47 protein-coding genes and 1 tRNA gene (1 of these 48 running past the window's edge) are annotated in these 57,671 nt (G+C 71.2%); 29 read left to right on the forward strand and 19 right to left on the reverse strand.

Going from position 1 to position 57,671, the window contains the following annotated elements; all coding sequences use genetic code 11:
• Nucleotides 1-160: 160 nt before the first annotated feature.
• The gene (locus tag V5O40_RS01105; RefSeq protein WP_332903824.1) at nt 161-1,756 is read right to left on the reverse strand and encodes a hypothetical protein; all 1,596 of its coding nucleotides are present in this window, start codon (nt 1,754-1,756) and stop codon (nt 161-163) included.
• On the opposite strand from V5O40_RS01105, the gene V5O40_RS01110 reads away from it, so the two are divergent.
• Nucleotides 1,661-2,575, forward strand: a complete 915-nt coding sequence (locus V5O40_RS01110) for a Replicase polyprotein 1ab (protein ID WP_408631817.1) — start codon at nt 1,661-1,663, stop codon at nt 2,573-2,575. The genes V5O40_RS01105 and V5O40_RS01110 overlap by 96 nt on opposite strands.
• The gene (locus V5O40_RS01115; RefSeq protein WP_332903664.1) at nt 2,572-3,585 is read left to right on the forward strand and encodes an HAD-IIA family hydrolase; all 1,014 of its coding nucleotides are present in this window, start codon (nt 2,572-2,574) and stop codon (nt 3,583-3,585) included. The genes V5O40_RS01110 and V5O40_RS01115 overlap by 4 nt, the downstream gene beginning before the upstream one ends.
• A 5-nt stretch (nt 3,586-3,590) precedes the next feature.
• Here V5O40_RS01115 and V5O40_RS01120 read toward each other — a convergent pair whose 3' ends face one another.
• Nucleotides 3,591-3,929, reverse strand: coding sequence for an SCP2 sterol-binding domain-containing protein (locus V5O40_RS01120; protein WP_164450069.1), 339 nt, complete (start codon nt 3,927-3,929; stop codon nt 3,591-3,593).
• Between the two features lie 111 nt (nt 3,930-4,040).
• On the opposite strand from V5O40_RS01120, the gene V5O40_RS01125 reads away from it, so the two are divergent.
• The 13 genes from V5O40_RS01125 (at nt 4,041) to V5O40_RS01185 (ending at nt 19,719) form a co-directional block, all read left to right on the forward strand.
• Nucleotides 4,041-4,637, forward strand: coding sequence for a phasin family protein (locus V5O40_RS01125; protein ID WP_332903665.1), 597 nt, complete (start codon nt 4,041-4,043; stop codon nt 4,635-4,637).
• 67 nt (nt 4,638-4,704) lie between these two features.
• Nucleotides 4,705-4,923 (forward strand): hypothetical protein, encoded by a 219-nt coding sequence (locus V5O40_RS01130; RefSeq protein WP_332903666.1) that lies wholly within the window; start codon nt 4,705-4,707, stop codon nt 4,921-4,923.
• A gap of 16 nt (nt 4,924-4,939) precedes the next feature.
• On the forward strand, nt 4,940-5,800 hold the full coding sequence (locus V5O40_RS01135) for a TlyA family RNA methyltransferase (RefSeq protein ID WP_332903667.1): 861 nt from the start codon (nt 4,940-4,942) through the stop codon (nt 5,798-5,800).
• Nucleotides 5,801-6,012: 212 nt separating this feature from the next.
• Entirely contained in the window at nt 6,013-6,897 is an 885-nt protein-coding gene (locus V5O40_RS01140; protein WP_164450072.1) for an NAD kinase, read from the forward strand.
• A 57-nt stretch (nt 6,898-6,954) separates the two neighbouring features.
• Nucleotides 6,955-8,712 (forward strand): DNA repair protein RecN, encoded by a 1,758-nt coding sequence (gene recN, locus V5O40_RS01145; RefSeq protein ID WP_332903668.1) that lies wholly within the window; start codon nt 6,955-6,957, stop codon nt 8,710-8,712.
• A gap of 118 nt (nt 8,713-8,830) precedes the next feature.
• A complete protein-coding gene (gene steA, locus V5O40_RS01150; protein WP_269737399.1) occupies nt 8,831-10,009 on the forward strand; it encodes a putative cytokinetic ring protein SteA in 1,179 nt (392 codons plus the stop codon).
• Between the two features lie 27 nt (nt 10,010-10,036).
• Nucleotides 10,037-10,978 (forward strand): copper transporter, encoded by a 942-nt coding sequence (locus tag V5O40_RS01155; RefSeq protein WP_269737400.1) that lies wholly within the window; start codon nt 10,037-10,039, stop codon nt 10,976-10,978.
• A gap of 173 nt (nt 10,979-11,151) precedes the next feature.
• A complete protein-coding gene (locus V5O40_RS01160) occupies nt 11,152-12,018 on the forward strand; it encodes a hypothetical protein (RefSeq protein ID WP_332903811.1) in 867 nt (288 codons plus the stop codon).
• Nucleotide 12,019: 1 nt separating this feature from the next.
• Nucleotides 12,020-13,654: a murein biosynthesis integral membrane protein MurJ gene (murJ, locus tag V5O40_RS01165; RefSeq protein ID WP_332903669.1), complete on the forward strand. Its 1,635-nt coding sequence runs from the start codon at nt 12,020-12,022 to the stop codon at nt 13,652-13,654.
• Nucleotides 13,655-13,706: 52 nt separating this feature from the next.
• Entirely contained in the window at nt 13,707-14,882 is a 1,176-nt protein-coding gene (locus tag V5O40_RS01170; protein WP_332903670.1) for a glycosyltransferase family 4 protein, read from the forward strand.
• Nucleotides 14,882-17,167 carry a hypothetical protein gene (locus tag V5O40_RS01175; protein WP_332903671.1) on the forward strand — a complete coding sequence of 762 codons (2,286 nt, stop codon included), beginning with the start codon at nt 14,882-14,884 and terminating at the stop codon, nt 17,165-17,167. Before V5O40_RS01170 ends, V5O40_RS01175 begins: the two co-directional genes overlap by 1 nt.
• A 136-nt stretch (nt 17,168-17,303) precedes the next feature.
• Nucleotides 17,304-19,043: a CTP synthase gene (locus tag V5O40_RS01180; protein WP_332903672.1), complete on the forward strand. Its 1,740-nt coding sequence runs from the start codon at nt 17,304-17,306 to the stop codon at nt 19,041-19,043.
• A 70-nt stretch (nt 19,044-19,113) separates the two neighbouring features.
• On the forward strand, nt 19,114-19,719 hold the full coding sequence (locus tag V5O40_RS01185; protein WP_332903673.1) for an NUDIX hydrolase: 606 nt from the start codon (nt 19,114-19,116) through the stop codon (nt 19,717-19,719).
• A 100-nt stretch (nt 19,720-19,819) separates the two neighbouring features.
• Here the strand turns inward: V5O40_RS01185 and V5O40_RS01190 are convergent, their stop codons facing one another.
• A complete protein-coding gene (locus V5O40_RS01190) occupies nt 19,820-20,152 on the reverse strand; it encodes a TM2 domain-containing protein (protein ID WP_332903674.1) in 333 nt (110 codons plus the stop codon).
• Nucleotides 20,153-20,369: 217 nt separating this feature from the next.
• Here V5O40_RS01190 and ald point away from each other — a divergent pair, with 217 nt between their 5' ends.
• The 13 genes from ald to V5O40_RS01255 all read left to right on the forward strand — a co-directional run bounded on the left by ald (nt 20,370) and on the right by V5O40_RS01255 (nt 41,883).
• Nucleotides 20,370-21,485 (forward strand): alanine dehydrogenase, encoded by a 1,116-nt coding sequence (gene ald / locus V5O40_RS01195; protein ID WP_332903675.1) that lies wholly within the window; start codon nt 20,370-20,372, stop codon nt 21,483-21,485.
• The gene (locus V5O40_RS01200; RefSeq protein ID WP_332903812.1) at nt 21,482-22,501 is read left to right on the forward strand and encodes a site-specific tyrosine recombinase XerD; all 1,020 of its coding nucleotides are present in this window, start codon (nt 21,482-21,484) and stop codon (nt 22,499-22,501) included. Before ald ends, V5O40_RS01200 begins: the two co-directional genes overlap by 4 nt.
• Before the next feature lie 240 nt (nt 22,502-22,741).
• Nucleotides 22,742-23,665 carry a ParA family protein gene (locus tag V5O40_RS01205; protein ID WP_164450082.1) on the forward strand — a complete coding sequence of 308 codons (924 nt, stop codon included), beginning with the start codon at nt 22,742-22,744 and terminating at the stop codon, nt 23,663-23,665.
• A gap of 46 nt (nt 23,666-23,711) precedes the next feature.
• Complete coding sequence (locus tag V5O40_RS01210; protein WP_408631813.1) at nt 23,712-24,752, forward strand: segregation and condensation protein A; 1,041 nt, start codon at nt 23,712-23,714, stop codon at nt 24,750-24,752.
• Nucleotides 24,749-25,732, forward strand: coding sequence for an SMC-Scp complex subunit ScpB (gene scpB / locus V5O40_RS01215; RefSeq protein WP_332903676.1), 984 nt, complete (start codon nt 24,749-24,751; stop codon nt 25,730-25,732). Before V5O40_RS01210 ends, scpB begins: the two co-directional genes overlap by 4 nt.
• Nucleotides 25,719-26,489 (forward strand): pseudouridine synthase, encoded by a 771-nt coding sequence (locus V5O40_RS01220; protein ID WP_332903677.1) that lies wholly within the window; start codon nt 25,719-25,721, stop codon nt 26,487-26,489. The genes scpB and V5O40_RS01220 overlap by 14 nt, the downstream gene beginning before the upstream one ends.
• A 147-nt stretch (nt 26,490-26,636) precedes the next feature.
• Complete coding sequence (gene cmk, locus V5O40_RS01225) at nt 26,637-27,317, forward strand: (d)CMP kinase (RefSeq protein ID WP_332903678.1); 681 nt, start codon at nt 26,637-26,639, stop codon at nt 27,315-27,317.
• Nucleotides 27,314-28,714, forward strand: a complete 1,401-nt coding sequence (gene der, locus V5O40_RS01230; protein ID WP_332903679.1) for a ribosome biogenesis GTPase Der — start codon at nt 27,314-27,316, stop codon at nt 28,712-28,714. Before cmk ends, der begins: the two co-directional genes overlap by 4 nt.
• A 149-nt stretch (nt 28,715-28,863) precedes the next feature.
• Nucleotides 28,864-28,937, forward strand: a tRNA-Pro gene (locus tag V5O40_RS01235).
• Between the two features lie 794 nt (nt 28,938-29,731).
• Complete coding sequence (locus V5O40_RS01240) at nt 29,732-33,286, forward strand: LamG domain-containing protein (protein ID WP_408631814.1); 3,555 nt, start codon at nt 29,732-29,734, stop codon at nt 33,284-33,286.
• A gap of 231 nt (nt 33,287-33,517) precedes the next feature.
• The gene (locus V5O40_RS01245) at nt 33,518-40,525 is read left to right on the forward strand and encodes a polymorphic toxin-type HINT domain-containing protein (RefSeq protein ID WP_332903815.1); all 7,008 of its coding nucleotides are present in this window, start codon (nt 33,518-33,520) and stop codon (nt 40,523-40,525) included.
• Nucleotides 40,525-41,067 (forward strand): hypothetical protein, encoded by a 543-nt coding sequence (locus V5O40_RS01250; RefSeq protein ID WP_332903680.1) that lies wholly within the window; start codon nt 40,525-40,527, stop codon nt 41,065-41,067. Before V5O40_RS01245 ends, V5O40_RS01250 begins: the two co-directional genes overlap by 1 nt.
• A gap of 318 nt (nt 41,068-41,385) precedes the next feature.
• Complete coding sequence (locus tag V5O40_RS01255) at nt 41,386-41,883, forward strand: hypothetical protein (protein WP_332903681.1); 498 nt, start codon at nt 41,386-41,388, stop codon at nt 41,881-41,883.
• A gap of 1,054 nt (nt 41,884-42,937) precedes the next feature.
• Here V5O40_RS01255 and V5O40_RS01260 read toward each other — a convergent pair.
• The 7 genes from V5O40_RS01260 to V5O40_RS01290 are packed head-to-tail and all read right to left on the reverse strand — an operon-like array spanning nt 42,938 to nt 47,945.
• Nucleotides 42,938-43,540 carry a TetR/AcrR family transcriptional regulator gene (locus tag V5O40_RS01260; protein ID WP_332903682.1) on the reverse strand — a complete coding sequence of 201 codons (603 nt, stop codon included), beginning with the start codon at nt 43,538-43,540 and terminating at the stop codon, nt 42,938-42,940.
• 12 nt (nt 43,541-43,552) lie between these two features.
• Complete coding sequence (locus V5O40_RS01265) at nt 43,553-43,690, reverse strand: hypothetical protein (RefSeq protein WP_332903683.1); 138 nt, start codon at nt 43,688-43,690, stop codon at nt 43,553-43,555.
• A 32-nt stretch (nt 43,691-43,722) separates the two neighbouring features.
• Nucleotides 43,723-45,225, reverse strand: coding sequence for a bifunctional 3-(3-hydroxy-phenyl)propionate/3-hydroxycinnamic acid hydroxylase MhpA (gene mhpA, locus V5O40_RS01270; RefSeq protein ID WP_332903684.1), 1,503 nt, complete (start codon nt 45,223-45,225; stop codon nt 43,723-43,725).
• Nucleotides 45,222-45,575 (reverse strand): DoxX family protein, encoded by a 354-nt coding sequence (locus V5O40_RS01275; RefSeq protein WP_332903685.1) that lies wholly within the window; start codon nt 45,573-45,575, stop codon nt 45,222-45,224. The genes mhpA (V5O40_RS01270) and V5O40_RS01275 overlap by 4 nt, the downstream gene beginning before the upstream one ends.
• Nucleotides 45,575-45,883 (reverse strand): hypothetical protein, encoded by a 309-nt coding sequence (locus V5O40_RS01280; RefSeq protein WP_332903686.1) that lies wholly within the window; start codon nt 45,881-45,883, stop codon nt 45,575-45,577. Before V5O40_RS01280 ends, V5O40_RS01275 begins: the two co-directional genes overlap by 1 nt.
• Nucleotides 45,880-46,815: a fumarylacetoacetate hydrolase family protein gene (locus tag V5O40_RS01285; protein WP_332903687.1), complete on the reverse strand. Its 936-nt coding sequence runs from the start codon at nt 46,813-46,815 to the stop codon at nt 45,880-45,882. Before V5O40_RS01285 ends, V5O40_RS01280 begins: the two co-directional genes overlap by 4 nt.
• Nucleotides 46,812-47,945, reverse strand: coding sequence for a VOC family protein (locus V5O40_RS01290; protein WP_332903688.1), 1,134 nt, complete (start codon nt 47,943-47,945; stop codon nt 46,812-46,814). Before V5O40_RS01290 ends, V5O40_RS01285 begins: the two co-directional genes overlap by 4 nt.
• Before the next feature lie 138 nt (nt 47,946-48,083).
• Between V5O40_RS01290 and V5O40_RS01295 the strand changes: the two genes are divergently transcribed.
• Nucleotides 48,084-48,758: a TetR/AcrR family transcriptional regulator gene (locus V5O40_RS01295; protein WP_332903689.1), complete on the forward strand. Its 675-nt coding sequence runs from the start codon at nt 48,084-48,086 to the stop codon at nt 48,756-48,758.
• Nucleotide 48,759: 1 nt separating this feature from the next.
• Here V5O40_RS01295 and V5O40_RS01300 read toward each other — a convergent pair whose 3' ends face one another.
• The 9 genes from V5O40_RS01300 to V5O40_RS01340 all read right to left on the reverse strand — a co-directional run.
• Nucleotides 48,760-49,908: an FUSC family protein gene (locus tag V5O40_RS01300; RefSeq protein ID WP_332903690.1), complete on the reverse strand. Its 1,149-nt coding sequence runs from the start codon at nt 49,906-49,908 to the stop codon at nt 48,760-48,762.
• Between the two features lie 111 nt (nt 49,909-50,019).
• Nucleotides 50,020-51,204, reverse strand: a complete 1,185-nt coding sequence (locus V5O40_RS01305) for a low temperature requirement protein A (protein WP_332903691.1) — start codon at nt 51,202-51,204, stop codon at nt 50,020-50,022.
• Nucleotides 51,201-51,422, reverse strand: coding sequence for a hypothetical protein (locus V5O40_RS01310; protein ID WP_332903692.1), 222 nt, complete (start codon nt 51,420-51,422; stop codon nt 51,201-51,203). Before V5O40_RS01310 ends, V5O40_RS01305 begins: the two co-directional genes overlap by 4 nt.
• Before the next feature lie 41 nt (nt 51,423-51,463).
• Complete coding sequence (locus tag V5O40_RS01315) at nt 51,464-52,411, reverse strand: patatin-like phospholipase family protein (protein WP_332903693.1); 948 nt, start codon at nt 52,409-52,411, stop codon at nt 51,464-51,466.
• Nucleotides 52,412-52,529: 118 nt separating this feature from the next.
• Nucleotides 52,530-52,754, reverse strand: a complete 225-nt coding sequence (locus tag V5O40_RS01320; protein ID WP_332903694.1) for a hypothetical protein — start codon at nt 52,752-52,754, stop codon at nt 52,530-52,532.
• A 38-nt stretch (nt 52,755-52,792) separates the two neighbouring features.
• Nucleotides 52,793-54,343 (reverse strand): long-chain-fatty-acid--CoA ligase, encoded by a 1,551-nt coding sequence (locus V5O40_RS01325; protein ID WP_332903695.1) that lies wholly within the window; start codon nt 54,341-54,343, stop codon nt 52,793-52,795.
• Between the two features lie 27 nt (nt 54,344-54,370).
• A complete protein-coding gene (gene mhpA / locus V5O40_RS01330) occupies nt 54,371-55,969 on the reverse strand; it encodes a bifunctional 3-(3-hydroxy-phenyl)propionate/3-hydroxycinnamic acid hydroxylase MhpA (RefSeq protein ID WP_332903696.1) in 1,599 nt (532 codons plus the stop codon).
• On the reverse strand, nt 55,966-56,952 hold the full coding sequence (locus V5O40_RS01335; RefSeq protein WP_332903697.1) for a VOC family protein: 987 nt from the start codon (nt 56,950-56,952) through the stop codon (nt 55,966-55,968). Before V5O40_RS01335 ends, mhpA (V5O40_RS01330) begins: the two co-directional genes overlap by 4 nt.
• Nucleotides 56,949-57,671, reverse strand: the 3' portion of a protein-coding gene (locus tag V5O40_RS01340; RefSeq protein ID WP_332903698.1) for an alpha/beta fold hydrolase. It continues 138 nt past the right edge of the window; 723 of the gene's 861 nt are visible here — the last part of the coding sequence; its start codon lies off the right edge, out of view — the gene reads right to left on this strand; its stop codon occupies nt 56,949-56,951. Before V5O40_RS01340 ends, V5O40_RS01335 begins: the two co-directional genes overlap by 4 nt.

The following is a 57,671-nucleotide window of genomic DNA, read 5'->3' on the forward strand; positions in this document are numbered from 1 at the left end:
CAAACCCCCCCACGCGCCGTGGGCCCGCCCCCGGGGGGGGGGTGGGTAGGTCCGACCCCCCGGCACACACGACACCGAGGGGGGCCCCCGGCAAGCGGGGCGCCCCTCGACTGCGTTGCGTCGTTGATACGGCGTACTCAGGAAGGATGTACCTGTGAGTTCAGCACCTCAGGGCGGGGACCGCCCCCGGGGTTACCAGGGTCGACCGGCGGATCGGGACGGCGGACCTCGCCGCGACGACCGCCCGTCGCGCCAGGACCGGGGAGAGGAACGAGGTTCTCGCGACGACCGCGGGTACGGCAGCGACCGATCCCGGTCCGGCGGCTTCCGCCGAGACGGTGACCGCCGTGAGGGCGGCTTCCGGGACAGTGGCCGCTCGGGCGGTGGGTACCGGGGCGAGCGCAGCGACCGTAGCTTCGGTGGGCGCGACGGCTCCGGCGACCGGGACCGTGGAACTGGCGGCTTCCGCGGCGGCGAACGCCGCGACTCCGACCGCCGTGAGGGTGGGTTCCGCCGCGACGATGGCGAGCGCTCCGGCGGCTTCCGTGGCGGCGACCGGGACCGTGGAACTGGCGGCTTCCGCGGCGGCGAACGCCGCGACTCCGACCGCCGTGAGGCTGGGTTCCGCCGCGACGATGGCGAGCGCTCCGGCGGCTTCCGTGGCGGCGACCGGGCAACCGGCGGATTCCGTAGCGAGCGCCGTGACGGCGGCGGCTTCCGTGGCGGTGACCGTCGTGAGGGTGGCTTCCGGGGCAACGACCGCGGTGCGGGCAGCGAGCGCCGCGAAGGTGGCTTCCGTGGCGGTGATCGCCGTGAGGGTGGTTTCCGGGACGGTGAGCGTCGTGAGGGCGGCTTCCGTGGGGGTGACCGTCGTGAGGGTGGTTTCCGGGACGGTGACCGTCGTGAGGGCGGCTTCCGTGGGGGCGACCGTCGTGAGGGTGGTTTCCGCGACGGCGAGCGCCGTGAGGGCGGGTTCCGTGGCGGTGACCGTCGTGAGGGTGGCTTCCGGGGCAACGACCGCGGTGCGGGCAGCGAGCGCCGCGAAGGTGGCTTCCGTGGCGGTGACCGTCGTGAGGGTGGTTTCCGCGACGGTGAGCGTCGTGAGGGCGGCTTCCGTGGGGGTGACCGTCGTGAGGGTGGTTTCCGCGACGGTGACCGTCGTGAGGGCGGCTTCCGTGGGGGCGAGCGTCGTGAGGGCGGGTTCCGTGGCGGTGATCGCCGTGAGGGCGGCTTCCGTGGGGGCGACCGTCGTGAGGGCGGCTTCCGTGGCGGTGACCGTCGTGAGGGCGGCTTCCGTGGCGGTGATCGCCGTGAGGGCGGCTTCCGTGGGGGCGACCGTCGTGAGGGCGGTTTCCGGGACGGTGAGCGTCGGGACGGCGGGTTCCGGGGTGACCGCCGCGAGGGTGGCTTCCGGGACCGGGACGGCGCTCGCGGAGCGGGCGGCTTCGCCGATCGCCGCGACGGTGGTTTCCGTCGTGGCGCGGATGAGCGTGGCGGCGACCGCCGTGGCGGCGGATTCCGGGACGACCGGGATGGTGAGCGTCGCTTTGGACGGCGTGCGGACGGACCCGGCTCGGCCGAGGACGGCCGAACGGAGGCGCCGGCGCTGCCTGACGAGATCGTCGCGACCGACCTGGACAAGGACGTCCGCGCCGAGCTGCTGTCGCTGGCGAAGCCGGTCGCGGAGACCGTTGCCCGGCACCTCGTGGCAACTGGGCAGCTGATCGACGAGGATCCGGCTGAGGCGCTCGCCCACGCACTTGCCGCTCGACGGCTGGCGTCACGGATCGCCGCGGTACGGGAAGCTGTCGGCTTGGCCGCCTACCACGCGGGGGAGTGGCAGTCGGCAATCGCCGAGCTGCGGACGTACCACCGGATGAGCGGTGCGCAGAGCCACCTTGCGGTGATCGCGGACAGCGAGCGGGCACTGGGCCGGCCCGAGCGTGCCATCGACCTGTTCCGTGGCGCCGACCAGGAGAAGCTCGATCCTGCCGTGGCCATCGAACTGCTGATCGTCGCTGCCGGCGCTCGCGGCGATCTCGGTCAGCGGGACGCCGCCGTGGCGATGCTCCAGGTTCCCGAGCTGACCACCGATGCCGTGCAGCCGTGGACGGCACGACTGCGGTACGCGTACGCCGACGCTCTGCTGGCCGTGGGACGGCGGACCGAGGCGCGGGAGTGGTTCTCCCGCGCGGCGGAGGTGGACGCCGAGGCGGAGACCGACGCCGCCGAGCGGCTGCTCGAACTCGACGGTGTGGTCATCGAGGGCGACGACGAGGACGAGGTGGCCGAGGAACTGGCTGCTGGTCCGGGTGCCCCTGGTGCGGTGCCGGCCCGTCCCGACGCCGGTTCGTCGAGCGAGACCGGGGACAGCGACCAGGATGACCCGACCGGGGACGACCTCGGGTCCGGCGAGCCGACGGCCGAGGCGACGGTCGACGCGGACCCCACGGCCCAGGGCTTGGCGGTTGGTCCGCCGGACACTGACGATGAGCGGAACGCGGACGCGGAGCCGGCCAGCGGGACCACCCGCGAGGCGGAGGGGACCGAGGAACCGGAGGCACGGCAGCGATGAGCGGGGGCCGGCTGGTCGACGGTTACGCCCTGGTCGTCTTCGACCTGGACGGGGTGATCTACCTGATCGACCAGCCGATTCCCGGCGCGGTCGAGACGGTCGGGCGGCTGCACGGTGAGGGCCGCGCGGTCGCGTACGCGACGAACAACGCCTCGCGTCGCGCCGCCGACGTGGCCGACCTGCTCACCGGGATGGGTGTGCCGGCCCGACCGGAGGAGGTCCTCACCAGCGCCGCCGCGGCCGCCCAGCTGCTGGGTGAGCGCCTACCGGCCGGTGCGCCGGTGCTGGTGGTGGGAGCCGAGGCGCTCCGAGCGGAAATCAGCGAGGCCGGCCTCAAGCCGGTCGCCACCGCCGACGAGGGCCCGGTCGCGGTCATCCAGGGGTACGGCCCACAGGTGGGCTGGGCCGACCTGGCCGAGGCGGCGGTGGCGGTACGGGCCGGCGCGACCTGGGTGGCCACGAACACCGACCGCACCCTGCCCAGCGGCCGTGGCCCGTTGCCGGGCAACGGCGCTCTGGTGGCCGCGCTGGCCACCGCGCTCGGCCGGGATCCGGACGAGATCGTCGGCAAGCCCGCACCGGAGCTGTTCGCCACCGCCGCCCGACGGGCGGACGGCGGTGCGGCGGTGGTCGTGGGCGACCGGCTGGACACCGACATCGAGGGTGCGAACCGGGCCGGCCTGGACAGCCTGCTGGTTCTGACCGGGGTCAGCGACGCCGCCGAGCTGCTCGCCGCGCCCGCCGAGCGACGGCCGACGTACGTCTCGTGGGACCTGACCGGGCTCTTCGACGTCGGTGGTGTAGTGCGGGTGCCGGCACCGGACGCCGACCACGGCGGCTGGCAGGTCAGCACCGGAACCGACGAGTGGCGGCTGTCCGGGGCGGGACGTGAGCTGGACGCGCTCGCCGCGCTCTGTGCGGCTGCCTGGCGCGGCCACCGGGCCGGCCCGGTCCGGCCGGCGTCGCCGGCCGCGGGCCAGGCGTTGGCGCGGCTCGGCCTGGTCTCCTGACCGGCTCAGAGCAGCTTGCGCAGCTTCATCAGGTCGAACGGGTTGGCCTTGATCGACACGCGGCGGTTGGCGACCGCGCGGGTGACGTCGAGGTCACCGCGCACCAGGGCCACCAGATCGTCACTGGTGGTGCTCATGGCGATCTTCGCCTTCGGATCGTCGCCGTCGGCGAGCTCCACCAGCCGACCGCCGGTGATCCGACCGTGGAAGGCGGTCTCCAGGTCGGTGATCCGGCAGGCCAGGGTGCGATCCAGGTCCACGCGATCACGGACGGTCTCCGCGTTGCGTTCGAGCCGGGCGGCCAGATCCTGCAACGCCTGCCGACACTCGTCCACCGTGGCCACCGATCGCCTCCTCGCCACACCACGTCGTCTCCCGGCACCGTACCGCACGGGACGGTTCCGACGGCCCGGTAGCGTGACACCTGCACAGCCGCCGGGCGAAAGGACTCAGGCATGCAGGACGCGTGGCGCGCCTACCTCGAACTGGCCATGGGCCTGACGGAGGCGCCCCGGAAGAAGGCACAGGACGCGGTACGCCGAGCGATGGGGTCAACCGGCGCCACGGCCGCTCAGCTGCAGACCCTGGCCGAGGAGTTACGGTCGACCGGCGCGGCCAACCGCGAGGCCCTGACCAAGCTGGTGCGGTTCGAGGTCGAGCGGGCGCTCGGTGTGGTGGGCCTGGCCACCGCTGAGGAGGTCGCCGAACTGGACCGCCGGGTGCGCGAGTTGGAACGCCAACTCCGGGCTACCGGCGGGGCACCCACCGGCGGCACCGCGCCCGGCCCCGCGACAACCGCCGGCCCCGCCGACAGCATCTCCGTGGGCACCCCGCCGACCGCGGCCGCAGCCCCACCGGCGAAGACGGTCGCCAAGAAGGCGGTGGCCAAGAAGGCGGTCGCGAAGAAGGCGGTGGCCAAGAAAGCGGTGGCCAAGAAGACCGTGGGCACGAAGGGAGGCGGCACGGTCGTGCGTACCGCTGACGGCGAGCCGGCGCCGCGACCGGCCAAGGCCGCACCGCCGCGCCCGCAGCGCCCGGACGGTGGCGCGTGACCGGGCGTCCCGTCGGCGACACGGCGCCCGGCCACCGTGCCGGGCCGGCCCCGCGCGAGGTGGCGGCATGACCGCGCCGCGGCCCGGTCCGACCGGTCCGCGTCCCGGCCCACCGCCGCAACGCTGGACCGGCGAGAACGGGCAGGATGACGCTCATCCGGCGGTCGACGCCGCCGTGCAGGCGATCGCCAACGCCGCGACGCTTGGACCCGCCGACCAGATCGCCCAGTACGAGGCCGCGTACCAGACGCTGCGGGAGACGCTGGCCACCATCGACCAGGCCTGAGGAGGCGCGTCCGTCCATGGCACGGCGTAACCGGTTGGACGCCGAACTCGTCCGTCGCGGTCTGGCCCGCTCCCGCGAGCAGGCGGTCGCGCTGGTGGAGGCCGGCCGCGTGCAGTTGCGTGGGGTGCCGGCCCGCAAGGCCGCCGCCATGGTCGATCCCGCCGACCCGCTGTTGGTCAGCGGCGCGGACCCGACCTCGGAGTACGTCTCCCGGGGCGGGCACAAGCTGGCCGGCGCGCTCGCCGCCTTCGCCCCCGCCGGGCTGGTGGTGGCCGGTCGACGCTGCCTCGACGCCGGCGCGTCCACCGGCGGTTTCACCGACGTGCTGCTGCGCGCCGACGCCGCCGAGGTGGTCGCGGTGGATGTCGGTTACGGCCAACTGGCCTGGTCGCTGCGGAACGACTCCCGGGTGCGGGTGCACGAACGCACGAACGTGCGGACGCTGACTCCCGAGTCGATCGGTGGCCCGGTCGACCTGACCGTCGCCGACCTGTCGTTCATCTCGTTGCGGCTGGTGCTGCCGGCCCTGGCGGCGTGCACCCGGGCCGACGGTGACCTGGCCCTGATGGTCAAACCGCAGTTCGAGGTGGGTCGCGAGCGGGTCGGTGCCGGTGGGGTGGTGCGCGATCCGGAGCTTCGGGCGCAGGCGGTGCTGGACGTCGCCGCGGCGGCCGCGACGCTGCGGTTGGGGCTGGCGGACCTGGCGGCCAGCCCGCTGCCCGGGCCGAGCGGCAACGTCGAGTTCTTCGTATGGTTACGCCGGGATGCGCCACCGGCCGACCCGGACCGGGTACGGACCGTGGTGACGGCCGGGCCACGCGGCCCGGTGCCGTCCGGCGGCGGGCCGGACGAGGCGACGGAGGAGGTGGCCACGTGAGCGAGCGAAGCAAGCGGACCATTTGGCGCGGCAGCGTGGCGGCTCGCGTCGTCGGCGCGCGGAGCGGGGCGGCGGCGTGAGCGAGCGAAGCGGGCGAACCGTTTGGCGCGGCAGCGTGGCGGCTCGCGTCGCCGGTGAGCGGAGCGGGGCGGCCGCGTGAGCCGGTCCGGGCGAGTTGAGCATCGGCGCGGGGTTCCCGGGCAGGAGCCACGGTGACCCGCACCGCCCTGTTGGTGACGCACACCGGTCGACGGCGCAGCACCGAGCATGCCCGTACGGTCGCCGCGGACCTGATCGCCGCCGGATTCGAGGTGCGGGTGGTGGCCGAGGAGGCCGAGGACCTCGACCTGCCGGGCACGGTACCGGTGACCGGGCCGGAGGCGGCCGAGGGAGCCGAGATCGTCTTCGCGCTCGGCGGGGACGGCACGTTCCTGCGCGCCGCGGAGCTGGCCCGGCCGGCGAAGGTGCCGCTGCTCGGCATCAACCTCGGCAAGGTCGGGTTTCTCGCCGAGGCGGAGATCGACGATCTCGACGTGGCGGTCCGGGACGTGGTCAGCCGCAACTACAGCGTCGACGAACGACTCACCCTCGACGTGACGGCCGAATTCGACGGCGGGCCGACCATCGAGTCGTGGGCCCTCAACGAGATAAGCGTCGAGAAGGGCGAGCGGGCCCAGATGCTGGAACTGCTGGTGGACGTCGACGGGCGGCCGCTGTCCCGGTACGGCTGCGACGGCGTGGTCTGCGCCACGCCCACCGGCTCCACCGCGTACGCGTTCTCGGGCGGGGGGCCGGTGGTCTGGCCCGAGGTGGAGGCGTTGCTGCTGGTGCCGATCAGCGCGCACGCGTTGTTCAGCCGGCCGCTGGTGACGGCCCCCACCTCCACCATGACGATAACCGTCGACCCGTTCACCACGCTGGCTGTGCTCTGCTGCGACGGGCGGCGGGTGTACGACCTGCCGCCCGGCGCCCGGGTCACGGTGCGGCGGGGCGCCCTGCCGGTACGCGTCGTCCGGCTGCGGGACCGGTCGTTCACCGCGCGTCTGGTGGCCAAGTTCGATCTTCCGGTGCACGGCTGGCGGGGCAACCGTCGCTGACGTCGGCGGCCGCGCCGGCTGGTCAAGTGTCGGGCCACGCGTCTACTGTCGGTTGCTGTGCTGGAGGAGCTACGCATCACCGGACTGGGTGTCATCGAGGACACGACGTTGCCGCTGACCGGCGGCATGAACGTCATCACCGGCGAGACCGGTGCCGGCAAGACGATGGTGGTGACCGGGCTCGGCCTGCTCTTCGGTGGTCGGGCCGACGCCGGCCGGGTGCGTGCCGAACCCGGCCGCGCCGTCGTCGAGGGCCGGCTGCGTCTGGGTGGCCGGGTGGCCGAGACGGTGCACGCCCGGATCACCGACGCCGGAGGTGAACCCGACGAGGACGGCTGCCTGCTGCTGAGCCGGACGGTCACGGTGGAGGGTCGGTCCCGGGCCCACCTGGGTGGTCGCGGGATGCCGGTGTCGATGCTCGGCGAGGTCGGTGAGCAGGCCGTCGCGGTCCACGGCCAGTCCGACCAGCTGCGGTTGCTGCGCCCGGCGGAGCAGCGGGCCGCGTTGGACCGGTTCGCCGGACCTGAGCACGAGAAGCTGCTCGACGCGACGCGGGACGCGTTCACCCGGTGGCGTCGGGTGGTCGACGACCTGGCCGACCGGCGACGCAACGCGCGGGAGCGCCACCAGGAGACCGACCTGCTGCGGCTGGGCCTCGACGAGATCACCCGGGTCGATCCGCAGCCGGGTGAGGACGACGAGCTGAAGGCGGAGGCGCAACGACTGGAGCACGCCGAAGGTCTGCGTACCGCGGCTCAGCTGGCCCACCAGTGCGTGGCCGGCGGGTTGGAGGCCACCGACGACACGCCCGACGCCTCGACGCTGCTCGGCACCGCCCGGCGCACGCTCGAGGCGCAGGCCGGCACCGATCCGGCGCTCGGCGAACTGGCCGTGCGCCTGGAGGAGGCGGCCACGCTTGTCGCCGACGTGTCGGTGGAGCTGTCCACGTACCTCGCCGGCCTGGACGCCGATCCGGCCCGGCTGCAGGCCCTCTACGAGCGACGGGCCGCGTTGCGCGCGTTGACCCGCAAGTACGCCGACGACGTCGACGGTGTGATCGCCTGGGCGGAGCGGGCCCGGACCCGACTGTCCGAGCTGGACAACTCCGACGAGCTGCTCGATGAGCTGGATCGGGAGGCGTCCCGGTTGGCCGGTGAGGTGGCCGAGCTGGCCGGCCGGCTGTCGGTGTCCCGGCAGGAGGCGGCGGCGCGGTTCGCCGAGCAGGTCACCGTCGAGCTGGCCGGGTTGGCGATGCCGCACGCCCGGATCGAGGTGGCGGTGCTGCCCCGACCCGCCGGTCGGGCCGAACCGACGTTGCCGGTCAACGGGGTCGACGTCGGCGTCGGACCCGACGGCGGCGACGAGGTCGAGCTGCGGCTGCTGGCCCACCCCGGCGCGCCGTCCCTGCCCCTGCAACGGGGTGCCTCCGGCGGCGAGCTGTCCCGGGTGATGCTCGCCATCGAGGTGGTCTTCGCCGGTTCCGGCGGCCCACCGACGCTGGTCTTCGACGAGGTCGACGCGGGCGTGGGTGGCCAGGCGGCGGTGGAGATCGGCCGCCGGCTCGCCCGGCTGGCCCGCAGCCACCAGGTCCTGGTGGTGACCCACCTGCCGCAGGTCGCCGCCTTCGCCGACCGGCACTTGGTGGTGGCCAAGGACACCGGCGGCGCGGTCACCACCAGCGGGGTCCGGGTGGTGGAGGACACCGAGCGGGCCCGGGAACTCGCCCGGATGCTCGCGGGTTTGCCGGACTCGGATCTGGGTATCGCCCACGCCGAGGAACTCCTGGCCGTGGCGGCCAGGGAACGGCGGTCCTGAGACCGCGATTGTGAGCGGAGGCACACCGGCCTTCGCCCATGTGTGCTTCCCTGGGTAGGCGGCCCTGCTCAGGCATGTCGCGACAGATTCCCCTGCCTCACATGCCAGGATGGTCACGATGCGTCTACCCACGTTGCGCCGGGCCCGGAACGCGGAACCGGGACAGATCCTCGGCACCGCGCGCCTGGACCGCCGTACGAAACGGCTGGTCGGCCGGCTCCGCCCCGGCGACATCGCGGTCATCGACCACGTCGACCTGGACCGGGTCGCCGCCGACTCGCTCGTCGCGGTCGGTGTCGGTGCGGTGCTCAACGCCAAGCCGTCGGTCTCCGGCCGTTACCCCAACCTCGGGCCGGAGGTGCTGATCTCGGCGGGCATCCCGCTGCTCGACGACCTCGGCGAGGGCGTCTTCGAGCGGATCCGTGAGGGCGACACGGTGCGCATCGAGGGCAACACCGTCTACCTGGACGACGATCCGGTGGCACACGGCAGCCTCCAGGACGCCGAGAGCGTGGCCAAGGCGATGACCGACGCCCGGGAGGGCCTGTCGGTGCAGTTGGAGGCGTTCGCCGCCAACACGATGGACTACCTCAAGCAGGAGCGCGACCTGCTGCTCGACGGTGTCGGAGTGCCCGAGATCGCCACCGAGGTGCAGGGCCGGCACTGTCTGATCGTGGTCCGGGGCTACGACTACAAGGCCGACCTGGACGTGCTGCGCCCGTACATCCGGGAGTTCAAGCCGGTGCTGATCGGCGTCGACGGGGGCGCCGACGCCCTGGTCGAGGCGGGCTACACCCCCGATATGATCATCGGCGACATGGATTCGGTCACCGATGACGTGCTGCGCTGCGGCGCCGAGGTCATCGTGCACGCGTACCCGGACGGGCGGGCGCCGGGACTGCCCCGCGTCAACGGCCTCGGCGTGCCGGCGGTGACCTTCCCCGCCGCCGCCACCAGCGAGGATCTCGCCATGCTGCTGGCCGACGAGAAGGGCGCCTCGCTGATCGTCGCGGTGGGTACCCACGCCACGCTCGTCGAGTTCCTCGACAAGGGGCGCGGCGGCATGGCGTCGACGTTCCTCACCCGCCTCAAGGTCGGTGGCAAGCTGGTCGACGCCAAGGGCGTCAGCCGGCTGTACCGGCAGAGCATCTCGGGGTCGTCCCTGCTGCTGCTGGTCCTGTCGGCGCTGGCCGCCATGGCGTCGGCGGTGGCCGTCTCCACCGTCGGCAAGGCGTACCTGGGCGTGGTCTCCGAGTGGTGGGACAATTTCGTGTTCCAGCTCGGCCAGCTCTTCTAGCTCCCGACCGATCAAGAGGCTTCAAGCGTGATCAACTTCCGGTACCACGTGGTGTCCCTGACCGCGGTCTTCCTCGCCCTGGCGATCGGCCTGGTGGTGGGTACCGCCGCGCTCAACGGTCCGGTCGCGGACTCGCTCCGGGAGACCGTCAACGAACTGCGCAAGGACAACCAGCAGATGCGCCAGGCGGTCCAGAACATGCAACGGGAACTCGAGCTGGAGGAGGAGTTCGCCGCCGAAATGGCCCAGGTGATGCTGCCGGGCACGCTCAGCGGCAAGCGGGTGCTGGTGCTCAGCCTGCCCACCGGTCGCGAGCACACCGACGGGGTGCTCAACATGCTCCAGCTGGCCGGTGCCGACGTCACCGGGCGGGTCGACCTGCAGGACAAGTTCATCAACCCGGAGAACAACAACGACCTGCTCGAACTGGCGGTCACCGCGGCCCGGCCGACCGACGCGCCGACCGCGGGACTACCCGGCAACGGCCACGGCGTCGAGACGTCCAGCGCCCTGCTGGCCACCGTGCTGCTGGACCAGCCCGCCGGCGCCGAGCCGGTCACCGAGGCCGACCGGCGGGCGGTGCTGGCCGCGTACGGCAACGCCAACTACCTGACCACCGGCGACCGGATCACCGCACCGGCGGAGGCCGTCGTGGTGGTCAGCGGGCAGCCGTACGTGGACAAGGACTCCGCCAAGAAGGACGAGTCCGTGGTCAAGATCGCCGAGCAGTTCGACCGGACCGGGGCGATCGTGGTGGCCGGCAACGGCTCGGCCGGCGGGAACCTGGTGGCCTTCGTCCGGGGTGACGCGGTGCTCGCCCAGACCATCTCGACGATCGACAACGCCAACACCGTCCAGGGGCAGCTGGTCACCACCCTGGCGCTGGTGCAGCAGCTCGCCGACCGTAAGGCCGGTCACTTCGGCGTCGGTGACAGCGCTGCCTCGCTGGTGCCTAGACTGCCCCAGTGAACCCTTCTCGCCCTCCGCACGGCCCGACCTGTCGGCGGGTCGCCGGAGGTGCGCCCGCGCCCAGCGGGGCGGGTTGACGAGGGGTCCAGTGGCGTGACGGGGCACCAGGTGCCCGATCCGACGATCTCCGCCGGCCGGCGGGAGGGGATGGCGTGAGTGAGCGGGACGGTGACGTGACGGTCTTCGGTCGACTCCTGGTGGCCGGGGCCGGGGCGGTCGCCGCCCGGTACGCGCTCCGCGTGATCCGCACCGCACCGCCCGCGCCGGCCCTGGAACGGACCAACTTCCGGGGACGCACCGTGACCCTGGCCGGCGGACCGGCCCTCGCGTTGGGGGCCTCGGGCGCCGCGGCCTGCGGGGCGGCGAGTGTGCCGGCTGGGGCGGCCACCCTGGTCGCCGGGCTCGGCGCCGGCGCCGTGGGCCTCTACGACGACATCGTCGGTGCCCGCCCGGAGCAGAAGGCGGCCAAGGGGTTCGCCGGGCACCTGGCCGCGTTGCGGCAGGGCCGGGTCACCGCCGGCCTCGTCAAGATCGTCGGAGTGGGTGCGGCCGGTCTGGGGGCGGCGGTCCTGCTCGCCGCCGATCGCGACGTGGCGGGGCATCCCCGTCGGCGCCGACCGGGCGCGGTGGGGCGGGGCGTCGACGTGCTGCTCGGTGCCGGGGTGGTGGCCGGCACGGCGAACCTGGTCAACCTGCTCGACCTGCGCCCGGGACGGGCGCTGAAGTCGGGTCTGCTGCTCGGTGCCCCGCTGAGCGGCGGACGGCACGGCGGGATCGCCTCGGGCGCGGCCGGTGCCGCCGCCGGGCTGCTCCCCGCCGACCTCGCCGAGGACGTGATGCTCGGCGACAGCGGCGCGAACGCCCTCGGCGCGGTGCTCGGGGTGGCGCTGGCCGCCCGTACCGGCCCGGCCGGCCGGGCCGGGCTGCTGGCCGTCCTCGCCGGGCTCACCGCCGCCAGCGAGAAGGTGAGCTTCACGAGGGTCATCGCGAGCACGCCGGGGCTGCGTGAACTCGACGCGCTGGGCCGACGCGCCGACTGACGTGACCAGACCGGCCCCCCTCGTCGGCGCCGGCCGGGTGGCCGGAGCGGCCGCCCTCATCGCCGCACTCACCGTGCTCAGCAGGCTGGCCGGGTTCGGGCGTACCGCCGTGTTCACCTGGGTGTTGCAGGACAGCGACCTGGGCGCGATGTACCTGCTCGCGAACACCATTCCGAACATCATCTTCGAGATCGTCGCGGGTGGGGCGCTGGCCAGCCTGGTCGTACCGCTGCTCGCCGGAGCGGTCGCGGCGGGGGACCGGCGGACGGTCGCCGCCACCACCGGCGCGCTGCTCACCTGGACGGTGACGCTGCTCGTGCCGCTCGCGGCGCTGGTGGCGCTGGGCGCCGGGCCGATCATCGACGCGCTCGGCGACGGCCGGTCACCGCAGGAGTTGGCGGCCGCCGCCCGGATGCTGCGGGTGTTCGCGCCGCAACTGCCGCTGTACGGCGTCGGCATCGTGCTCACCGGGGTGCTCCAGGCGCACCGCCGGTTCGCCTGGCCGGTGATCGCCCCGCTGCTGTCCAGCCTCACGGTGGTCGTGGTCTACCTGGTCTTCGCCGGGGTCGCCGGTACCGGAGCCAGCGTGGCGCAGGCGGGCCGTGGCGGTGAGCTGGTCCTGTCGGTGGGCACCACCCTCGGCGTGGTGGTGCTGTCGCTGTCGCTGCTGATCCCGCTGCGTCGGCTGCGGCTGCCGCTGCGCCCCGGGTACGCGTTGCCGGCCGACGCCCGGGTCCGGGTACGCGGGCTGGCGGTGGCCGGCGTGGTGACGGTCACCGCCCAGCAGGTCGCGCTGGCGGTGATCCTCTATCGGCTCTCCAGCGGTCGGACCGAGGCGTTCCAGGTGTTCAACCTGGCGCAGACGTTCTACCTGCTGCCCTGGGCGGTGCTGGCGGTGCCGCTGGCCACCGCCGCGTACCCGACCCTGGCCACGGCGGCGGGCGCCGACGAGCCGACCTACCGGAAGGTGCTGTCGGCGACGCTGCGCGGGGTGCTGCTGTGCAGCTTCCTCGGTGCTGCGGCGCTGGTCGGTGCGGCCGGTCCGATCGGCCGGTTCTTCCCGCTCGACAGCGACGCGACCGCCGCCGCGATCGCCGGCTATGCGCCGGGGTTGCTCGGGTACGGGCTGTTCGCGGTGTTGTCACGCGCGTTGTACGCCCGAGGTGCGACGCGGGCGGCGACCGTCACCATCACCGCCGGCTGGCTGGCGGTCCCGCTGGTGTTGCTTCCCCTGTCGGCGCTGCTCCCGGTGGCCGATCGGGTGTTGGCGGTGGCGTTGGCCAACTCGGCGGGAATGCTGCTGCTCGGCGCGCTGCTGCTGGTCGCGGTCGCCCGGTCGGCCGGACGGGAGGCGCTCGCCGGTGCCGGACGGGCCGCCGGTGCCGGTCTGCTGGCCGGCGGTACGGCCGCCGTCGTGGCGGTGGCGACGCTGCGGCTGCTGGACGCCGAGGGCGACCCCCCGGCGCGGTGGACGGCACTGATGCAGGGCATGCTGTCCGGAGTCCTGGTCGCTGTCGTGTTCCTCGCCGTGGTGTGGCTGGTCGACCGGCAGGACCTGCGGCCACTGCTGACCGGCCTGGGTCGACGCCTGCGCCGGGCCCGGCCAGCCGACCGTGAGGAGGAGGCGTCCCGGTGAGCGCGAGGAGTGAGCTTGCGAGCCCCGCAGTCGCGAACGGAGGGTCGGTCCGGTGAGTGCGTCGAACGGGTCGGCGGCCGTCGCGGGTCGGCCGGGGACGGTGGTGCTGCTGCTGGCGTCCAGCACCGGCGGGGTCGGCCAGCATGTCCGATCGGTGGCGCGAGGGCTGGTCGCGGCCGGGCGGCCGGTGCTGGTCTGCGGGCCGGCGGCGACCCAGGAGCAGTTCGACTTCGTGGCTGCCGGTGCCCGGTTCCGGCCGGTGGAGATCCCGGCGAGTCCCACGCCGGCTGACGCCCGGGCGGTGGGTACGCTGCGCCGGCTGCTCGCCGCCGAGCAGACCGACGTGGTGCACGCGCACGGGCTGCGCGCCGGGCTGGTGGCGGTGCTGGCCCGGCCGGTGGCTCCACTCGTGGTCACCTGGCACAACGCCGTGCTGGCCGGCGGGGTACGCGGTGCCGTGTCCCGGCTGGTGGAGCGGATCGTGGCGCGGGGTGCCCGGGTGACCCTCGGCGCCTCCGCCGACCTGGTGGCGCGGGCCGTCGCGTTGGGCGCCCAGGATGCCCGGCTCGCCCCGGTCGCCGCTCCGGAACTGCCCGCGCCGCGTCGTCGCCGGGCCGCCGTGCGGGCCGAGTTCGCCGTCGCCGCCGACCAGCCGTTGATCCTGTCGGTCGGCCGGCTGCATCCGCAGAAGCGGTACGACGTGCTGGTGGACGCCGCCGCCCGCTGGCGCGAGCGCACCCCGCCGCCGGTGGTCGTGATCGCCGGCAGCGGACCGGCCTACCTGCCGCTGGCCGCGCGGATCAGCGCCGTGCGGGCGCCGGTCACCCTGCTGGGGCACCGCACCGACGTGGCTGATCTGCTCACCGGTGCCGACCTCGCGGTGGTCACCAGCGACTGGGAGGCCCGTCAACTGTTCGCGCAGGAGGCGTTGCGGGCCGGCGTACCGCTGGTGGCGACCGCGGTGGGTGGGCTGCCGGAACTGGTCGGCGACGCGGCGGTGCTGGTGTCCCCGGGCGATGTGGACGCGGTCGACGCGGCGGTGCGGGGCCTGCTCGACGACGAGGCCGGCCGCGCCGAGCTGGCGCGGCGCGGCGCGGCGCGGGCGTCGACCTGGCCGACCGAGACGCAGACTCTCGCCCAACTGCTGGCGCTCTACGCCGAGCTGGTGCCGGGCCCGGCCGGGCCGGCGACGCCGGGCGCCGACACCCCGTCGACGGGACGCCGGTGATGCTGCGTCGCATCGCGCCGATCCTGCTCACCGTGCTGGTGGTGGCGCTCGGGGTCACCGCGCTGGCGGCCCGCCCGCAGAGTCCACCGGCTCGACCGAGCGCCGACTACGTGGTCCTCGTCGGGGTGGCCGGGCTGCGCTGGGACGACGTGGACGCGGAGCGTACGCCGACGCTGTGGCGGCTGGCCCGGGAAGGCTCGATCGGGTCACTGTCGGTGCGTTCGGCGCACCGGCCCACCTGTCCCGTGGACGGCTGGCTGACCCTCGGCGCGGGCAGCTTCGCCGCCTGGCCCGGCAACCGGGGTGGGGACGGGCAGTGTGCGCCCGTCGACGTGACGGTGGACCAGCCGGACGGCATCGGTGCGAACCTGCCGGACCAGGAGAGCGTGGTCCTGCACAACCAGGAGCGGCTGCCGTGGGGTGCGGTGCCCGGTGCGCTGTCGGAGTCGGTGCGGTGCTCGGTGGCGGTCGGTCCGGGCGCGGCGGTGGCCGCCGCCAGACCGTTCGGCCGGGTCGACCGGTACGCGCCGACGCTGCCCGAGGAACCGGCCGGACTGCTTGGTTCGTGTGTGCTCAGCATCGTCGACCTCGGCACGGTGGCGGGCGACGATCCGGCGGTGCGGGCGGCGGCGGCGCAATCCGCCGACGCCGAACTGGCCCGGGTGCTGGCCGGTCGACCGCCACGTTCACTGGTGATCGTCGCCGGGGTCTCCGACACCGAGCGGCCGTCCCGGCTGCACGTGGCGGTCGCGCACGGTCCCGGCTGGGAGGAGGGCTGGCTTACCTCGCCCAGCACGGACCGTCGGGGCTATCTGCAACTGATCGACCTGGCCCCGACCGCGCTGGCCGCCCTGGGCCGCCCGATGCCGGACCGGCCCTTCCTCGGCCGGCCCGCCGAGTCGGTCGGTGACCGGCCCGCCGACCTGTCCGCGGCGATCGCCGAGCCGGCGGACGCGGACCGGGAGGCCGCCGCCCAGCGGGAGGTGGCCGGCGGGTTCTTCGTCGTGCTGGCCGTCGTTCAGGTGGCGCTCGCGGTGGCGGTGCTGCCGCTGCTGCGCCGGGCCCGCCGGCACGCCGGACCGTACGGACCGAAACCGGTGCCGCGTGCGGTGGTGGCGACGGTGGAGGTGCTGCTGGTCGCCGCCGCGCTCGCGATACCGGCGGCGCTGGTCGCCGAGGCCGCTCCGTGGTGGCGTTTCGCCCATCCGGCGGCCTCGTTCGCCGGGCTGACCGCCGTGCTGCTGGCGGCCACGACGCTGCTGGTACGGCTCGCCCCCGGGTACCGCGCCACCCTGGGCCCGCTCGGCGCGGTGGCCGGGTTGACCACGTTGGCCGTCGGTCTGGACGTCGTCACCGGTGCCCGGTTGCAGCTCAACGGCGTGGTGGGCTACTCCGCGTTGGAGGGCGGCCGCTACGCGGGTCTGGGCACCGTCGGACTCGGCGTGTTCGTCGCCGCTGCCCTGCTCAGCGCCGGCTGGCTCGCCCAGCGGGTACGTCGTGGCTGGCGGCCGACCGTCATGGTGATCGTGGGCGGCGCCGCCGTGGTGGTCGTCGGCAGCCCGTACCTGGGCGCCGACTCGATCGGCGCGATCGCGCTGACCGCCGGAGTGAGCGTGGCGGCGGCGATCAGCGCGGGTGGCTGGCTGACGCTTACCCGGCTGGCCTGGGCGACCATGGCCGGGCTGGCCCTGACGGTCGGGTTCGCGGTGGTGGATCTGGGTCGGGACCCGGCGGAGCGGGGCAGCCTCGGCCGGTTCCTGGCCGCGCTCGGCGACGGCACCGGCGGGTTGACCGTGCAGCGGTCCAGCGCCGCCAGTTTCGAGACGCTCGTCGACAGCCCGCTGACGGTGCTGGCGCTGGCGGGGGCGCTGCTGGTCTGGTTCGCGCTGTTGCAGCCCTGGGGCGGGCTCATGCGGCTGTTCGGCATCTACCCGGCGATGCGGGCGGCGATGGCGGGCACCGCGGTGGCGGCGGTGATCGGCGGTCTGCTGGGTGCCGCGGCGCTGGACGTGGCGGGGGCCGCGGCGGCCGTGGTGGTGCCGATGGCGGCGCTGTCGGCGCTGCGGGTGCTCGACCACTCGGCGGACCGGACCAGGCCGGGGATGGACCGCCCGGCTGACGGCGGGCCGTCCGGTGGCGGTCCGGGCGCGCCGGGCCCGAGTGGTGGCGGTCCGGGCGATGCCGGTCCGGGCGATGCCGGTCCGGGCGATGCCGGTCCGGACGGTGGCGTCCCGGATGGTGGCGGTTCGGGCGGGCGGTCGTCGGCCGAGGTCGCGACCGGGTGACTCGGCGGCGGTACCCGGGTGCGCCACCGGAGGGCCGTCGGGGAGGTGTTACCGTGGAATCCCGTGGATCGCGTGATCACTTCGCTGATCGGCTCGGCGGTCTGCACGACCGCGACGGACGACACGGGAGCAGGCCTTGGCCCCTTCAGCACGGACGACCAGGCACATATTCGTCACCGGAGGAGTCGCCTCCTCGCTGGGTAAGGGGCTCACCGCCTCCAGCCTCGGCAACCTGCTGACCGCGCGCGGCCTGCGTGTGGTGATGCAGAAGCTCGACCCGTACCTCAACGTCGACCCGGGCACGATGAACCCGTTCCAGCACGGTGAGGTCTTCGTGACCGAGGACGGTGCCGAGACGGATCTCGACGTCGGCCACTACGAGCGTTTCCTGGACCGGGCGCTGTCCGGCAAGGCCAACGTCACCACCGGCCAGATCTACTCCGAGGTGATCGCCAAGGAGCGGCGCGGTGAGTACCTGGGCGACACGGTCCAGGTGATCCCGCACATCACCAACGAGATCAAGTCCCGGATCCTGGCGATGGCCGACCCGGACGACGACGGCCGCACCCCGGACGTGGTGATCACCGAGGTCGGCGGCACGGTCGGTGACATCGAGTCGCTGCCGTTCCTGGAGGCGATCCGCCAGGTCCGCCACGACCTGGGCCGGGACAACTGCTTCTACCTGCACGTCTCGCTGGTGCCCTACCTCGCCCCCTCCGGTGAGCTGAAGACGAAGCCCACCCAGCACTCGGTGGCCCAGCTGCGCAGCATCGGTATCCAGCCCGACGCCATCGTGTGCCGTTCCGACCGGGACATCCCGGAGAAGCTCCAGCACAAGCTCTCCCTCTACTGCGACGTCGACGCCGAGGCGGTGATCGCCGCGCCGGACGCGCCGAGCATCTACGACATCCCGAAGGTGCTGCACCGGGAGGGGCTCGACGCGTACGTGGTGCGCCGGCTGAACCTCTCCTTCCGGGACGTGGACTGGGAAGGCTGGGACGACCTGCTGGAGCGGGTGCACCAGCCCCGGCACACCATCACCGTCGCGCTGGTCGGCAAGTACGTGGACCTGCCCGACGCGTACCTGTCGGTCAGCGAGGCGATCCGGGCGGCCGGCTTCGGCCACCGGGCCCGGGTGCAGCTGCGCTGGGTGCCCAGCGACGACTGCGTCACCCCGACCGGTGCGGCGGCGGCCCTGGCCGGGGTGGACGGCATCGTCATCCCCGGCGGGTTCGGCGTCCGGGGCATCGAAGGCAAGATCGGCACCGCCCGGTACGCCCGGGAGAACGGCATTCCGCTGCTCGGGCTCTGCCTGGGCCTGCAGTGCATGACCATCGAGGTGGCCCGGCACCTGGCCGGCCTGGACGGCGCCAACTCTGTGGAGTTCGACGCCGAGGCGGTGCACCCGGTCATCGCCACCATGGCCGATCAGCAGGACATCGTCGCCGGCAAGGGCGACCTGGGCGGCACGATGCGGCTGGGCGCGTACCCGGCGACCCTCACCGAGGGGTCGATCGTCGCCGAGGCGTACGGCAGCACCCAGGTCAGCGAGCGGCACCGGCACCGGTACGAGGTGAACAACGCCTACCGCGACCAGCTCGCCAAGGCCGGGCTGCACATCTCGGGCACCTCGCCGGACGGTCGGTTGGTCGAGTTCGTCGAGCTGGACCGCGACCTGCACCCGTTCTTCGTGGCCACCCAGGCGCATCCGGAACTCAAGAGCCGCCCCACCCGGCCGCACCCGCTGTTCGCCGCGTTCGTCCACGCCGCGGTGACGTACTCGCACGCCGACCAGCTCCCGGTCGATCTGGACGGGGCCACCGCCGAGCGGGCCACCCGCAACGGCGCCGCCACGAAGGCGGCCTCGGCCTCGTGAACGGGCGGTCCGCACGAATCGACGGGGCGATCCGGGCCGAAGCCGGAGCGGGTGACCCGGTGGTGGGCCGGTGAGCGCCGTGGAGCACCGCTACGAGGTGCGCTCGCGGGAGCTGCGCTACCGCGGCCGGATCTTCGAGGTGGTCACCGAGGAGATCACCATGCCCGGCGGTGGCACCGCGGCGCGTGACCTGGTGCGCCACGTCGGCGCGGTGGCGGTGGTGGCGCTGGACGACGCCGGTCAGGTGGTGCTGATCCGGCAGTACCGCCAGCCGGTCGGCCGGCGGTTGTGGGAGTTGCCGGCCGGGCTGACCGACGTCTCCGGGGAGGATCCGGCCGTGACGGCGACGCGGGAGCTGGCCGAGGAGGTCGACCTCACCGCCGGCCGACTCGACGTGCTCGTCGACGTGCACAGCTCGCCCGGGTTCACCGACGAGCTGGTCCGGGTCTTCCTGGCCCGGGATCTCGGCGAGGTGCCGGCCGAGCAGCGACACGACCGGCACGACGAGGAGGCCGACCTGCAGATCGTCCGGATCGACCTGGACGAGGCGGTCGGCATGGTGCTGGCCGGTGAGATCAGCAACGGACCGTGCGTGGCGGGACTGCTGGCCGCCGCCCGCGCCCGCGACGCCGGCTGGTCGGGGTTGCGCCGGGCGGACGCGCCGCTGCCCCGCTGACCCGGCGCGGTGCCCGAGGTGGGCCGGATCTCGTCAGGCTGGTGGGAACGGCATGGGGGCCGGGCGGTGCACCGCCCGGCCCCTCACGTGGTGTCACTGGTCAGTCGCGTAGCGGCCGGCCCTGGGCGTCGACGCCGCCGTTCACCAGGATCAGAATGCCGTCGACGAAGCCCCAGATGCTGCCGATGCCGAACGTGCAGACACTCACGACGAGCTGCAGGACACCGGTCTTGACGTCACCGATGTAGAACCGGCCGGCGCCGAAGAAACCGAGCACGATGCCGAGGACACCCGCGACGACCTTGCTCTTGTCGGAAACACCCTGGGGGTACCCGGGCGGAATGGGAGGAGTAGTCATGGAGCGACACAATAGTGATCCACTAACGCGCTGTCCGCACCGGTGCGCACCAGATGGGACGATGGTGCCGAACACCGTCCGCACGGCTGATGTGACATCCACCGCCGGCCCGGGTACTCACACCTGACACATCGTCAACGGCCACGGCGAGCAGGTGTCACAGTGCAGGCTCCGCCGACCTGCGGTCACGCCTAGACTGCCGCCGGCGGGACCGGTCGACCGGGGCGGCAATGGGGCCGCCACGGCGCCGCGCAGTCGGGGTGAACGTGCCCCGAAGAGAGGTGTCAGCATCGTGAAGGTCGGCATCCCACGCGAGGTCAAGAACCACGAGTACCGGGTGGCGATCACGCCGGCCGGCGTCAACGAGTTCACCCGCGGCGGTCACCAGGTCTTCGTCGAGGCCGGCGCCGGGCTCGGGTCGAGCATCACCGACGAGGAGTTCGCCGCCGCCGGTGCCAAGATCCTGGAGAGCGCCGACGAGGTCTGGGCGGCCGCCGAGCTGGTGCTGAAGGTCAAGGAGCCGGTCGCCGAGGAGTACCACCGGATGCGCGCGGGACAGGTGCTCTTCACCTACCTGCACCTGGCCGCCTCCCGGGACTGCACCGAGGCGCTGCTCGACCGCAGGATCACCGGCATCGCCTACGAGACCGTGGAACTGCCGGACCGGTCGCTGCCGCTGCTCGCCCCGATGTCCGAGGTGGCCGGACGGCTCGCCCCGCAGGTCGGCGCGTTCCACCTGATGCGTACCGGCGGTGGCCGGGGGGTGCTGCCCGGCGGCGTCTCCGGCGTGTACGCGGCCAAGACCGTGGTCATCGGCGCCGGCGTGTCCGGCATGAACGCCGCCGCGATCGCCCTGGGCCTGCAGTCGGAGGTGCTGCTGCTGGACAAGAACGTCGGCCGGCTGCGCCAGGCCGACGCCATATACCGGGGCCACCTGCAGACCGTCGCCTCCAACGCGTACGAGATCGAGCGGGCGGTGCTGGACGCGGACCTGGTGATCGGCGCGGTGCTGGTGCCCGGCGCGAAGGCGCCGAAACTGATCTCCAACGAGCTGGTCTCCCGGATGAAGCCGGGCAGCGTGCTCGTCGACATCGCCATCGACCAGGGTGGCTGCTTCGAGGACTCGCGACCCACCACCCACGCCGACCCGGTCTACCGGGTGCACGAGTCGATCTTCTACTGCGTGGCGAACATGCCCGGTGCGGTGCCGAACACCAGCACCTACGCGCTGACGAACGTCACCCTCCCGTACGCCCTCGAACTGGCCAACCACGGCTGGCGCGAGGCCGCCCGCCGCGACCCGGCGCTGGCGCTGGGCCTGAACACCCACGACGGACAGGTGGTCTACGGTCCGGTCGCCGAGGCGCACGGCCTGCCCACCCTGCCGTTGACCGAGGTGCTGGCCTGACCGGCGAGCGACCGACCCCGGACGGGGCCGGTGGGGGCGATCAGCCCGCGCCGGCCCTGCGCCGTGCCGTCCGCGGCTACCTGGACCACCTCACCGTCGAACGTGGACTTGCCGCGAACACCCTCGCCTCGTACCGCCGGGATCTGGATCGCTACCTCGGCTCGCTGACCACCGCCGGGGTGACCGACCTGTCGGCCGTCTCCGCCGGGGAGATCGAACGTCACCTGGCCCGGCTGCGTGCCGGTGCCGACGGGCACCCGCCCCTCGCGGTCTCCTCGGCGGCCCGAGCCGCCAGCGCGGTACGCGGACTGCACCGGTTCGCGCTGCGCGAGGGCCTCACCGGCGCCGACCCGAGCCGCGACGTGCGGCCCCCCGCCGCGTCCCGACGGCTGCCCCGGGCGCTGCCGCTCGATGACGTGGTCGCGCTGCTGGAGACCGCCGGACCGGTCGACGCGGCCGGCGACACCGCGCCGCTGGCGCTGCGGGACCGGGCCCTGCTGGAGTTCCTGTACGGCACGGGGGCGCGGATCTCCGAGGCCGTGGGCGCCGCGGTGGACGATGTGGACCTCGACGACGGGGTGACCGTGCTGCGCGGCAAGGGCGGCCGGACCCGTCTGGTGCCGATCGGCGGATACGCGCTGCGGGCCCTCGGTGCGTACCTGGTGCGTGCCCGGCCGGGGTTGGCCGCCGCCGGCCGGGGCACCCCGGCGATCTTCCTCAACGCCCGGGGTGGGCCGCTGACCCGGCAGGGTGCCTGGGGCATCCTGCGCCGCGCCGCGCAGCGGGCGGGGCTGACCGTCGACGGCCCCCGGGCCGTGTCGCCGCACACGTTACGCCACTCGTACGCCACCCACCTGCTCGACGGCGGGGCCGACGTGCGGGTGGTGCAGGAACTGCTCGGGCACGCCTCGGTCACCACCACCCAGGTCTACACCCTGGTGACCGTCGAACGGCTGCGCGAGGTCTACGCCACCGCCCATCCCCGCGCGTTGCACCGACCGCCGTCCGGCCCGTGATCGACCGTGCGGTGGCCGCCGATGCGATGCCGCCGCGCACCGCGCGTCGGTGGCCTGACCTGCCGGTGGCCGGTGCCGCCGTCCGACACGCCGAGCGGGTGCCGAACGCCCTGCTGGCCGGTGGCGTACAGTCGGCATGGCGCGGCCCTCGCGGCGAGTGGACCGGGGTGCGCAGCGGCGCCGCGAAGGACGTCGGGCGGCTCCGATGCCGCACGGTCGCCGGGAGGGGGCAACGAGGACATGGCTGGCAACGGTGACCGTGCCGAGACCTGGACGTCGGAGCTCCGCGAGCAGCAGAACGCCCTCGGCTCGGATCTGGGCCCGGCGGACCCGGCCGCCTACACCATGCGTAAGCCGATCCCGGAGCCGATGCCCACCGACCGGCACGGGCCGGCCCGCATCATCGCGATGGCCAACCAGAAGGGCGGGGTCGGCAAGACCACCACGACGATCAACCTCGGTGCCGCGCTGGCCGAGTACGGCCGCAAGGTGCTGCTCGTCGACTTCGACCCGCAGGGCGCCCTCTCGGTCGGGCTGGGTGTCAACCCGCACAACCTGGACCTGTCGGTCTACAACCTGCTCATGCAGGACGACGTCACCGCCGACGACGTGCTCATCAAGACCGACGTGGCCGGGCTGCACCTGCTGCCGGCCAACATCGACCTCTCCGCCGCCGAGATCCAGCTGGTCAACGAGGTCGCCCGCGAGATGGCCCTGGCCCGGGTGCTCAAGAGCATCCGCAAGGAGTACGACTACATCCTGATCGACTGCCAGCCGTCACTGGGCCTGCTGGCGATCAACGCGTTGACCGTCGCGCACGGCGTGCTCATCCCGCTGGAGTGTGAGTTCTTCAGCCTGCGCGGGGTGGCGCTGCTGCTGGACACCATCGACAAGGTCCGCGAGCGGCTCAACTTCGACCTGGAACTCGAGGGCATCCTCGCCACCATGTACGACAGCCGCACCACCCACTGCCGTCAGGTGCTCCAGCGGGTGGTGGAGGCGTTCGGCGACAAGGTCTACCAGACCGTGATCACCAAGACCGTGAAGTTTCCCGAGTCCACCGTCGCCGGCTCACCCATCACCACGCTCGACCCGGCCTCCTCGGGGGCCCGCAACTACCGTCAGCTGGCCCGCGAGGTGATCGCCGCGCAGGCCGAGCGGTAGGAGGCGCGGAACCGAGGTGTCCCGACCGTGGACTACCGTCGTCGGCGTGAGCGCCCCGCCCCTCGACCCGACCGCCCCGGCGGCACCGCAGCCCGTGGTGGCCGACCCACCCGCGCCGACGGACGCGACCGGGTTCACCGTGCGGCTGGCCAACTTCACCGGCCCGTTCGACCTGCTGCTGCAACTGATCGGCAAACACAAGCTCGATGTCACCGAGGTCGCCCTGCACCAGGTGACCGACGAGTTCATCGCCTACATCCGGGCCATGGGCGACGACTGGGACCTGGACGAGGCGAGCGAGTTCCTACTGGTCGCCGCGACCCTGCTCGACCTGAAGGCCGCGCGGCTGCTGCCCGCCGCCGAGGTCGAGGACCCGGAGGACCTGGCCCTGCTGGAGGCGCGGGACCTGCTCTTCGCCCGGCTGTTGCAGTACAAGGCATACAAGGAGGCGGCGGCGCACATCGCCGCGCTGGAGGAGGTCGGCGGTCGCCGCTACCCCCGGGCCGTCACCCTCGAAGCCCGCTACGCGCAGGCCCTGCCCGACCTGGTGCTGGGGATCGGCCCGCAACGGCTGCTCAAGCTGGCGGTACGGGCGATGACCCCGAAACCGGTACCCGAGGTCTCCGTCGCCCACGTGCACATGGTCCGGGTCAGTGTCCGGGAGCACGCCGACATCATCGCCGAACGGCTGCGCCGGGCCGGCACCGCCAGCTTCTCGCTGCTCTGTGCCGACTGCGAGGCCACCCTCGAGGTGGTGGCCAGATTCCTCGCCCTGCTGGAGTTGTACCGGCAGGGTGTGGTGGCCTTCGTCCAGGAGCAGGCGCTCGAGGAGTTGACCGTCCGCTGGACGGGTCCGGCCGACGGCGGCCCGGCCCTGACCATCGACGAGTACGCGGGCACCCCACCCGAGCCTTCCACCGAGCCTCCCGCCGGGCTGTCGCCGGAGCCGTCCGTCGCGCTGGCCCCGGAGCCACCTTCCGGGCCGTCGCCGGAGGGTGAAGCGGTGGTGGCCGACGGTGCCGACGTTCAGGGTGCTGGGGCCGGCGAGGTGCAGGCCACGGGAATGACCGAGGAGCGAGCTGGATGAGCGACGAAAAGCGGTCGGACACCCTTGCGGACCAGGCCGCCGCCTGGGTCCCACCATGGCAGCGCCCGGCTCCCGCCCCACCAGAGGATTCCGCCCCACCCACCGATCCCGCCCCAGCTCCCGCCGCCACCCCGCCCACCGCCGCCGCAGTTGAGGAAGTGGATGCCGCAGATCTTGGTCCGCAGGTGCCCCTCCAGGGGCGGTTTTCGTCCAAGATCGAAGTGGTCGAGGAGTGCGCTGGGGGGCGGGTCGGCGATGGTGGAGAGGTGGGGGAGGACGTCGCGGCAAAGGGCGTCACGGGGGAGGGCGTCGCGGGGGAGGAGGTGTCGGGGCGTGAGCTGGGAGGAACCGTTTCGGGGGAGGGGGCCTCGGGTCCGGGGCGTAAGCGGTCAGCAGCAAGGGTCCGGCCGGTAGCAGAGCCGCCGCCGGAGCTGGACGACGCGGAGCTGCGCGGCGCGCTGGAGGCGATCCTGCTGGTTGTCGACGAACCGGTGAGCGAGCTGGTCCTCGCCCAGGTGCTGGAGCAGCCGGCCGAGCGGATCGGCCCGATGCTGGACGAGATCGCCGCCGGCTTCACCGCCGCCGGGCACGGGTTCGAGCTGCGGCGGGCGGCGGGCGGGTGGCGACTGTACACCCGGCCGGAATACGCCACCTACGTCGAGCGGTTCGTGCTCGACGGGCAGTCGGTGCGACTGACCCAGGCCGCGTTGGAGACCCTGGCGGTGGTGGCGTACAAGCAGCCGGTGACCCGGTCGCGCATCTCCGCCATCCGCGGTGTCAACTGCGACGGGGTGATCCGTACCCTGGTCACTCGCGGCCTGGTCGAGGAGTGCGGCATCGAGTCCGACAGCGGCGCCCACCTGTACCGGACGAGCACCCTGTTCCTGGAGAAGCTCGGCCTGAACAGCCTCGACGACCTGCCGCCCCTGGCCCCGTTCCTGCCCGACGACGTGGAAGAGCTTGCCGATGCCGCGCGATGACCGCACCCCCCGCCCCGACGCCCCGGTCTACACCGGCCCCGAGCGCCTGCAGAAGGTGCTCGCCGCCGCCGGTGTCGGCTCCCGGCGGGCCTGCGAGGACCTGATCTTCCGGCGGCGGGTGACGGTCGACGGGCGGGTGGCGCAGCTCGGCGACAAGGTCGACCCGACCACGGCGGTCATCCACGTCGACGGGGAGCGGCTGGCGGCCGACACCCGGCTGGTGTACCTGGCGATGAACAAGCCGCGCGGGGTGGTCTCCACCATGGCCGACGAGAAGGGGCGTACCGCGCTCGCCGACTTTCTCGGCAACCGGGTCGAGCAGCGCGTCTACCACGTCGGGCGGCTCGACGCCGACAGCGAGGGCCTGCTGCTGCTCACCAACGACGGCAACCTGGCGCACCGGCTGACGCACCCCTCCTACGGGGTGCCGAAAACCTACCTGTGTGAGGTCTCCGGCCCGATCCCGCGCAACCTGGGTAAGCGGCTGGCGGCCGGGATCGAGCTGGAGGACGGCCCGGTGACCGTCGACGCCTTCCGGGTGGTGGACAGTCTGGGGCGGACCGCCCAGGTCGAGCTGACCCTGCACGAAGGCCGCAAACACATCGTACGGCGGCTGCTCGCGGAGGTCGGCCACCCGGTGAGCCGGCTGGTGCGTACCTCCATCGGGCCGATCCGGCTCGGCGACCTGCGTGCCGGGCGGACGCGGAGGCTGACCAACGCGGAGGTCGCCGCTCTGTTCAAGGCCGTGGGTGACTGAGGCGGCGGTCGCGGGTACGGCTGCGGGTAGGCTGCCTGACGGCCCGGCCGGTGGCGCGCCACGACGCCGGGCATCATTGGACATGTGTGGTCAACCGCTCGCGGTCGTTTCCGACGGATCGTGAGGTACGGGCTGAGGAGGACGACGGTGGAGGAAAACGTGCCGGCCGGGCGCTGCGTGGTTGCTGTGGACGGGCCGTCCGGTTCGGGTAAGTCCACCGTCTCCCGACGGCTCGCCACGAGCCTCGGCGGGCGCTACCTGGACACCGGTGCGATGTACCGGGCGATCACCTGGGCGGTGCTGCGCTCCGGCGTCGACCTGACCGACACGCAGGCGGTGGCGAAGGTCGCCGGCGAGGTGGACCTGCTTATCGGCACCGACCCCACCGGGTACGGCGTGACTGTCGACGGGGTGAACGTCGAGACCGACATCCGTGGCCCCGAGGTGACCGCCGCCGTCTCGGCGGTGGCCGCCGTGCCGGCGGTCCGGGCGCTGCTGGTGGCCCGTCAACGCGACATGATCACCAAGGCGGGCCGGATCGTGGTCGAGGGTCGGGACATCGGTTCCGTGGTGGCCCCCGACGCCGACTTGAAGGTGTACCTGACCGCGTCGGCGGCGGCGCGGGCCGCGCGACGCAGCGCCGAGAACGCCTCCGATGTCGCGGCCACCGCCGCCGACCTGGCCCGACGCGACCAGCTGGACTCGACCCGGAAGGCCGACCCGCTGGCCCAGGCGGCGGACGCGGTCGTCCTGGACACCACCGAGCTGGGCATCGACGAGGTCGTGGCGCGGCTGCGGGCACTACTTACCGAACGGTCAGCGGCGTGAGCGACGACGGTTGGATCGAGCTGCGTGAGCCGGACCTGGACACCGAGGAGCAGACCGGTCCGCAGCCGGTGGTGGCCGTGGTCGGCCGTCCCAACGTCGGCAAGTCCACGCTGGTGAACCGCATCATCGGCCGCCGTCAGGCGGTGGTCGAGGACGTGCCGGGGGTGACCCGCGACCGGGTGCCCTACGACGCGCAGTGGTCCGGGCGGGCGTTCACCGTGGTGGACACCGGCGGTTGGGAACCGGACGCGAAGGATCGCGCCGCGGCGATCGCGGCCCAGGCGGAGACCGCCGTGGTCACCGCCGACGTGGTGGTCTTCGTGGTCGACGCGACGGTCGGCTCCACCGACGTCGACGAGGCGGCGGTGAAGATGCTGCGCCGCAGCGCCAAGCCGGTGATCCTGGTGGCCAACAAGGCCGACAACGCCAGCATCGAGTTGGAGGCCACTTCGCTGTGGTCCCTCGGCCTCGGTGAACCGCATCCGGTCTCGGCACTGCACGGCCGGGGCTCCGGCGACCTGCTCGACGCCATTCTGGCGGCGCTGCCGGAGGCACCGAAGGTGGCCGAGTACCGCCCCCGGGGGCCGCGTCGGGTGGCGCTGGTGGGCCGGCCGAACGTCGGCAAGTCCAGCCTGCTGAACCGTTTCTCCGGTGAGGAACGGGCGGTGGTCGACGCCGTCGCCGGCACCACCGTCGACCCGGTGGACAGCCTGGTCACCATCGGCGGCGACACCTGGCACCTGGTGGACACTGCCGGGCTGCGCAAGCGGGTCGGCCGAGCCAGCGGCACCGAGTACTACGCCAGCCTGCGTACCGCCTCGGCGATCGAGGCGGCCGAGGTGGCGGTGGTGCTGCTCGACTCCAGCGAGCCGATCAGCGAGCAGGACCAGCGGATCCTGTCCATGGTCACCGAGTCCGGCCGGGCGCTGGTGATCGCCTTCAACAAGTGGGACCTGGTCGATGCCGACCGCCGGTACTACCTGGACAAGGAGATCGAACGGGAGCTGCGTCGGATCCCCTGGGCGATCCGGCTCAACCTGTCGGCGAAGACCGGCCGGGCGGTCGACAAGCTCGCCGCCGCCCTGCACCGGGCGCTGGACAGCTGGGAGACCCGGATCCCCACCGCGCAGCTCAACGCGTGGCTCACCGCCCTGGTCCAGGCCACCCCGCACCCGGTGCGCGGCGGTCGGGCACCGCGGATCCTGTTCGCCACCCAGGCGGGCGTGGCCCCGCCCCGCTTCGTCCTCTTCACCACCGGTCCGCTGGACGCCGGCTACCAGCGCTTCGTCGAGCGCAAGCTGCGCGAGGAGTTCGGCTTCGAGGGCAGCCCGATCGAGATCTCGGTACGCCCCCGCAAGAAGCTCGGCCCCGGCGGCCGCGGCAAGGCCCACGGCTGACCGCCCACGCCGAGACCCATGCCCCCCACCCCTTCCACCTATCCTCCTAGGACGCTGTAGGGGTGGTGGCATGGGTGGGGGCTGTGCGACGGGAGAGAGTAGCTGCGCTAAGCTGTACCGGCTGTCGCGGGCTACGCCGGCGGTGGCATCGGGACGTGGCGCAGCTTGGTAGCGCACTTGACTGGGGGTCAAGGGGTCGTCGGTTCGAATCCGGCCGTCCCGACATTACGAGGGTTTTCGCAGGTCAGAGACTTGCGGGGCCCTCGGTTTGTTATCCAGACTCGACGTGGCGGCGGGTAAGCCGTTGCTGGAACCCTTGACTCGGGTGGTTCGGCGAGTCGATCTTGCCTAGCGTGCCTGAGGGTCGCCTGGTAGGCGTGCCGAGTCGGCGTATCCGAGGGTGTTGTTGGACCGCTTGACAGTGGACGATTCTTGGGTGAAACGGGCGCGTTCGACCCGTCCGAGGCCGACCGGTAGACGTGGTTTGGTGTGGGTCGTCTACGTCAAGCTACGCCTTGCCTGAGGTGCCCTCGTGGACCTTCGCTGGCACTGGGAACGCCCAGCACTGTCCGGCTGCAGTTTCACGTGGGTCGGCGGTGGGGTGCGGGCGGCCACGAGCGGCACCGGACGTGCCGACGGTGACCGCCGCCAGGGGCAGTTAGATCGCCAACGCGATGTCGAACGTCGGTGGCGGCCGGTCGCCATCTCCGCCGCCGTGAGCCAGCGCCTCCGAGGGAGGGCACGCTAGAGGCGAGCATGGCGGCACACAAGTGTGCTCCTGATCACATATTGATTTATATCGAACGGTTTGTCGTTGCCCTCAGTGATCAAACGATGTCATATTCATCAATACATTGTTAACCATCGATAGCTGGTGGTGGATGACGGTTTTGTCGTGGCGCAGCGGGGCGGCTGCGGGGAGGTCGAGGCCCTACTGTCGCTGCCACTGCTTGCTCTCCGCGGGGGTGTGTGTTGGGCGTTCGGTGGCGGCGTGGGTTGTCCGCTGGGGCAGCGGCTGTGGTGGTTGCCGGGTTCATCGGTGTTCCGGCGCCGGAGCGGGTCGCTGCGGGCGGACCGCAGTGCGCGGATATCGCCGGCTCCGAGGTCGAGGCGAGGGTGCTGGCTGCCTCCTGTGGACGGCCGGTGGTGGTGGACGGGTCGCGGACGGAATTCACCGAGGTGACCGCGTTGCCGGACGGTCGGCTGCAGTTCGCCTCGGCGGTGGTGCCGCAGCGCACGCGCAAGGCTGGCGGTTGGCGAAACATCGATCTCAACCTGGCCCAGGGCGGGGACGGGCTGTGGCGGCCCGGGATGTCGGTCGCGGATGTGGCGTTCTCGGGTGGTGGGGACGGGGCGATGGTGACCCTGACGCGAGGCGGGCGGACGGTCACCCTCTCGTGGCCGGGGACGTTGCCGGCGCCGACGGTGTCGGGGGATTCGTTGACCTACGCGGATGTGCTTGCCGACGTGGATCTGGTGGTGCGGGCGACGCGGACGGGCTTCACGCACGTGCTGGTGGTCAAGACGCGGGCGGCAGCGACGCATCCTGACGTCCGTGAGCCGCGGTTCCGCATCGGCGGGGACGTCGAGGTCGTGGCGGGCTCGGATGGCGGCCTGCGAGCGGTGGCAGGTGGTGCTGTGGTCGCCTCGGCGGAGCCGGCGGTTATGTGGGATTCCCGGGCGGGGGCGGTGGACGGCGTCTCGGCGCGGGGAGCGTCGACCGAGAGCGCGCCGTCGACCGCGGCAGAGGCGGGGGACGCGGCACGGACCGGCAAGGTCGATGTCGAGATTTCCGGCGACCACCTGGTGCTGCGTCCGGATGAGACGCTGCTGGACCACCCGGATGCGGTGTTCCCGCTGTTCGTGGACCCGGCGTGGTCGGTGTTCAAGAACAAGTGGGCGTACGGGACGAACAACGGGTCGTCGAACTCGGACACGAGTCGCGCGCGAGTGGGGCTGAATCCGGACACCGGCGCCGTGTTCCGGTCGTACTTTGCGTTCCCGACGACGGCTAACGGTGTGTCGCTCAAGGGCAAGCACATCGAGTCGGCGTACGTGCAGATGGAGTTGGACCACTCGTGGTCGTGTGACCCGACGGTGACGTCGATGTACCTGACTCCGGCGATCAACGCGACGCCGAAGGCGAGTTGGTCGACGATGAAGTTGAAGACATTCCTAAATACGGCGACCGGGAACGCGAACGAGGCGGGTGGCTGTTCGTCGATCCAACCTGACATGACCATGAACTTCCAGGGATCGAGCACCACCAACCAGGTGCAGGCCGCGGCGAACGGGAACTGGAACTCGATCACCGTGGGTTTCACCGCGCGGGCGTCCGACGGGTCGGGAGAGTCGACGCAGGGCCGATGGAAGAAGTTCTACCCCAATGACGCAAAGCTGATCGTCGACTTCGACACCAAGCCTGGCGCTCCACACACCCTTCAGGTCGCTGGTGTGACCTGCGGCTCCGGGGTGCTGACGATCGGCACACTGACGCCGAAGTTCGCGGCAGTGTTTCCCGACGCCGACAAGAGTGACTCCCTGACCGGCACCTTCGAATGGATTGAGGTGCCAGCGGGGGGCATGGGGACGGTAACCAACACCTATCCGACTCGTAAGAGCCCGCCACCAGCGAAGACGGGAATCAGCCCGGGCAGTTGGGCCGAGAGTGTCGCGGTGACGATCGCGAAGGGTCCCAAGTACGCGTTCCGCGCCAAGGGCACTGACAAGGCCCCATATTCGATCACCGGTCCTTGGTCGTCGTGGTGCCAGTTCGCCGCGGACACCAGCGTGCCTCCGGCGCCCACGATCACCCCGGGTACCGCCGGCGGCCCGGGTAGGAACATGACCTTCTCGATCAGCACCACCACCACGGACGTGACCAAGTTCCGCTTCGGCTGGTCCAACCCGCCCACGACCGAGGTCACCGCCAGCGGCACCAATCCGAAGACGGCCACGGTCACCGTCACCGTGCCTAGCTTCGGGCAGAACACCTTCTGGGTTCGCGGCATCGACGCCACTGGCAATCTCGGCAACATCGGCTCCGCCACCTTCACCGCGCCCCGCCCCTCACCGGCCGTCGCTCAGTGGGGCCTGGAGCAGTACCCCGGCGTCATTCAGACGGCCGCGCTCGCCGATCAGCAGCCCACGCTGGGTGGTCAGACCGACCTGAGCGCGTCCAATGTCAGTTGGGTCGACGATGTTCGCCTCAACGGTGGCAGGACCCTTGGCTTCAACGGCAGCTCGTCGGTGTTGACCACGTCGGGCAGTGCCGTCAACACGGCCAACTCCTTCAGCGTCGCCGCGTGGGTCCGGCTCAGCTCGCTGCCGACGACTGGCGACGTCGTCATCGCGTCCAAAGCGGGGGCGAGTGCCGCCGGGTTTCATCTGGGTACCCGGTTGGTGGGGTCACCGTTGACGCCACGCTGGTCGTTCTTGATAAAGGACAGCGACGACCAGTCGAGCACCAGCCGTGCGGCCTACAGCGGCACGGCCTTGACATCAGCCGATGTCGGGCGTTGGACGCACATAGCGGGCGTGTATGACAGGGCCGCTGGCAAGGTCCGGCTCTACGTCGACGGCGAACTTGTCGCCGAGGTCGACCGCAGCGGCACGCCGTGGAACGCGACAGGCACGTTCGCGGTGGGTCGGGGGTGGAGTTCCGGCGTAGCGAGCAACTGGTTCCACGGCAACCTCGCCGACGTGCAGGTTTACGACCGAGTGCTCGTGTCGCATGATTTCGTCGGCCAGCTCGCACAGGATCCGGCCTCCGGTGGGTTCCACGAGCCGGGGATGCTGACTCCGGTGCGGGTGGGCGACTGGAACTTCGAGTTCGCGACGCCCTGCTACCTGGCCGATCTGCGGGATACCTGCCAGGTACGCGACACGGTGACGGCCTGGGATCGGTGGCTGGCACTGACGCGGGGCTCCGCCGTGGGCGCTGGCTACTCCACCGACGGCTCGGGGCTGTGGCTCGACGACGAGTACTTCCCGGAGGATGGCTTCACCGAGAACACCGCGGAGTACGGGCGGAGTGCGGTGAAGACGGGCATCACGCCGCCGGACGCCGATGGTCTGGAGTTCACCCAGTGGCAGGACAAGCCGGTCCTGCGTACCGATCAGTCGTTCACGATGTCGGCCTGGGTGATGCTCGACCGGCTCGACGGTATGCGGACGGCGATGTCGCAGCGGGGACAGCACGCCAGCGGCGGCTGGCTCAAGTTCAACTCCACTCTGGGCAAATGGCAGTTCGCCATCAGCGATGAGGATGCCATTACCACACCGACGGCAAGCATCACGTCGACGTCGACAGCCGAGGAGGGTGTGTGGACCCACCTTGTCGGCGTCTACGACGCCGGGCGGAAGCAGATTCGCCTCTACGTCAACGGTGAGCTCGAAGGGGTCACGCAGAACCTCACGTTCACCCCGATGGCGTCGACGGGTCCGCTGCTGGTGGGCCGGGTCCTGTGGCAGGGCCAGGTGAAGGATCCGTGGATCGGCGGCATCGACGACGTGGCGGTGTTCCAGGGTGCGCTGACGGATACCGCGGTGTACCTGCTGTACGACTCCTAGCCCGCGGCCGGGCCAGGTCAATGCCTGCTCCGGTGCCCCGGGTGCCGCCGACCAAGGCGGCCCGCTCACCTGCTGGCCCGAACACATCCCGTCCAGACCTTGCAACTGTCGATATGACCCATCTGCACCCTTGCTCCATGCGGCTGTCCTGACCGGGGAGAAAGCATGTTCGCTGCATCACCTGCCCACGATTCGCGGCAGCCACGACGGAGCTTGCATCGAGCGGGCCGCCTGCGTCGGTGGATCGCCGGCCTGACGGCCGTTCCCGTGGCGGCCTCGCTGCTGGTCGGTGTGCCGGCCGAGGCGGTCGCACCGAAGGCAGAGCCGGCGAGGCCGCCGGCAGAGAAACTCGACACGCACGGCGCTTCGGTGTCGGGCCGGGCGTGGACGCAGAAGCTGATGCAGGACACGCCGCTCCCGAAGCCGGCGTGGCCGACAGCCAGCACCGCCCGGGTGACCCTCGATTCACCGACCACGTCAGGTCGGGGCGTCAGAGCGGGTGCCCTTCCGGTGTGGGTCGCTCGCGGCAGCGGTCCGGCCGGTTCGCGGGTCACCAGCGTCGACGTGCAGGTGGTGGATCGGGAGTCACTGCCGGGCAGTTGGCGGGACGGCCTGGTGCTCAGGGTGACGGCGCCGGCCGGGGCTGCGGCCGGCAGCGCGAAGGTGTCGGTGGACTACAACTCGTTCCGGCACGCGGTGGGCGGTTCCTGGGCGTCGCGGCTGCGGCTGTGGCAGGTCCCGACCTGTGCCCTGTCGACACCGGACGTGCCGGGTTGCCGGTCCGTGCCGCTGCCCACGAGGAACGATCTCGGTAAGGGGGTGGCGACCGCTGAGGTGACCGCCCCCACCTCGACGATGCCGAGGGAACTGGCCCGGTTGTCGGGGGGTACGACCCCGGCCAGCGGCTCGTTCATCGCTTTGGCGGCGGCTGGGTCGGGCGCGGACGGCGACTTCACCGCCACCGGTCTCGCGCCGTCGTCGACCTGGTCGGCGGGCGGTTCGTCCGGTGACTTCTCGTGGAACTATCCGCTGCGTACGCCGCCGGCGACCGGCCCGGAGCCGTCGGTCGCCCTGGCGTACTCGTCGGCCTCGGTGGACGGCCGCTCGGAGGTGACGAACAACCAGCCGTCGTGGATCGGTGAGGGTTTCGACTATTCGCCCGGGTTCATCGAGCGGCGGTACGTGCCCTGTGCGGAGGACCGGAAGACAAGCGGCGCGAACAACACCGCCGATACCGGTGACCTGTGCTGGCGCTCGGACAACGCGACGATGAACCTGAACGGCCGCAGCACCGAGCTCATCTTCGAGACCGGCAAGGGTTGGCATACCCGCTCCGAAGACGGTTCGAAGATCGAGAAGTTGACCGGGGCGTCGGGCAACGGCGACAACAACGGCGAGCACTGGAAGGTGACCACCACCGACGGCACCCAGTACTTCTTCGGCCTGCACTCGCTGCCGGGCCACACGGCGAAGACCAACTCGACCCTGGCCGTGCCGGTGTTCGGTAACCACACGGGGGAGCCGTGCCACGCCACGTCCTTCGCCAACTCCTCCTGCCAGCAGGCATGGCGGTGGAATGTGGACTACGTCGTCGATGTGCGCGGCAACACGATGTCGTTGTGGTACGGCAAGGAAACCAACAAGTACGCCCGCAACGACACCGACTCCGACGACGTGTCCTACGACCGGGCAGGGTATCTGGAGCGGATCGACTACGGCACCTACGACCGCACGTCGGACATTCACGGGGTGACGGAACGCAGCATCAGTCCGTACGCGCGGGTGGTGTTCGACACGGACATGCGGTGTTTCGACAACTGCGGTACCGAGTCGAGCCCGGTTAAGGCGTCGTGGAAGGACACTCCGTGGGATCAGGAGTGCAAGGCGTCGGCGACGTCGTGTGCGCAGCAGTACTCGCCGACATTCTGGACGACGAAGCGGCTGAAGAAGATCACCACGTGGGTGTGGGACACCACCAGACCCACCCCGGAGTGGCAGGACGTCGAGTCGTGGACCCTGTCGCACACCTTCGCGGCCACGGCGGACTCCACGCACACGGGACTGTGGCTGAGCCGCATCGACCACGCGGGGCATGTCGGCGGCACCGTCAGCCTGCCGCCGGTGACCTTCGAGGCGGAGTCGTTGCCGAACCGGGTGCTGACCGAGCACGGCACGACCGACAACTGGCTACGGATCTCCAGCATCGTGACGGAGACCGGATCCCGCATCAAGGTCGACTACGCGCAGCCGGAGTGCACCGAGGCGATCGTCGAGACCTTGAACCCGCACACGAACACGAAACGCTGCTACCCGGTGCGGGTTCCGGACCCGGCCGACCCGACCGGCGAGCGGCTCATCACCGAATGGTGGCACAAGCACCGGGTCGAGCACGTCGCCGAAGACGACATCCAACTCGCTGACGGGCACCAGGCGCCCTCGAAGCACACCTGGTATCAGTACGTGGGATCGCCGGCGTGGCACTACGCCGACGACGACGGTCTGACCAGGCCGGAGCGCAAGACATGGTCGCAGTGGCGTGGCTACGCGCAGGTCAAGACCCGCGTCGGTGACGACTCGGCGACCCAGACACTCGCCGTGACGACCTTCATGCGGGGTATGCACGGCGACAAGGCCAGCCCGAGCGGCGGCACCCGCAGCGTGACAGTCCCGGCCTCACTGGGCACCGAGACCGTGTACGACGAGGACCAGTTCGCCGGCCAGGTGCGCGAGCAGGTCGTCTACAACGGGGTCGAGACCAAACCGGTGTCGAAGACGGTGAACGTACCGTGGCGGTCGAACCCGACCGCGAGCCGGACGATCAACGGCGACACCGTCGAGGCCCGGTTCGTCGACACGCAGACCACCTACACGGCCACCGCCCTGGGCGTCGACGGGAGCCGGGGCTGGCGCACCTCGCGGGGCACCAAGAACCTGGATCACACGTACGGCACGGTCAACTGGTCACAGGACGACGGCGACATCGCCGTCACCGGCGACGAGACGTGCATCACCTACCGCTACAACCGCAACACCGGCAAGAACCTCACCACCACGGTCAAGCAGACGACCACCACCGCACTGGCGTGCGGTACGAACCCGTCCTCGGTCGACGACGTGATCTCCGACGCCCGGACCTACTACGACGGGGCCAGCAGCGTCGACACCGCACCGAAGTACGGATCGGTGACGAAGACCGAGCAGCTCAAGGACTGGTCGGTCGGGACCGGCACCGTGTGGCAGGTCGTGTCCCAGGGCAGCTACGACCCGGCGGGCCGGCCGGTGAGCGCGACCGACATCAAGGGCAACGTCACCACGACCGCGTACACGCCGGCCGTGGGCGGCCCGGTTTCCAAGGTGACCACGACCGGTCCGGAACCATTCAAATGGACCTCGTCCGTGGAGATGAACCCCTACTGGGGTTCCACGGTCAAGGCCACCGACCCGAACAACAGGGTGATCTCGGACGTCGAGTACGACGCGCTCGGCCGCGTCAGCAAGGTGTGGGCCCTGGGCTGGACCAGGGCAGCCAATCCGACCACCCCGTCGGCGCAGTACACGTACACGTTCGCCGCTGGCCGCAACGCCTACCCGTTCGTCAGGACACAGGCGTTGAACGCGGACGGCAACTACGTCACCTCGTACGAGATCCTCGACGGTCTGCTGCGCCCCCGGCAGACCCAGAGCCTGGCGGTGGACGGCACCGGGAACCGGGTCGTCACCGACACGATCTACGACAGTCTCGGCCGCGCCGCGACCTCCTACGGGGCACACGCCGAACCCGGGGCACCGTCGGGCACGCTGTGGTGGGAGCCGGAATGGTCTGTCCCCGCCGTCTCCAAGACCGTGTTCGACCGGGCGTCACGTCCCACGAACGCGATATTCCTGGCCGGTGACGGTGTGTCGAATCTGGAGGAGGAGTGGCGGACGGTCACCGCCCATGAGGGTGACCTCGCCACGGTGACGCCGCCGCAGGGCGGTACCCCGACCACGACGGTGACCGACATCGAGGGCCGCGTCGTCAAGCTGCGTCAGCACACCACCGCGGCCGGTGTCAGTGGGGCGTACCAGGAGACCCAGTACGTCTACAACCGCAAGGGCCAGCTGGCCAGGACGGTCGACCCGGCGGGGAACCGGTGGGTCAACGAGTACGACGCCAAGGGCCGCCTGTGGCGCACGACCGACCCCGACAAGGGCGTGACGACCAGCACCTTCAACGACGGCAACGAACTGGTCAAGACCACCGACGCCCGCGGTGAGGTGCTCTGGTACGTCTACGACGCGCTCGGGCGGAAGAAGGAACTGCGCGACGACTCCGCCACCGGAGCGCTGCGCGCCGAGTGGAAGTACGACACCCTCTTCACCGGACAGGGCGGATTCAAGGGCCAACTCACCCAGGCGATCCGGTACGAGCCGGCGGGTAGCAGCAACGCCTACCGGTGGCAGGTGGTCAGCTTCGACGGCCGCTACCAGCCCAAGGGCGTCAACTACGTCATCCCGGCAAACGAGACCGGTCTGAGCGGTACCTACGGCTACGGCTACGGCTACTCGGCGGCGACCGGCGCACCGACGTCGATCTCCTACCCGTCCGGCGGTGGCCTGGTCACCGAGCAGGTCACCACCGACTACGACGCGACCACCGGGATGCCGGTGCGGCTGGACACCAGCCTCACCGGCTCCAACGGCACGATGGCCACCGCCAGCTACACCGCCTACGGCGAACGCAGCGGCTCGATCTACAAGATGCCCGGCGGCGTGTGGACCCAGGACACGATCTACCGCGACGAATCCACCCGCCGCATCGACCGCACCACCGTCGAACGGGAAACCACCGTCGGCACCGTCTCCGACCGCAACTACCGCTACAACGACATCGGCAACCTCACCTCCATCGAGGAGAAGCCCCAGATCGGTCAGGCCGACACCCAGTGCTTCCGGCAGGATCCGCTGGGCCGGCTCACCACCGCCTGGACGCCGAAGGCCGGAGTCGACTGCCAGACCGACCCGATCGTCGCGAACCTGGGCGGCCCGGCACCGTACTGGCACGACTGGACCTTCAACACCACCGGCTCACGACTCACCGAGACCAGCCACACCGCCAGCGGCGACACCACCCGCACCTACACCCTGCCCACCGGCGGTCAGGACGTGGTACGTCCCCACGCCGTCACCGTGATGACCACCCAGGCACCCGGCCAGAGCAGCGTCGCCAGCACCTACGCCTACGACGCCGCAGGCAACACGACCTGCCGGCCGACCGGCACCGCCGCGAACAATTGCGGCACCGGCACCAACAGCCAAACCCTCGGCTGGAACGCCGAGGGCAAACTCGCCACCGTCTCCGCCGGCGGTCAGACGGTCGAGACAAACGTCTACGACCCCGACGGCGTCAGGATCATCCGCCGCGACAGCACCGGCACCACCCTCTACCTGCCCGGGCAGGAGATCCGACGCGAAGGAGGCGTCAACACCGGTACCCGCTACTACAGCTTCGCCGGCACCGTCTGCGCCTCCCGCACAGGCGGCTCGGCGACCACCAACCTGACCTGGCTGTTCGACGACCACCAGGGCACCCAACAGGTAGCGGTGAACGCCGGCACCCAGGCCGTGTCGATCCGCCGCCAGACCCCGTACGGTGCAGCACGTGGTGCCAACCCGGTCTGGGTGAACAACAAGGGCTTCGTCGGCGGGGACATCGACCCCACCGGGCTGACCAACGTCGGTGCCCGGCAGTACGACCCGACGCTGGGCCGGTTCATCTCCGTCGACCCGGTCCTCGTCGCCGACGACCCCGACCAGTACGACGCCTACCAGTACGGCGGCAACAACCCCATCGACAACGCCGACCCCACCGGCCTCTACCACACCGAGAACGGCGAGGACACCGGCGACCGCGCCTACGTCGACACCACCCCCTCCGGGGAACGAGTAACCAGGATCGTCAAGAAGTACGTCCCCCCGGCCTGCGGAGCCAGCTGCCAGCAACAACGCGAGACGTACCGGCAGGCCAGCAACGAACGCGCCGAAGCAGAACGCAAACAACGCGAATGCCAAGCCAGCTTCTGGTGCCGCAACGCCGGCGCCGTCGGTGCGGTCGCCGGTGTCGCCGCGGGTGTCATCGTCGGTGGAGCCTGTACGGCCGGCAGCTTCGGCGTGGGCGCCGTCGGCTGCGCCGCGATAGGTGGCTTTGTCGGCGGCTATGTCGCCTCACTCACCACCAACAGCCTTGACGCCGACGAAGAAAGCTTCCTGCAACTCGCCGGCGAAGCCGTCGTCGGCGGAGCCATCGGCGGCGTGCTGGGCGCAGGCGGCGCGGTTCTCCTGCCAGCCCTCGGCGCAGGGGCCTTCGGCCTCGCCGCCGGCGCTGGCCTGCGTACGTCCGTCGGTATGGCAGGTGCCGGGGCGCGATCAGCAGCCCGTGGCGGTGCAGGAGCCGCAGGTAGTTGCTTCAAGAGCTTCAGCAGCGACACCGAAGTGGTGATGGCGGACGGAAGTACGAAGCCAATCGGAGACATTCAGGTCGGCGACACCGTCCTGGCGACCGACCCCGAAACGGGGAAGGAAGGCGCGCGTGAGGTCACCCACCTGTGGGTTCACCAGGATCAACTCGTCGACTTGAAGGTGAGCGGCGGGAGGGTCGCCACCACTGAGGACCACCCGTTCTGGAACGTAACCGACCAGCAGTGGCAGGACAGCCAGGAGCTCGACGCCGGAGACCTGCTGTACACAGCCTCCGGAGACACTCTCGCCGTCACGGGGCTGGACTGGGCGACCGCTCAACATGGCACCGCCTACAACCTCACCGTCGCCGACATCCACACGTACTATGTGTTGGCTGGCAACACGCCGGTCCTCGTGCACAATTGCGGTACCTTCGATAACAAAATGCCGGGGGCGTTGGCTGGAGAATTGTCTGCTGCCGAACGCCTCGGCGTCACGGTTTCGAGGCCCGGCTCATCTTCGTTTGATGCTGCGGTATCTGGCGGAACGGTTAAGTGGGCGGTTCTCGAAGATGGAAGCCTCGTTGTTCAACCTAAGTTCGTAGGGGGTCATGAAATCTCACATGCTGTTTTGAGTCGGGGAGCGCCCGTTCGCGCAGCAGGTGAGGCTGACATCGCAGGATCGTCGTCGTCGGGCTATTTTGGATTGGATATTAACAATCACAGCGGACATTTCCGGCCGTCTGCGGAAAGCCTGCAAATTGGTCGCGATGCGTTCGAGCGAGCGGGGATTGGATTCTAGTGATTGACCTGGACGAGCTGACCGATCTGGATCTCCGCGACCTTGCGACCTTCCTTGCCGAGCAGGCGCCTAGCTGGTACGGAACGCCCCAGGGGCAATGGCGTTCCGTGCTTGAACTTTTCACGTCGCGGCTGGCCTCATCTGATCGGCAGATAGTAGCTCGGGAACTGTCTCTGCTGCGTGACGCACACGACGTGCTGATTGCGGCAGCGCAGCGCGACGGTGCTCTAGATGAGCGCGAGAGTATTTTGCGCCGGGTTAATGTTCTCGTGGCTTTGGCAGAGAGTTCTACCGATGATCTGGAAGTAGATAATATGGCGACGGCGGTAAAGCGGATGGTGCTGGAGGGCCTTCCTATTTCGCTCGAACTGGCACGGGCGAAGGCACCATTCTGGCGCACATCGTCGACGGACGAGATTCGCGAGATGCGCTTTGCAAAGAATCTGTTGAGTCCGCTCAAGCCGATTGCAGAACGTGGTCTTAACCCGGATGACTCCGCGAAAGTCGATGCCTGGTTGGGACTGTTGCCGTCTCTTCCGTAGTGCGCTGTAGTGCGGTCGCGGGCGCTGCTGTCGATGGGGGTTGCTGTCACGGTTGATGTCAGATGATCAAACGCATACATGATTGTCGATTTATGCCGTGACTGTTGTTGGCGGCTCGATACTGGCGGGCGTGCGCGCGGGGCCGTAGGCCTTGAGCGCGTGCGCGCGGCCCCGGCTTCGGTCGGGGCCGTTCTTGATCCTGTAGAGCAGTTTTGAGCCAGTCGGATCTTGGTCGGCGGCCTGGTCCGGGCGATCGTAGGCACTCCGGTACATTTTTCGTTGTTCGACAAGCGCAAGGCGGGGAGAGGAGTTCTTAACATGGTCTCCGCGACTGATTATGTGGACGTTGTTCGGCATCGCATGATTGCCGATGGATGTGCGGTGACTAACGAGACTATTGGCTCGTTGCCGGTGGTGGTCGGATACCGGGCGCGGGTGCGGCTGCTAACGCGGATTCACGTCTTCGCGGTCGCGGCCAAAGCGGAGTGGGTCGATGAGACCAGCCTACGGGATTTCATTGACGATGTGGTCAACCTGGGGCTGGGGCGCAAAGGGCAGTGGCGCGGATTGCAATCGGGCGTGATCGTGCTGCCGATCCTGGTGACTGAGTCGGTGGACCCGGCGGCTGCGGCGTTGACGCAGAAGGCGTACCGCCTCAATCTGAACGGCTTCGCGGCGATGGCCCAACCGGCCGTCGTGAATGTGAAGGCGGGCAAGGTGTGGACCTTCCGGGGAACCAGGTTGTGGGGTTACGCCTTCAACTCGCTCGTCAAGCAGTTGTACCAGGCCTACCTACCGGAGCCGGTGACCACGTGAGTTGATGGCGGGCGGCTCGGTAGGTCGGCGTTGGCGCGGCTGGGTGGGTGGCGTACCAGGCGGAATCCAGGGCGAGCACTCGGAAGCTGGCGAGCGCGCCGGGCGAGCGGCAGGCGGGTGCGAGCAGCATGTGGACGGCCAGCCGCCCGGACAGCGTGCGACCTCTATCCGCCGCTTACGCTCCGGCTCCTGGCCGCCGGGCAGGGCGTTGGGCGAGCGGACGAGGAGTGTGCCCTGCAGTATCACCATGGCGGCAACCGGCCAGTTCGGCGCGGCGCCGGTCGGTCCCACTGCTGGAACCGGCGGTAGGTAACGGGTGGCTCGCTCCGGGTGGTGGTTGGAAGGGCCAACTGGTGCTGCGGGTGGTAGGACGACTCCTTTACACGGCTGGTTTATGCTCCATGCGACCTGGACAAACGTGCGTGAGCCTGCCGCTGCGCCATTGGACTACCTGGGGGCAAGGGATCGTCGGTTCGAATCCGGCCGTCCCGACAGTGCGAGGGTTTTCGCAGGTCAGAGGCTTGCGGGGACCCTCATTTTGCTATCCAGGCTCGACGTGGCGGTGGGTAAGCCGTTGCTGGAACCCTTGACTCGGGTGGTTCTGCGAGTCGATCGCGCCCGGCCTGCCTGAGGATCGCCTGGTAGGCGTGCCGAATCGGCGTATCCGAGGGTGTTGTTGGATCGCTTGACAGTGGACTATTCTGGGTGAAACGGGCGCGTCCGATCCATCCGAGCCCGACCGGTGGACGTGGTTCGGTGTGGGTCGTCCACGTCCAGCTACGCCTCGCCTGAGGTGCCCTCGTCGACCTTCGCCGGCACTGGGAACGCCCAGCACTGTCCGCCGGCCGGGCCGTCGTGCCGTTCGCCCTCCACCGGCAGGTGAAGGGCACCACCGCGGGTCGTCGTCGAGGTGTCGCACGACGCCCACACGTCGACCCCGGCGAGGGTGGGGCGCCTTCCGCCAGCCCGCCACCGGCTACCTGTCGCTGCGGTGCGACGGTGACCGGGCGCGACGGCACGGTGGCCACCCAGACCATTATTCGCGCGTACCGGCTCAGGCAATGGCGAGCGCCGGGAGCAGGATGTGGTCGATCAGCCCTTCGATGTACGCGTTCGGGATGGGCCGGCGTTGCACGCAGGCCCGGTAGGCGGCCATGGTCGGCACCACTCGGGCGAGCCCCGCGGCGTCGGCGTCCGCCGCCGCCTCGCCCCGGGCGACGGCCCGCTGGATCAGCAGCAGGTTGGCCGTCGCCCAGGGCTCGATGATCGCCTTGTCGACTGCCTCGCCCAACCCGGGATGGTCGGCGAGCATAGAGGTCAGCCCGGCCATGATCCGGAATCGCCGGCTGTCAACGCCGTCGCTCGAATCGAGCAGCGCGTGCAGGTCGCCGCGCAGCGTGCCGGTGTCGGGCAGCGCCCCGGGACCGAGCTGATTGTCGAGCCGACTGACCGCGTCGAGCACCAGGTCGGCCTTGGTCGGCCAGCGCCGGTAGACAGTGGCCTTGCCGGCGCCGGCCGCCGCGGCGACCATCCCGATCGTCAGGTTCCGAAAACCCGCCTCGGCCAGCACGTCGAGCGTGGCGTCGAGGATCGCCACGTCGCGCGACGGGTCTCGCTTACGGCCCACCCGGGCGGGCAGCCGATCGCCGGCATCCATGCCCGCTCCCGATCAGCTCAGGACAGGCGCGGCCGGCTCGCCGGCGCGCTGCCGCAAGACCGGCCGGATGCAGGCGAAGGTGGCGACGGCGAGGGCGACACCGAAGATGAGCCCGAGGCCGGTGCCCAGCAGCACCATCGACGGCAGCACGTCCGTCAGGTAGTGCAGCTTGGTCAGCCGGGTCAGCCAGAGCAGCGCGAGGGCTCGATCAGGCTGGCTAGCTGCCTGGCGGCCGCAAGGACGGTGCCGTCGGGGCGGACGATGGCTGCCTGTGCGTGACCTCTTCTCAGCCATCGGTGCAGTTCGCTGCCCGGTGCGGCACTGACGACCACTGCACCCTGGCGTGTCAACTCCGCCCGTTGCGCCGCCGACGGCTCTACGGAGGTGACGATCGCGAAGCGGCCGGCCGCCACGTCGTCGAAGCGGAGATCGCTGTCGATGATGGCGTTCGGGCACAGTCGGCCCGCGAGGTTGCGACGCAGGCGTGGCCTTGTCACCAGCTCTGAGCGGCGCAGCGGGGGTGTCTGGCTGTCTGTGGCCAGTTTCTTGAGACCGGGTACGAGGTGCAGCCGTGGTGCCACGGCGCGCCGGATGAGGTTGCCCAACTCGCCGCCGGCCGTCATCGCGGTGCCGATGAACCTCGCCAACTTGATCATGGCGTGGGCGTGGTGCCCGCGTTCGATCTCGTAGGTGTCGAGCACGGTCTCGGCGAGGGTCCCGTCGAGTACGCCGGCGAGTTTCCAGGCGAGGTTCATGGCGTCGCGCAGGCCGGCACACATGCCCTGGCCGATGAACGGTGGGGTGAGGTGGGCGGCGTCACCGAGCAGGAACACCCGGCGGTCGCGCCAACGGTCGGCGAGCTGCGCGCGGAAGGTGTACTCGGCGGTGCGGATGATTGCCAGCTCCGCGACGGGGAGGGTGCCGGTCCACGGCGAGATCAACGGATGAAGCCGGGCCGGGTCGCGATAGTCGTCGGCGGTCTCGCCGGGCCTCAGCTGGAACTCCCAGCGGTAGCGGGTCTCGCCGATGCGCATGTACGTGCCGGCGCGGGCCGGGTCGGAGAGCTGGTGCACCCCCTCCCACTGATCGAGGTCGGCTTCGGTGGCCACGTCGATGACGAGCCAGCGCTGCGTGAAGCCCAGGTCCCGCATGCTCGCACCGATGGAGGACCTGGTCAGGCTGTTGGCGCCGTCGCAGCCGAGGACGTAGGCGGCGTGGACGGACCCGGGTGCGCCGGTGGCGGTGTCGGTGAACTCGACCCGCACCCCGCCGCCGTCCTGGATCAGTGCGGTGACCTCGGCGTTGCCTCGCAGGGTGGCGCTGTCGTACCGGGCCAGGTTCCCGCGCAGGATCGCCTCGAGTTCCGGCTGGTCGAACATGCTCCCCTGGGGGTAGCCGTGCCGGCCCGACGCGACGTCGCGCCGGAACTCGGCCAACACCCGCATGTCCCGGTCGAGGAGGCGCAGACCCAGGTGCGGCCGGGAGATCGCGGCGAACTCGCCCCCGAGCCCGAGCCGCGCCAGGATGCGGTGCACCTCGTCGTCGAGGGCGACGGCCCGGGGCTGGGGGTAGATCGAATCCCACCGTTCGAGGATCAGGCACTCGACGCCGTACTGGGCGAGCAGCGTCGCGGCGGTGAGCCCGGTGGGGCCAGCGCCGACGATCACCACCGGAACCGCTGTCATCGCGTCAGCACTTGAAGGACGAGGTAGGCGGCGACGAGGAGCCCGCAGACGAGGGCCGGTGCGTACTTCTGGGGGCCGTCTCCCTTGCGCAGGTGCACCACGAGGGCCCCGGTCAGCAGGAGCAGCAACCCGGTGCCGGCGAGGGCGCCGATCAGCGGCACGGTCAGGCCGACGAGCAGTCCGGCCGCACCGGCGACCTCGAGCAGGCCGATGCGGCGATAGGCGGCGACGGAGAAACCGGCCTCCGTGGCACGTTCGCGCATCGGTTGCAGGGCCAGGGTCTTGGCCGTGCCCAGGGCGAGGAAGACCAGCGCGAGCAGCACAGCGAGGATGGTCGCAACGAGCGTCATCAGAGAGTGTCCAATCGCCATTCGATGGCATGACGGCCCAGGGTCGCCTTCACGGAGTCTTCCTGGGCGGCGGGATGAATCGTCACAGCGGCCACGATGGAGCCTGGCCGTTCGCCGAGGTGGCCGACGCGTACGCCGTCGATGGTCGACAGCGGTCGAGGCGCGTCCGCCGCCGCCGTGGGTCGCGCCGCTTGCGTGGGCAGCGCGTACGTCGATTCGGGTAGGCTCCGCGCTTCGAGCGGGACTGCTTCGGTCGCGGCCAGGGCTTCGGGTGTTGCGTGGTTTGGCCAGTGCAGGGGCCCGGTCATTGGGCGTATCGCACGACGGTGCGCTGCCGGCCCAGGTCGATCGTGCCGTCGTCGGTGGCGATGGTGGCCTCGACGATGTCGCCGTCGGCGAGGTATCTGGGGTTGCGGGCCTGGCTTTTGAAGAACATCTTCCATTTGACGGTGGGCGGTAGCAGCGAGGCGATGATCTCGACCGGTTTCGGTGGTGCGCTCAGGGCCGTGCCGGCGGGGGTGCCGGTCAGCAGCAGGTCGCCGGCATCGACGCGTTGGAAGCGGGTCAGCGCCTGCAGCGCCTGGACCGGGCGGTAGATCATGTCGGCGGCGGTCATGTCCTGCCGGAGCTCGCCGTTGACCCACAGCTTCAGCCGCAGGTCGGTGAAGCGCGTGAGCTCGTCGGCGTCGAGTAGCACCAGCGCGGGACCGACCGGGGTGAACGTCGGGTACGACTTGGCCTCGTAGAACTGGGTCTTGGGTAGCTGGACGTCGCGTGCCGAGATGTCGTTGGTGACCACCAGGCCGGCGACGTGCTCGGCGAGGTTCTCGTCGGTGACCGTGGTGCCGACCGGCATCTCGCGGCCGAAGACCAGCCCGATCTCGACCTCGTAGTCCAGCAGTGTCACGTGCCCGGGGCGGACCACGTCGGCGTACGGGCCGCTGATCGAGCCGGAGGTCTTGCGGAAGAACGTCAACGGGACGGTGTCGGGGTCGCCGTTGGTGTCCGTGACGTGCGAGGCGAAGTTGGTCATCTGGGCGACGACGCGGCAGGGTGCGGTGACCGGGGAGAGCAGCGCGAGGTCGTCCACCGGGACGCTGTCGCCGCTCGCGGCGGCGGCGATTGCCTCCCGGTCGGCCAGTAGTTCGGCGGTGGTGGTGGCGCTGGTGTGCACCTTGGCGGCGCCGGTGGGGGTGAGGACCCACCAGGCGTCGGCGGTGCGCAGGACGGAGGTGCTCATGAGGTGAACGCTTTCATCAGGCCGTGGAGGCGGCGGAGGTCGAATTCGTTGTCCGCGCGGAGCGCGCCGATGACGGCGCGCAGCTCGCGAAGTGCTTCCGGTCCGGGCTTCACCCCGAGGAAGTCCCTGGTGGCGGGTGGACCCCACTGGGCGAGCCCGGAGGCGCTCATCGGTGCCCAGCCCGGCTCGAGCGTGCAGTCGAACAGGTCACCGTCGGTGAAGTGTTCGACCAGGAAGCCGTCGGGGTCGCGCCAGTAGTCGAAGATCTGGCTGCCCTGGATGTGCCGGCCGATCCCCCAGGACCGTTGGTAGCCCCGATCGAGCAGGTGCTCGCCGCCTGCGGCAAGGGAGTCGAGGTCGGGGACCTGGTACGCGGAGTGCACGTACCGGTTGGCCGGACCGAGGGTCATCGCGAGCGTGTGGTGGTCGGTGGGTGTGCTGCCGCGGTCGCAGCGGATGAAGCTCATCACCGGGCCGCGCTCGCGTTGCCCCTGGTGGTAGAGGAAGTCGCTGACGATCAGGCCCAGGTGCTCCAGATACCAGTCGAGCGTCTGGCGGTACCGGGTGGTCTGCAACACGACGTGACCGAGCCGCTGCACCCTGGCCGGGACGCGCGGCGGTCGCTGGGTGGCGTTCACCCGGGCCACGTCGTGCCCGATGTTGAACGTCAGGGGCGCCTGGGTGGGCAGCGTGGGCAGCTGGTGGGTGTCCGCGACGACGCGTACCCGCGTCCCGTTCGGGTCGACCAGGTCCACGGCCACGCCCCCGAGACTGTCCGGCAGGGGGCGCAGCGTCGTCCCGGTCGCCTCCGCGAGGCGCAGCACGTCCTGCCCGTCGGCGGCCCGGAACGTGGGACCGAGGAACCGCGAGCGTGGGCCCCGACGGATGAGCACGCAGGGCGAGCCGGCGTCGGTGCCGCGCAGCTGCACCTCGTCGGGAGTCCGCAGGGCGGTGGTGAAGCCGAACGCCGCGGCGAACGCCTCGGCCCGCTCGAGGTCGGGCTTCTGGAACTCCAGCCAGGCGAGGTCGTGCACCTTGACGATCGGGTTGCGGGCCCGGCCGGGGTGTTCGCCGGGCAGCGCGCCCTGTTCGCTGTGCAGACCGGTGTGCGGGTCGTGGCGCTCGATCATGTCCCCCTCCCTCCAAGTTGACGAAATCGTCACTTACGAGGTTAGCGTCAGTCAAGGGTGAGTGACGATTTCGTCAGCACTGAGTTCCATGTGGGTTAAGGTGGGCGTGGAGCGTCGGGGAGAGGTGGGGAGGCAGGCATGACGCAGCAGACCAGACATTCGCCCAACCGCCTGGAGCGGCGGAAGGCGCACACCCGGTCGGCGCTCGTCCGCGCCGCTCAGACCTTCATCGCGGCCGGCAGGCCGAACGTGCCGATCCTCGAGCTCACCCAGGCGGCCGACGTGGGGATGGGGTCGTTCTACAACCACTTCGACAGTCGGGAGCAGCTCATCGAGGCCGCCGTCGAGGACGCCTTCGACCGCTACGGCGCCCTGCTCGACGAGCTGACCGTGGGCCTGGACGACCCGGCCCACGTGTTCGCGCAGAGCTTCCGGCTGACCGGGCGCCTCCACCGCCGCCAGCCCGAGCTGAGCAAGGTCCTGCTCAGCACCGGCCTGGCCCTGGCCCGCTCGGACAAGGGCCTCGCACCGCGAGCCCGGCGCGACATCGAGGACGGCGTGCGTGCCGGGCGGTTCCACGTGCGGGACCCGGAGCTGGCGATGGTGACCGTGGCCGGCGCCGCGTTGTGCCTCGGGCAACTGCTGCACGACAAACCCGAGCGTGACGACGCCACGGCCGCCGACCAGGTCACCGAGGACGTGCTGCGCATGCTTGGTCTCCCACCAGCGGACGCCCACGAGATCTGCCGGCGCCCCTTGCCGCACTCCGACGGCGACCGCCTAACGGACCGACGGTCGGTAACCCGCCGATGACCTAGGCGGTACTGGCCTCCCGCACGATCCGGTTGGCGGTCTGCGGCTCGCATCCGGTGGCCCGGAGCAGGTCGCTGGCCATGGTGCGGAGCTGGATCACCATGGCGTCGGAGAAGGGCTTGCGCCCCTTGCGGTAGGCCCGGCCGGCCAGCCGCGCGCCGTGCTCGACCGCCTGGTACGTCTGCTCGAAGGGCCGACCCGTGCGCGCCTCCCGCCGGAGCAGGTGGACCGCCTCGGCGAGCTTCCCGACGGCGGCCGGGAGTTCCTCCGGTATCGGCTCGTCGTACTCCAGCGTGGTCGCCGCCCAGCGGGCCAGCTCCCGGGCCCCGAGACTGACCCGGCGGATGTGCGGGATGCCGTGGCGGTAGTGCTCGACATCGAGACGGCGCTGCCAGCGCGCCGGGGCGATCACCGTGACCTCCTCGGCGCCGCCCAGGGCCTCGTCCATGCGTTGCAGGTCGGGGTCCATCGCACTCAGCTGATCCAGTGCGCGCAGCGCCCGGTCCCGATCGCGCTCGGTCAGGGCGTGTCCCACCTCATGTAGCTGCGTACGGAGGGTCGAGGCGACCGGTGCGGTGGCGCTGTTGAGGATGCGCATCGGATTGACGGGCAGCAGGAGCGCGACCACCACCAGCGCGACGACGCCGCCCACCCCGGCGTCGACGATCCGCGCCCACTGCAGGCCCTGCTCGAACTGGGCGAACGTGGCGATCAGCACGGCAGTGCTGCCGGCCTGCGCGACCAGCGCTCCGCTGTGCCCGGTCGCCAACAGGGCGACGGCGATGGCCAGCGCCACCACCAGGCCGATCTGCCAGAGCCCGAAACCCAAAATGTCCACGAAAAGATCACTGATCACCAGGCCGAGCCCCACGCCGAGCATCAGTTCGGCGGTGCGTCGGGCGCGCTGACCCAGGGCGGCGACGATCGTGCCGACGGCCGCGCTGGGCGCGAAGATCGGCGAGGGCCGGCCGAGCACGTCGTGCGCCAGCGCCCAGGACAGTGCCGCGGCGAGCCCGCACTGCGCGGCGACGAGCAGGATGACGGAGAACAGCCGCAGCCTCAACCGTCCCGCCTCACCGCTGCGACGCCGGGCCTGGGTCGCCACGGCCCGGGCGGCGCGGCGAACGGCGTCGTCCCGGTCGGCAGCCATGACGGGTGTTACCCGGCCCGGCCCGCACGAATCCCCGCCGTACCGGCGCGTCGACCTGCTCGGCGGCTCTCGCGGGGTGCGCAGGCTCCGGCCAGGGCTCCGACGCGGGCGCTAACCGGGGGGTGACGGCGTTTCGGACGGGACTCGCCGGGCACGCAGCGTGTCGGCGACGGCGACCCCGGCGAGGACGAGGGCGGCGATGCCGGCCACCGCGATCGGCGGCGCGGACCTCGTCGCGGGGGTGACGGCGGCCAGGGCGAGCGCGCCGGTCACCCTGGGGGCGGAGACGCGACCGAACACCGCGTACTCGAAGGCGGCCCGTCCCACGAGGAAGAGCGCGGGTCCGCCGAGGATGACGGTGGTCCAGGCGGGTTCCGCGTGTCCGAGTGGGTGGGCGATGACGAGTTCGTCGCCGACGGCCATGGTGATGATGCCGGCGACCATGATGACGTGGGAGTAGATGGTCAGGATGGCGACGCGGCGCGGGTTGGCGGTCGCGGCGATGGCCTCGGCCAGCAGGGCTCCGGCGCGGTGGATGTAGACGCGCCACAGCAGGGCCGTCGTGGTGAAGGCCAGCAGCGCCCCGACGACCTGGTCGGCCCCGAAGTCGCCGCCTCCCAGCGTCAGTCCGGTCACCAGGATCGGCTCGCCCAGAGCGATGATGAAGAACTGCTGGTAGCGCTCGGCCGTGTGCTCTTCGGAAACCACGACCTCGAGTCGACGCTCGCCGCTGCGACCCAGTTTGGGTGTCGGGAAGCCGAGCGCGATCCCCGCGTACTCGATGACCGCCGCCGTCATCCACAACACGGCACGGCCACCACCGGTCAGCAGCGCACCCGCGATCCATGGGATCGCGGCCATCCCGGCCCAGAACGCGAGCCGCACCGCACTGGTCCGTGCCGCGTGGCCACGCAGGTAGAAGATGGCCACAGCGAGGCCGCCGAGGCGGACGGTGACGTACGTACCTGCGAAGACCAGGCCCGTGCGGCCGAACGCCTCAGGCGTCGCCGCCGCCATCACGAGGGTGCCGAAGATGATCGGCATGGTCAGCAGTTGTACGAGCCGATGCTGCGGGTCGAACGCGTCCAGGAACCTCGCCGTGGAGAACCAGACCGCCAACACGGCGAGCAGCAACACCAGTGTCTGGAACGCGCCGGTCCAGCTCAACTGCTCGAACAGCTCCTGGGAGAGCCGGAGGAACGCGAGGACGAAGACCAGATCGAAGAAGAGTTCCAGGAATGCCGGCCGCGACTGGTCAGGTCGTCGCAGCAGCACCCCCAGCCGTCCCGTCGTCATCCGTCGTCCGCTTCGACCGAGGCGGACCGTCGCCCGGCGGGGACGAAATCGCGAAACAGGATGCGCGCGATAGCCGCCGCCGGGATGGCCAGCAGGGCTCCCACCAGACCGCCCAGTTCGGCGGCGATCAGGACGCTGACCACGATCAGCGTGGCGAGGATCAGACCGATGACGATCATCGTCCGGTGGGCGGTGACCCGGTCACCGGCAGCACTCACCCGGCGCAGCTACCCGCTATCGGTCGCACAAAACCAGAGCGTCAAGCCAGCGGGCTCGACTCCAGCGCCTCCGTAGCCGCCCGCCGACCGACTTCGATCATCTCGGCCGCGCGGTGGAAGTCCAGCATCCGGACGTCCTGTGTCGGTACCTGGATCAGCAGGTCCGGCGGGTGGGCAGCCAACCGGTAGCGGATGAGGAGATCCCGCACGGCTTCGATCGAGAGGCTCATGACGTCCAGGGCGCGCAGGTCGGCGGGGAGTGCGGCATCCCGCCCGTCGTCCGGGGTGAGGGTCTCCGCGGAGGCGTCCGCTGTCGGACCGCCGTCGCCGGTGGTGACCCGGTCGGCGGACCGAGGGGCGGCGGATCCCCGGTCCACCCGCCACCGGCCCAGCTGCGGGCCGGCTGACTCCCAGACGTTCGCACCGTGCCGGGAACTGGTGCGGGCGGCCTTGAGAGGCAGCGACACGGCGACGACCGCGTCCGCCGGCATGCAGGTGGTCGGTGCCATCGGCAACGGCTCCATCAGGCCCCCGTCGGCGAGGAGCCGGCCGTCGACCATGACCGGCGTGATGGCCGTCGGCACCGCGATCGAGGCGCGCACGGCGACATCCACCGGCCCGTGCTGAAACCACACGGCCCGGCCGGCCCGCAGGTCGGTCGCCACCGCCGTGAAGGGTACGGGCAGCTGTTCGATGCGTACGCCGTCGAGCAGTTTCCTGACCTCGTCCATGACCTTGTCGCCGCGGATGGCCCCGGGGGCGCCCAGCTTCGGGTCGAGCAGGCGCAGCACGTCGCGTTGGCCGATGGTGCACACCCATTCGGCATAGGCTGCGAGCTTGCCGGCCGCGTGCAGCGCCCCGACCAGGGCGCCCATCGACGAGCCGGCGATCCCGACGATGTCGAACCCACGCTCCTCGAGAACCTGGAGCACCCCGATGTGCGCGTAGCCGCGCGCCCCGCCTGCGCCGAGCGCCACCGCGATCCGCACGTCACCACCCTCCGGTGTGTTCGGCCGACGAGAGCCGGGAGGCCCCGATGCCGAGCAGGTCGAGCCGCAGCCCGCTCGGTGCCTCGGGAGCCCTCGGTGACATCCGTCGTGCTGACACTCAATCACGAGCGGGAGGGCCCTGGTGGTCGGTCTCGACATCCTGCGACAGCGCGACGGCCAGGGCCGAGGTGCGGGCAGCCGCCGCCGAATTCCGTGAGCAGCTCCTGCGGCGGATCGACCAGACCCAGCCGTGCTGGACGGCATACACGCCCGTGGTCACGCCGACGAGCTCGTCGGCACCGCGCGCTCCTGAACCTTGCCTGTAGGTCAGGGTTGCGCCCACGGGGTGTCGCTGGTCCTGCCGGGCCCTCCGACCCGCGGTTACGCGTCGTCGCGGAGCCGACGCTTCAGGATCTTGCCGGTGGATGTCGTGGGCAGTTCGTCCCGGAACTCGACCAGACGCGGGTACTTGTAGCCGGCCATCCGCTGCCTGCACCAGTCCATCAACTCGTCCTCGGTCAGCTGGGCTCCCGGTTGGCGGATCACGAAGGCTTTCACCTCTTCGCCGTGTGACGGATGCGGCACGCCGACCACAGCCACCAGGCTCACGTCGGGGTGGGTCATCATGATCTCCTCGATTTCCCGTGGATAGACGTTGAAGCCGCCGCGGATGATCATGTCCTTGGCTCGATCGACGATGAAGTAGTAGCCGTCCCCGTCGCGCCGGGCCACGTCGCCGGTGCGGAACCAGCCGTCCCGGAGCACCTCGACGGTCGCCTCGGGGCGACCGTGGTAGCCCTTCATGACGTTGTGACCCCGGATCGCGATCTCGCCCGGCTCGCCCTCCGGCACCTCGTTCCAGTCCGCGTCGACCAGCCGCATCCGTACCCCACAGACCGGCTGCCCGATCGAACCGGGCTTGGCCTCCCGGCCCGGGTGGTTGAACGAGGCGACCGGGCTGGTCTCGGAGAGGCCGTAGCCCTCGCGGATCTTGACGCCGTAGACCTTCTCCACCTGCTCCAGGATCTCCACCGGAAGGGCTGCGCCGCCGGAGACCGCCATGCGCAGGTTACCCGCGATCGCGGCGACGTCGACCGTCTCCCGGCCGGCGGAGAGCAGGCCCCAGTACATCGTCGGCACCCCGGCGAAGAAGGTGACCTTCTCCCGCTGCATCAGCGCCAGCGCCGTGCCGGCGTCGAACCGCGGCAGGAGAACCAGCGTGGCGCCGGCGTACAGGCCCGCGTTCATCTGCACGGTCTGCCCGAACGAGTGGAACAGCGGCAGCGTCACGAGGTGGACGTCCTCGTCCGCGGCGCCGAAGAGACGCCAGCACGTCGTGGCGTTCATGACCATGTTGGCGTGGCTGAGTTCGGCGCCCTTGGGCTGTCCCGTCGTGCCGCTGGTGTAGAGGATCACCGCGGTGTCGGTGGCCTGGGTGGTCACGGTCTCGAACCGGGGGGCCCGGCCGGCGAGCGCGGATCCCAACGTGCTGGCACCCTCGATCGGGCTCGACGCCCGGGGGTCGGCGGTGATGAGGAAGAAGTGGTCGCAGCCGTCGGCGCCGCCGAACCCCTGCCAGCCCTCGGCCCCCATTGGTAGCTCCGGGGTGCCCTCGAAGCAGAGGTACGCCTTGGCGCCCGAGTCCTGCAGGTGGTAGGCGATCTCACCGGCCTTGAGGAGCACGTTCAGCGGTACGACGACCGCCCCCGCCTTGAGAATGCCGTAGTAGACGACCGGGAAGTAGGGAAGGTTCGGGCAGGACAGCGCGACCCGGTCGCCCGGCTGGATGCCGCTGTCGACGAGCAGGTTCGCGACCTGGTTCGCCGCGGCGTCGAGTTGGGCGTACGACAAGCGGCTGTCACCGAGCACGACGGCATCCCGGCCGGGTAGCCGTTCGGCGGTGCCCTCGAGCATGAGCGCGAGGTTGAGCATGGCGGCTCTCCTTGATGGTGGGGTGGGTCAGGGCGTCGTGGTGGTGGCGGGCGGGAGCGGCCGCTCGTCGACAGGCGGACCGGGCGCGGTGACGAAGGGCGGATCAGCCAGGCTGGTGTCACCGGCGGCGTAGACGATGGCATCGGGGCGCAGTGCGAGCACGGTGGCACGGTGTCGGCGTAGCCAGGGGACCAGGACGTCCTCGGTGTCCACGATCGTGCCGGGGGCGGGGGCCGAGCCGACAGGCGTGACCCGCAGGCACGCAACGCCGCTGGCCGCCCAGGCCGACCACGCCCGGGTGGGGCCGGTGTGCAGCACGGTCCAGCGACCGGCGAGCACGTCGTCGAGACGGGCGCGGTCACCGCCGTGCGTCCGTACCCAGGGCTGGGGGAGCTGCCTGCCGACCGCTCGGTTGTCGCCGCGGCGGTCCAGCAGGCCCTTCCGGTAGGCGTTGGCCGGGAACCATCCGGCCTCCTGCAGGTAGGCGCGGAAGGCCGGGACCCGCGTGAGGACCCGGAACGCGGCGTTGCGTACGGCCGTCAGCCCGGGGCGCCGCTCGGTGATGATGCGCCCGAAGCGCACCGCCTGGGCGGTCATCTCCCGCACGTGTGGTTTGCGCTCGACCTCGTAGCTGTCCAGCGCGTCGTCGGGTAGCTCGCCGCGCAGGACCGCGGCCAGTTTCCAGCACAGGTTGCCGGCGTCGCGTACGCCGGAGGACATGCCCTCGCCGATCCACGGCGGCATGGCGTGCGCCGCGTCGCCGGCGAGGAAGATCCGGCCGATGCGCCACCGGGAGGCGAAGCGGACGTGGTGGCTGTAGATGACCGCACGGAGGATCTCGACCTCGTCGGGTGTCCGGCCGTAGCGGCGCAGCAGCCGCCAGATGTAGTCGTGGCTGACCAGGTCCTGTTCGTCTTCGCCGGGCAGGACGGGGAACTCCCAGCGGTGGTGGCCCAGCGGGGTCGGGCAGTCCACGGCGGGTCGGGCGGGGTCGCAGTGGAAGCGCAGCCGGTCGACCGTGTCCCAGCCCCGCTTGATCTTGGTGTCGATGACGACCCACCGGTCGTGGTAGGTGCGGCCGTCGAAGCCGACGCCCAGCCGGGTCCGGATCGGGCTGGAGCCCCCGTCGGCGGCGACCAGGTACGCCCCCCGCAGGGTACGCACCGTGTCGTCGGCCAGGTCGCGGGCGGTGACCGTGACACCGTCGGCGTCCTGCTCGACGGACGCACAGTCGTGGCCGAGCAGGACCTCGACGTTCGGGTAGCGGGCCACCCCGTCGCGGAGGACCTGCTCCATAGCCGGCTGGTAGATGAACAGCTGCGGTGGGTGTCCGTTGCCCCGGGGGGCCGGCGCGAGGCTCAGGAACGACCGGCCGCGCGCGTCGACGAAGTCGATCGGCCGGCCGGCGAGCATGTCCTCCTTGAGCCGTTCGGCGAGGCCGGTGGCCTGCCAGATCCGGATCGTCTCCTCGTCGGTGGAAATCGCCCGGGCACGGGGATAGATCGCGGCGTCGCGCTCGACGACGGCGACCCGTAGGCCCATGCCGCCGAGCAGGTTGGCGGCGGTGACGCCGACCGGGCCGTAGCCGACGATGATCACGTCGTGGTCGTGCTGTTCGGTGTTCACGGGGTGGCTCCGCTGAGTGCCGGGACGGTGATCTCCGCTCGGCGCAGCGAGGCCGCGCCGTGGCGGAACTGGTTGAGCTTGTCGATGACGGTCTGGCCCTCGGGGGTGTGACCCCAGATGCTGATGCCCTGGTGGGTGGTGGGTTCCCAGGTGCTCTCGTCCACGGTGATCGGGTTCCAGCCGACCTCCCACTCGAAGCCGGACGGCGTCCGGACGTAGTAGGAGAGTTCCTTGTCGTTGGTGTGCTGCCCGACACCGAGGGCCATGGTGAAGCCCAACCGCTTGAGGCGCTGGTAGGAGGTGGTCATGTCGTCCAATGTGGCGACCTGCGTGTTCAGGTGCTGGATGGCGGTGCGGATCGGATCGACGCGCAGGCCTTCGGTGTTGGCCACGGCGACGGAGTGGTGGCGGCCGTTGACCCGCAGGAACCGGATCCGGAAGCGCACCCTGCTGATCGTCTCGACGATGAAGTCGCTCAGCCGAGCGTCGAGGAGGTTGTCGTAGTAGCGGTGGATAGCGTCCGGCCGCCGCGAGGTTATGGCGATGTGACCCATGCCGGCGTCGCCGGTGACGAAGCCGCTGGCCTGCATCCGCAATGGCACGGTGGTGGTGACGGCAGTGGTGTAGAGCTCCTGGACCAGGCCCTTCGGGCCGGGGAAGCGCACCAGCCGTTGCACGCCGCGCAGCGCCGCCTCCTCGTCGTGGCCGTGCTCGACGGTGACACCGCGGGTGGCGATGCGGGCGACAATGTCGTCGAACGCCTCGTGGTGGTCGACGTGCCAGCCGACGGTGGTCACGTCCTCGGCGGGCCCCCGTCGCAGCAGCAGCCGGCACTCGTGGTCGTCCAGCCGGAACCGCAGGTGATCGTGGTCGAGTCGGTCGACGTGCAGGCCGACGCCGTCGGCGCCGAAGCGCTGCCAGTCACCGAACCGGCGGGTCTCGATGCACAGGTAGCCCAGGCGGACCTTGCCGAACACGCTCATCGCTTGTCCTGGGAGAGGAAGGCGGTGGTGAGGGTGTTGAACAGGTCCGGGCGCTCCCACTGCACCCAGTGGCCGGTCCTGGCGACCAGGTACAGGTCACAGCGGGGCATCCGCTCGGCGAGCTGCCGCCCGCCGGACGGCCGGTTGACCCGGTCCTCGGCGCCCCACAGCACCAGCGTCGGCGTGGCGGCCCGGGTCAGCCGCTTGTCCCGCAGCAGGTCCATCCGGAGCAGCGTGCGTAGCCCGGCGGGCCGCCGGAGCGGCGGGTTGGCGACCACGTCCGGATCGATGCTCGCCTGGTACCGCGCCTCGATCATCTCGGCGGGGACGGCGCCGCCGTCGTAGACCAGGTCGTCGCGGATGAAGCGTTCGAGCTTCGTGCGGGTGGGGCCTTCGCCGGCGTAGTAGGCGAGCAGCCGCCTCAACCCGGGGGTCGGCGCGTGCCGGGTCGTGCCGATCCCGCCCGGGCCCATGAGGACCAGGCGCCGGACCCGGTCGGGCCGGTCCAGCGCCAGCCGCAGCGCGGCGGCTCCGCCGTAGGAGTTGCCGACCAGGTGGGCCTGTTCGATGCCGAGTGCGTCGAGGAGGCCACGTACGGCGGCCGCGAGGTCGCCGAACGGATCGCTCCGATCGACGATCTTGCTGGACCGGCCGTAGCCGGGCAGGTCCGGCACGACGACGCGGAAGCGCTGCGCCAGGGCGTCGACGTTGTGGGCGTA

The sequence above is a fragment of the Micromonospora palythoicola genome (assembly GCF_036689795.1).
GTDB lineage: Bacteria > Actinomycetota > Actinomycetes > Mycobacteriales > Micromonosporaceae > Micromonospora > Micromonospora palythoicola.

Bases quoted from the DNA above. Each gene is read 5' to 3' on its own strand.
- V5O40_RS01130 (WP_332903666.1), top strand. From the start codon at position 4,705: ATGACCGCGCCGCGGCCCGGTCCGACCGGTCCGCGTCCCGGCCCACCG.
- V5O40_RS01300 (WP_332903690.1), bottom strand. From the start codon at position 49,908: ATGGCTGCCGACCGGGACGACGCCGTTCGCCGCGCCGCCCGGGCCGTG.
- V5O40_RS01325 (WP_332903695.1), bottom strand. From the start codon at position 54,343: ATGCTCAACCTCGCGCTCATGCTCGAGGGCACCGCCGAACGGCTACCC.
- V5O40_RS01255 (WP_332903681.1), top strand. From the start codon at position 41,386: ATGGTCTCCGCGACTGATTATGTGGACGTTGTTCGGCATCGCATGATT.
- V5O40_RS01285 (WP_332903687.1), bottom strand. From the start codon at position 46,815: ATGAGCACCTCCGTCCTGCGCACCGCCGACGCCTGGTGGGTCCTCACC.
- scpB (WP_332903676.1), top strand. From the start codon at position 24,749: ATGAGCGACGAAAAGCGGTCGGACACCCTTGCGGACCAGGCCGCCGCC.
- V5O40_RS01275 (WP_332903685.1), bottom strand. From the start codon at position 45,575: ATGACGCTCGTTGCGACCATCCTCGCTGTGCTGCTCGCGCTGGTCTTC.
- V5O40_RS01260 (WP_332903682.1), bottom strand. From the start codon at position 43,540: ATGGATGCCGGCGATCGGCTGCCCGCCCGGGTGGGCCGTAAGCGAGAC.
- V5O40_RS01220 (WP_332903677.1), top strand. From the start codon at position 25,719: ATGCCGCGCGATGACCGCACCCCCCGCCCCGACGCCCCGGTCTACACC.
- V5O40_RS01335 (WP_332903697.1), bottom strand. From the start codon at position 56,952: ATGAGCGTGTTCGGCAAGGTCCGCCTGGGCTACCTGTGCATCGAGACC.
- V5O40_RS01280 (WP_332903686.1), bottom strand. From the start codon at position 45,883: ATGACCGGGCCCCTGCACTGGCCAAACCACGCAACACCCGAAGCCCTG.
- V5O40_RS01125 (WP_332903665.1), top strand. From the start codon at position 4,041: ATGCAGGACGCGTGGCGCGCCTACCTCGAACTGGCCATGGGCCTGACG.
- V5O40_RS01205 (WP_164450082.1), top strand. From the start codon at position 22,742: ATGGCTGGCAACGGTGACCGTGCCGAGACCTGGACGTCGGAGCTCCGC.
- V5O40_RS01290 (WP_332903688.1), bottom strand. From the start codon at position 47,945: ATGATCGAGCGCCACGACCCGCACACCGGTCTGCACAGCGAACAGGGC.
- steA (WP_269737399.1), top strand. From the start codon at position 8,831: ATGCGTCTACCCACGTTGCGCCGGGCCCGGAACGCGGAACCGGGACAG.
- V5O40_RS01135 (WP_332903667.1), top strand. From the start codon at position 4,940: ATGGCACGGCGTAACCGGTTGGACGCCGAACTCGTCCGTCGCGGTCTG.
- V5O40_RS01115 (WP_332903664.1), top strand. From the start codon at position 2,572: ATGAGCGGGGGCCGGCTGGTCGACGGTTACGCCCTGGTCGTCTTCGAC.
- V5O40_RS01305 (WP_332903691.1), bottom strand. From the start codon at position 51,204: ATGACGACGGGACGGCTGGGGGTGCTGCTGCGACGACCTGACCAGTCG.
- V5O40_RS01175 (WP_332903671.1), top strand. From the start codon at position 14,882: ATGCTGCGTCGCATCGCGCCGATCCTGCTCACCGTGCTGGTGGTGGCG.
- V5O40_RS01295 (WP_332903689.1), top strand. From the start codon at position 48,084: ATGACGCAGCAGACCAGACATTCGCCCAACCGCCTGGAGCGGCGGAAG.
- mhpA (WP_332903684.1), bottom strand. From the start codon at position 45,225: ATGACAGCGGTTCCGGTGGTGATCGTCGGCGCTGGCCCCACCGGGCTC.